Source organism: Variovorax sp. LjRoot84 (assembly GCF_964254305.1).
GTDB lineage: Bacteria > Pseudomonadota > Gammaproteobacteria > Burkholderiales > Burkholderiaceae_C > Variovorax.
Window position 1 is genome coordinate 215,777 of the sequence record NZ_CAXUTE020000001.1, and the last position, 55,337, is coordinate 271,113.

Consider the following 55,337-nt stretch of genomic DNA (forward strand, 5'->3'; position numbering starts at 1 on the left):
GGCGACAGGCCTTCGCAATGGTCGAGCGCCCAGCGCAGGTTCTTGAGCGGCACCTCGCGGTTCACCTTCTCGAGCACGTCGAGGATGCGCGCGGCCGTGCCGTCGTAGCTCGCATGCATGCGGATCGGCCAGCCCTTGCCGGCGAGGTAGGTCGCCACTTCGGTCAGCTTCGATTCCATGATGGCGGGCGCCTGCGCGACGCTCTTGCCGAAGTTGGCCGGATCGGTCGCGGCCCACAGGATGTATTCGCCGGCGCCCACCATGCGCAGATGGTCGTCGCCCTGGCCGGGCGAGACTTTCTGCGACCACAGCTTGTAGTCGTCGATCTCCTGGCCCGGGCGCTGCGCGAACAGGTTGTAGGAGATGCGCAGCGTCATCCGGCGTTCGCTCGCGAGCCGCTGGATGCCGCCGTAGTGCTCCGGGTAGTTCTGCCCGCCGCCGCCCGCATCGACCACGCTGGTGAGGCCCAGCCGGTTCATCTCGCGCATGTAGAGCTCGGTCGACAGCGCCTGGTCCGCATCCGACAGCTTGGGCACGCGCGCGAACAGCGCGACCAGCCCGCCCAGGCTGGTGGTGTTGACCACCAGGCCGGTCGGGTTGCCGGCGGCGTCTTTTTCGAGGGTGCTGCCGAAGGGATTCGGCGTGTCGCGGTTCCAGCCGAGCACGCGCAAGGCCGCGCGATTCAGGAACGCGCGGTCGTAGAGGTTCATGACGAAGCAGGGCACCTCGCCGGTGGCGGCGTTGATCTCGTCCAGGGTCGGCAGCCGCTTCTCGCGGAACTGGTAGGGCGAGAAGCCGCCCACCACCTGCACCCAGTGCGGCGGCTGGGTGCGCAGCGCCTGCTCGCGCAGCATGCGCAGCGCATCGGCGAGCGTTGGCACGCCGTCCCAGCGCAGCTCCTGCGTGTAGGTGAGCCCGCCGCGGATGAAGTGCGCATGCGAGTCGATGAGGCCCGGCGTGATGCAGCGGCCCTCTGCATCGATGACGCGCGTGCGCGGGCCGACCCAGCGCGAGATCTCGCGGTCGCTGCCGACGGCTGCGAACCGATCTCCCGCGATGGCGAAGGCCTGGGCACGCGGTGTCTTCGCGTCCATGGTCGCGACGCGGGCGTTCAGCACCACGGTGTCGGCCGGCGCCGTGGGCGAGGCGGTGGCGCAGCCCGGGAGCCAGAGGCTGGACAGGCCTCCAGCCGCGGCGCCAAGCGAGGTGCGAAGGAACTGCCGGCGCTCCGGTGCCGCAACGGCGGCGTCTTCGGCGTGCGCGCATTCCGCGTCGCACCAGTGCTGCCAGGCGCGTGACGACGCGCCGCCGAACAAGCTCATGGCCTTCAATCGACCTTGATGCCGGCCGCCTTCACGACCTGCTGCGCCTTCGCGGTCTCGTCGACGATGAACTTGTCGAACTGGGCCGAGGGCATGGTGAAGGGCTCGGCGCCGAGCTTGTCCAGGCGCTCCTTGAGATCCGGCGCCGCCATGATCTTCGCCACCTCGGCCTGCAGCCGGTCGACCACCGGCTTCGGCGTCTTGGCCGGCGCGAACAGGCCGACCCAGAACAGGTACTCCGAGCCGGGCACGCCGGCCTCGACCGTGGTGGGCAGCTGCGGCATCACGCCCGAGCGCTTGCCGGTGCCGACCGCCAGCGCCCTGAGCTTGCCGTCCTTGACCAGCGGCAGCGCCGACACCATCGGCGCGAAGAACCAGTCGATGCGCCCGCCCATCACCTCGGTCATCGCCTCAGGCGTGCCGCGGAAGGGCACGTGCTGCGCCTGCACGCCGGCGGCCAGGCGGAACACCTCGGCGTTCATGTGGGTGGCCGAACCGTTGCCGGCCGAGCCGTAGTTGAAGCCGCCGGGCTTGGCCTTGACCTGCGCGACCAGGTCCTTCACGTCGGCAAAGCGGTTAGGCGCCACCACCAGCATGTTGGGCAGGCTCGCCATCGGCGTCACGCCCGCGAAGTCCTTCAGCGTGTCGTAGGAGAGGTTGGGATAGATGGAAGGATTGACCAGGTGCCCCGCCGAGTGGACCAGCAGCGTGTAGCCGTCGGCCAGCGCCTTCGCCACCTGCGCGGCGCCCAGCGTGCCGCCGGCGCCCGGCTTGTTGTCGATGATCACGCTGGTGCCCAGCGCCGGGCCGAGCCGTTCCGCCACCAGCCGCGCCACGATGTCGGTGCCGCTGCCGGCGGTGAAGGGCACGATCAGCTTGACGGTCTGGCCGCGCGGCCAGTCGCCTTGCGCATGCGCGCCGGTGAAGGCGCAGGCGGCGAGCGCCGCTGCGATCAGTTGGCGGCGGCCGGGTAGGAATGTCGTCATGGCTTTGTCTCCGTTGGAATCGTTGGGGGGAAAGTGAAGAAGGGCTCAGCCGGCGGGCGGCGCGTTCGCCATCACCAGCGCGACCAGCACGGGCCGGTTGCTGCGGTTCACGAGCTGCCGCTTCTCGCCCGGCGCGAAGCGGCAGGAGTCGTAGGGGCCCAGCACCTGCTCGTCGCGCCGGCCCTCGAACTCGGCCACCACGTGCAGCTGACCTTCGAGCACGAGGTAGAGCTTCTCGAGCGGCGAGCCGTCGAGGCCGGTGTGGCCGCCGGGCAGGATCTGGCTCATGCCCATCCACATCTGCAGCGAAGGCCCGGCCTCCTTGCCCTGCAGGCGCAGGCAGCGCATGTCGAAGTGGTTGGGCGCCTCATAAGTCGGCGCCTGTTCGAAACGGGTGACGTGCATGGCGTTGTTTCCTCAGGGGCGCAGCACGACGCGGTCGGTGCTGCCCGAGAGCACCAGGCGGTAGGCCTCGGCCGCGTCTTCGAGCGCGTAGGCGCCCGCCACGGGGAAGGGCTTCAGCGTGCCGCGCTCGAAGCCCTCGCGCATCGCATCGAGCTGCCCGGTGGCGGCCACGCAATCCAGCGCCAGCGAGTCGATGCCCACGTAGGTGTGCATGCCGCGGTAGAAGGCGAAGATGTCGAAGGGCACGGCACGGTCGTGCGTGGCGATGAAGATCTGCGTCGCACCCTTGGCCATGGCCTTGTTCGCGGCCTCGAAGTAGGCGCTGCCGACGGTGTTGTAGACGATGTCGGCGCCGCGGCCGTTCGTGAGTTCGCGCACCTGGGCGGCGATGTCGCCGGCGCCGGCATCGATCACGTCGACCGGGCCGCTCGCGAAACCTTCGAAGGGGCCGGCGCGCCGCTGGACCGCGATCGCGCGTGCGCCGCCTTGCGCAGCGAGTTGCACGGCTGCTTGCCCGACCTTGCCGTTCGCGCCCAGCACCAGCACCGTCTGGCCCGCCTGCGGCATGCCGCTGCGGCGAAAGCCTTCATAGGCGGTGACGAAGGGCACGCCGACGGCGCCGGCCTCGTCCATCGAGATGCTGCGCGGCCGATCGCGCAAGGCCTCCACCGGCAGCAGCAGGAAGCGCGCGTGCGAGCCGTCGCGCGTGATGCCGATATCGCCGCCCGAGCCGTAGACCTCGCGGCCCACCCATTCGGTCGGGCCCGCGACCACCACGCCCGCGAAGTCGCGTCCCGGCGTGCGCGGCCACACGGCTTGCGGCATCAGGCCCAGGCTGGCCTTCACATCGCTCGGGTTCACGGCGGCCGCGCCGACGCGCACCACCGCGAAGCCGGGCTTGGCGACGGGCTCGGGCTGGTCCGCGAAGTCGAGCTTCAATGCGTCGAGGTTCGCGGCCTTTTCGCGGACGCGCACGGCGCGTGCGACCGTCGTGTTGAGCACGGCGTTCATTGCTCAGCGCCCTCCCGCCAAGCCGAGCATCGTGCGCGCCTCGCGCGCACTCGCCACGTCGCCGCCGAGGCTCCGGATGATGTCGCGCGCCTTGGTCACCAGCTCCGCGTTGCTCTTCGCGAGCACGCCCTTCTCGAGATAGATGTTGTCTTCCATGCCGACGCGCACATGGCCGCCCAGCAGCCAGGCCTGCGCCACGATCGGGAACTCCATGCGGCCGATGCCGAAGGCGCTCCAGAAGGCGCCGGGCGGCAGCATGCTGCGCGCGTACATCACGGCCTCGGGCGTCGGCATGAAGCCGTACTTCACGCCCAGCACCAAGGTCCACATCGCGGGCCCTTCGAGCGTGCCGTCGGCGATCAGGTCCAGCGCCATGTGGATGTCGCCGGAGTCGAAGATCTCGAGCTCGGGCTTGACGCCCGCTTCGCGGATCACGCGCGCCATGCGGCGCACGTTCTTCGGCGTGTTGATGACCACGTCCGGGCCCGAGTTCATGGTGTTGAGGTCGAGCGAGCAGACGTCGGGCTTGATCAGCGCGATGTGCTCGACGCGCTTTTCCGGCGGCAAGAGGCTGGTGCCGGGCGCGTAGATCTTGGGGTCGTCCTCGCTCGGCACGAAGCGGCCACCCGGCCCGGTCGTGAGGTTGATGACGACTTCGCGGTTCTGCCGGCGGATGCGGTTCACCACATCGCGGTAGAGCTCGACCTGCATCGAGGGCTTGCCGCTTTCGGGATCGCGCACGTGGATGTGCACCTGGCCGGCGCCGGCCTCGGCCGCGGCCAGGCATTCGTCGGCGATCTGTGCCGGCGTGATCGGCAGGTGCGGCGTCTGTTCGGGCTTCACCAGGTTGCCGGTGACCGCGCAGGTGATCAGAGTTTTGCTGTTCACAGGTGTCTCCCCCCATCGACCACGATGCGCGTCCCGGTCACGAAGCGCAGCGTGGTGGCCAGCGCTTCCACGGTCGCGGCCACGTCCTCGGGCTTGCCGATGCGGCCGAGCGGCGTGGTGCTGGCCATCTTGGCCTTGAACTCTTCGCCGCGGCCCGGCACGAAGGCCGATTCGACCGCGCCCGGCGACACCGAGACCACGCGCACCGCGGGCGCCAGCGCCTTGGCCAGCGCGTCGCCGACCACGTCGAGGCCGGCCTTGGCCGCGACGTAGGCCAGGTTGCTGCCGACGCCGGTGAAGCCGGCGATCGACGAGATGTTGACGATCAAGCCGTCGCCGCTCGCCTTGAGCAGCGGCGCGAAGGCGCGGATGGTGGCGAAGACGCCGCGGAAGTTGGCGGCAAGCAACTCGTCGATGAGTTCATCGCTCAGCGCGTCGAGGTCGCCGGCTGCGATGGGCTGCGTGTGGCCGGCGCTGTTGACCAGGATGTCGCAGCGGCCGTAGCCCTCTTGCACGTCGGCCGCGGCCTTCTGCAGGCTGGGCGTGTCGACGATGTCGGCGCGCAGCGCGGCATGGCGCTGGCCTTGTGCAGTTGGGAGTGCGGTCGCGCGTTCGGCCGCGTCGTCGCCCTTGCGATGCAGCAGCACGCAGCTGGCGCCGAGCGCCGCGAGGCGCTGGGCCGTTGCCCAGCCGATGGCGCCGAGGCCGCCGGTGATGACGGCCACCTTGCCGTCGAGTCGAGGTGTGGGATCGAAGCTCATGCGAGTGAAGTCCGTGGAAGTTCAGGGAATGGGAGGACGGGGAAACTTCATCTCCCCGGGTTCGAGCACGAAGTCGTACTGGAGCGTGGCCTGCTCGCCGCCGCGCTGGGGCTCGAAGCAGCCGATCAGCCTGCGCGTGACGCCGAACACCGGGTCGCTCTCGAGGTTCTCGTCGTCGTCGGCGAAGACCTGGCTGATCAGCACCTTGTGGCCGGGCTTGCTGACCATGAAGTGCAGGTGCGCCGGGCGGTTGGGATGGCGCTGCTGCGCGCGCAGCAAGACGCCGCAGGGCCCGTCGGTCGGCACCGGGTAGCCGGCCGGGCGCACCGTGCGGAAGTGGTAGCGGCCCTCGGCATCGGTCTCGAAGCGGCCGCGCAGGTTCATGTCGTCCTGCTCCGGGTCCTGGTTCTCATACAGGCCGACCGGAGAGGCCTGCCAGGCATCGACGATGGCGCCGGCGAGCGACCGGCCTTGCGTGTCACGCACCACGCCGCGCACCTCGAGCGGAACGCCCGGTGTGCTTGAGCGCGCGATCGACTCGCCGGCCTGGCACAACGGCGCATTGGCGCGCCAGAAGGGGCCCAGCAGCGCGGCCGGCGATTCGCCCTGCGGGTCCTGGTTGTTGAGCAGCGCCACCAGCGTCGAGACGCCCAGCAGGTCGGCGGCCAGCACCACCTCGTTCTTCTTCTCGCCGGTGGCCTGGCCGATGCCGACGATGAATTCGAGCGCTTGCTCGAACTCCTCTTCGGTCAGGTGCACGTCCTTGACGAAGGCGTGCAGGTGGCGGGTGAGCGCGGCCATCACGGTGCGCAGGCGTTCGTCGGGCGTGCGGGCCATCGCGGCGGTCGCGATCTGGAGCACGGAATCGGGGGTGGTCACGATGTTCATGGGGCTGCCTCTTTCTTTGCAAACGTTTGCATATTATGGCGAGAAATAATTTCCGCGCAAGAAAGGGGTTTGCGAGAGCCCCCAATGAAATCAAGGCGATACTCTGTGTTCTCGCCAAGATCAATCGTTTGCAGTAAATGAGCCCTTCACCGTCTTCCCCGGTCACCATCCGAGACGTCGCGCAGGCCGCCGGCGTGCATGTCTCGACCGTGTCGCGCGCGCTCAATCCGGACAAGCGCGCGCTGATCAGCGAGGAGGTGCTGCGCGTGGTGGAAGAGGCAGCGCAGCGCCTGGGCTACCGCCCCAACCGCGCCGCCTCCGCCCTGCGCACCGGCCGCACCCACACCATCGGCGTGCTGGTGCCGGACATCACCAACCCGGTCTTCCCGCCCATCCTGCAGGGCATCGAGGCCAGCGCCGCGGCGCGCGGCTACTTCGTGTTCGTGACCAACGTGATGGACCATGCACTCGCGCGGCCGGTGGTCGAGCGCATGCTGGCGCAGCAGGTCGACGGGCTGGTGATGGCCATCGCCACGCGCGACGATCCGCTGGTCGACTACCTCAAGAAGGCCGGCATGCACACCGTGCTCGTGAACCGCGCCGACGAAAGCGGGCGCCTGCCGGCGGTGGTCAGCGACGACCGGCTGGCGATGAAGCTGGCGGTCGACCACCTGGTGTCCCTGGGGCACCGCCGCATCGCACACCTGGCCGGGCCGCAGAACGTGCCGACCGGCGTCGCGCGCCGGCAGGGCGTGGAGCAGGCACTGCGCGATCGCGGGCTCGAGCTGGCTTGCGTGGCGGAATGCGAAAGCTACAGCCGCGAGGCCGGCCGCAAGGCCATGCAACAGCTGCTGGCGCAGAACGACCGGCCCGAAGCCGTGGTCTGCTGCAACGACCTGGTGGCGCTGGGCGCCTACGACCTGCTGCGCGCGCAAGGCCTGCGCGTGCCGCAGGACATCTCGATCACCGGCCACAACGACATGCCGCTGGTCGACATGGTCGATCCGCCGCTCACCACCATCCGCCTGCCGCATCGCGAGCTCGGCTGGCGCGCGGCCGAGATGCTGTTCGACGAGATCGAGGGCAAGGCGCTGTCGGCCTCCACCGTCGTGCTGCGGCCCGAGCTGGTGGTGCGCGCGTCGACGCGCCAACTGGTGCCGCGCTGAGGCCTGGGCCGAGCGGGCACGGGGCACGGGGGAGAATGGCCCCATGAATCTGCGCTTCGTCGAAGCTTTCCACTGGGCCGTGGCGCTCAAGAGCGTGACGCGCGCGGCCGAGAAGCTGCACCTCACGCAGTCCGCGCTGTCCAGCCGCATCGCCGCACTGGAGCGCGAGCTCGGCGTGCTGCTGCTCGACCGGCGCGACAAGCAGTTCCGCCTCACGGTGGCCGGCCAGCGCTTCCACCGCCTGGCGCAGCGGCTGCTGGAAATGCAGCAGCAGATCAAGTCCGAGATGGGATCGGGCACGGTGCGCGCGCAGGTGCTGCGCATCGGTGCGATCGAGTCGGTGGTCCACACCTGGCTGACCGACTGGCTCAAGCACATGCAGGCCACGCATCCGGACTTCGAGCTGGAGCTCACGGTGGAAACCACGCCGGTGCTGGTCGACCAGCTGCAGCGCGGCAAGCAGGACCTGGTGTTCGCCGCACTGCCGGCCAGCGGCGAGGGCGTGAGCACGCATGCACTGCCCACCATGGAAATGAGCTTCGTCGGGCACCAGGTGCTGCATCCGCGGCGGCTCTACAAGCTGCAGGACCTGTTCGGCTTCGACCTGCTGACCTTCCAGCGCGGCTCGCAGCCGCATGTGGCGCTGCTGGATCTGTTCAGGCGTGCCGGCCTGGAGACGCCGCGCGTGCATGCGATCTCGTCGATCTCTGCGATGGCGCAGCTGGTCGAGGCCGGCTTCGGCATCGCCACCTTGCCCCGGGCTGCGGCCGAGCATCTGGCGCTGCGCTTGCCGCTGCGCGTGCTGAAGTGCGACACCGCGCCGGCGCCGCTGCCGATCCACGCGAGCTACCGCGAAGACCCGACCTCGCACCTGACCGAGGCGGCGCTGGCCTCGGCGTTGCAGTTCGCGTCGCCCAAAACTGGGTCACATAAAAAATCGATGAGCTGAGCAAGAAATTTTGCGTTGGAGTTGGCGCGCGTTAATTTCCACAATGCGTCCCGTCACAGAGCTTTCACACACGAAAGCCTTTTACGAGGATGCACGATGCCCGCAGAACCTACCGCCAACACGAATGCCAGTCCGACTCTTGATGCCGCTTCCGATGCGCTGAGCGTCCGCCGCGCGGCGCGCAGCGGCGCGCTGGCCACGCATACCAGCGGCCTGGCGCGCGAGTACGTGCAGGGCAACGTGGTGATCCTGCCCGAGGCGTTGGCCGGCGATTTCCTGCGCTACTGCCAGCGCAACCCCAAGCCGTGCCCGCTGCTGGCGGTGTCCGAGCCCGGCGATCCGATGTTGCCCGGCCTGGGCGCGGAACTCGACATCCGCACCGACGTGCCGGCCTACCGCGTCTGGCGCGAGGGCGAACTGGTCGAGCAGCCCACCGACATCCGCACGCTGTGGCGCGACGACCTCGTGAGCTTCGTGATCGGCTGCTCCTTTTCCTTCGAGCATGCGCTCTTGGCCGACGGTATCCGGCTGCGCCACGTCGACCAGGGCCGCAACGTCGCGATGTACCGCACCCATATCCAGACCGCGCGCGCCGGCGCTTTCCACGGGCCGATGGTGGTGTCGATGCGGCCGCTCAAGGCCGCCGATGCGATCCGCGCGGTACAGATCACCTCTCGCATGCCCGAGGTCCATGGCGCCCCGGTGCATCTGGGCGACCCGGCCGCCATCGGCATCGCCGACCTGGCCCACCCCGACTACGGCGACGCGATTGAAATCCGCGCCGGCGAGATCCCCGTGTTCTGGGCCTGCGGCGTGACCCCGCAAGCGGCCATCGCGCAGGCCAAGCCGGCGTTCTGCATCACCCACGCACCGGGCGCCATGCTGGTGACCGACCTTCTCAACCGGCAGCTGGGCCGCTGCTGATCCCCATCCCAAGGAGACTCCCCATGAAGATTCGCTTCTCTGCCGCCCTCGTGGCTGCGCTGGCCGCCACCGCCGCCACGGCCCAGACCAAATGGGACCTGCCGTCCGGCTACGGCGCCAACACCTACCAGGTGCAGAACCTGCAGCAGTTCGCCGACGACGTGGACAAGGCCACCGCCGGCAAGCTCAAGATCGCGGTGCACCCCAACGCCTCGCTGTTCAAGGCCAACGAAATCAAGCGCGCCGTGCAGTCGGCGCAAACCCCGATCGGCGAATTCATCCTCTCCAGCGCCGCCAACGAAGCGCCGGTGTTCGGGCTCGATTCGGTCCCCTTCCTGGCCACCAGCTATGCCGAAGCCAGGCGCCTGCACGAGGTGTCGCAGCCCTACCTGACCAAGACGCTCGCGGCGCAAGGCCTGAAGCTGCTGTACGCCGTGCCGTGGCCGCCGCAGGGCCTGTACTCCGTCAAGCCGGTGGCCTCGACCAAGGACTTGAAGGGCACCAAGATGCGCGCCTACAACCCGGCCACTTCGGCCATCGCGCAATCGGTCGGCGCGCAGCCGGTCACGATCCAGCTGGCCGAGCTCAGCGCGGCGCTGGCCACCGGCGGCGTCGACAACTTCCTGACTTCGAGTGCCAGCGGCGTGGACAGCAAGCTCTACGAGCAGGCCAAGTACTTCTACGACGTCAACGCCTGGCTGCCGCGCAACGCGGTGGTGGTGAACCAGAAGGCCTTCGACACGCTCGACAAGGCCACGCAGGACGCCGTGCTCAAGCAGGCCGCCGCCGCCGAGCAGCGCGGCTGGCGCATCAGCGAGGAAAAGGACGGCGAGTACATCAAGCAGCTGGCCGCCAAGGGCATGAAGATCGACGCCACCAGCGAAGTCCTCAAGCAGGAACTCAAGCTCGTCGGCACGCGCATGACCGAGGACTGGCTGCGCGTCGCCGGCGCCGATGGCAAGGCCATCGTGGACGCCTACAAGAAGTAAATCCCCCCACCGGAGACATCCATGCAAACACCGGCACCGAGTGCCACGGTGGAGGGAGCGGCGCGCCTGCCTTCCGACATCGGCACCTTCCCTGCGGCCAGCGCCACCGCGCTGCGCCGCCTGCTCGACGGCCTCTTTCTCGGTGCCGGCATCCTCGGCGCCGGCTGCGTGGCGCTGATCTGCCTGCTGATGGTGGTGCAGAGCCTGGGGCGCCAGTTCGACGTCGCCACCGGCGCCATCACCGACGTGGTGGCCTGGCTGTGTGCGGCAGCCGCCTTCCTGACCATGGCGCATGCCTTCAAGCACGGCGACTTCGTGCGCGTGACGCTGCTGCTCGAAAAGCTCGGACCCGGTGCACGCCGCGTGCTGGAGCTGCTCTCGCTGGGCATCGCGACGCTGGCCACCGCCTACCTGGCCTGGTGGGCCTGCAGGTTCACCTACGAGAGCTGGGCCTTCAACGAAGTGGCGCAAGGCCTGCTGCCGCTGCCGATCTGGATTCCGCAGCTGAGCTTTGCGCTGGGCGCGCTGCTGCTGGTGCTCGCAGTCGTCGACGAATTCGTCATCGTGCTGCGCGGCGGCGTCCCGACCTTTGTGCGATTGGTCGAGGAACGCCATGCGCAGGGCGACTTCTCTTCCGACCTTTGACCTGAGGCCCGAATCATGGACATCCTGATGGTCGGCGGCGTTCTGCTGCTGTTGATGCTGACGCTGCTCTCGGGCGGCGTGTGGATTGCGATGACGCTGGCCATCTGCGGCTGGGTCGGGCAGGCCTTCTTCACCTCGACCCAGCCGGGCCTGAACCTGTTCTCGGCCTTCTGGGAAAGCAACGCGAGCTGGGAGCTCGCCGCGCTGCCGCTCTTCATCTGGATGGGCGAGATCCTGTTCCGCACCAAGCTCAGCGAGGAGATGTTCGAGGGCCTGGCGCCCTGGCTCGGCCGCGTGCCGGGCCGGCTGATGCACACCACCATTCTGGGCTGCGGCATCTTCGGCTCGGTCTCGGGCTCCTCGGCCGCGACCTGCGCGACCATCGCCAAGGTGGCGCTGCCCGAGCTCAAGAAGCGCGGCTACGACGAGAAGATGGCGCTGGGCTCGCTGGCCACGGCCGGCACGCTGGGCATCCTGATCCCGCCCTCGATCACCATGGTGGTCTACGCGGTGGCGGCCGACGCCTCGATCATCCGCGTCTTCCTCGCGGGCTTCCTGCCCGGCTTCGTGCTGATGGCGCTGTTCTCGGGCTACATCATGTGGTGGGCGCTGCGCAACCCGAAGCGCATGCCGCCGGCCGAGCCCGCCATCGGCTTCATCGAGAAGCTGCGCCGCTCGCGCAACCTGATTCCCTGCGGCGCGCTGATCGTCTTCATCTGCTGGGCGCTGGTGGCCGGCTGGGCGACGGCCACCGAATGCGCGGCCTATGGCGTGGTCGGCGCGCTGGTGCTGGCCCTGTGGAGCCGGTCGCTCACCTGGCGCAACTTCGGCGAAGGCCTGATGGGCGCGGCCCGCACCAGCTGCATGATCATGTTCATCCTGGCCGGCGCCGCCTTCCTGACCAAGACCATGGCCTTCACCGGCATCCCGCGCGAGTTGGCGCTGTGGGTCGAAGCCATGCACCTGTCGCCCACGGCGCTGATCGCGGCGCTGGTGGTGGTGTACCTGGTGCTGGGCACCGCGCTCGACGGCATCAGCATGATCGTGCTCACGGCCGCCGTGGTGTTGCCGATGGTGCAGAAGGCCGGCTTCGACCTCGTCTGGTTCGGCATCTTCGTGGTGCTTCTGGTCGAGATCGCCGAGGTCACGCCGCCGGTGGGCTTCAACCTGTTCGTGCTGCAGAACATGACCGGCAAGGACAGCAACCTGATCGCCAAGGCGGCGATTCCCTTCTTCTTCTGCCTGGTGGTGTGCATCGCGCTGATCACGCTGTTCCCGGGCATCGTCACCTGGCTGCCCGACTACGTGATGGGCGTGGCGAAGTGATCGATCGCAGAACACTTTGCGGCATGGCCTGCGCGAGCCTGCTGCCGGCGGCCCGCGCGCAGACCGTCTGGAAACTGGCCACCGGCTATCGGGCCGAGTCCTTCCATGGCGAGAACCTGCAGCAGTTTGCCGCCGACGCGGCGGCTGGCCCGGGCGGGCTGAGGATCGAACTGCATCCGAACAACAGCCTGTTCAAACTGAACGAGATCGCGCCGGCCGTGCGCGCGGGCAAGCTGGAAGCCGGCGAGACCATCATGGCGAGCCTGGTCAAGGACATGCCTGTCGCCGGCGCCGATGCGGTGCCCTTCATTGTGCGCAGCTATGCCGATGCCCGCCGCATGTGGCGCCACCAGCGGCCGGTGATCGAGGCCAGGTTCGCGGCAGCGGGGCTCAAGGTCCTCTACGCGGTGCCCTGGCCGCCGCAGGGGCTCTATACGCAGAAGCCAATCGCCCGCGCGGCCGACCTGCGCGGCGGCAGGATGCGCACCTACAACCGCACCACCGAGCGCATCGCCGAGCTGATGGGCGCCAGTGCCGTCGACGTCCCCATGGTCGAGGTCGGCAAGGCGCTCGCCGACGGCCGCATCGACAGCATGATCACCTCGGCCGTGACCGGCGTGGAGAACCGGGTCTGGGACCACATCAGGCACTACTACGAGATCAATGCCTGGTTCCCCAAGAACATCGTGTTCGCCGGCGAGGCCGCCTTCAAGGCGCTGCCGGCACCCGCGCAGCGCAGCCTGATGAACGCCGCCGAGGCCGCCGAAGCACGCGGCTGGGCCGCCAGCGGAAAGGCCGCCGCCACCTCGGTCGATGAACTTCGCCGGCGCGGCATGAAGGTCGAGCCCATCCCGCCGGATCTGCTCACCGACGTCAAGCGCCTGGGCGAGCGCTTCTCGCTCGAATGGGTGCGCGAGGTCGGCGCCGACGCCAACACCATCTTCGTTCCCTACTTCACCCAGCAATGAACAAGCAAGCACACTCCCTCTGGCAGTTCTGGATCGACCGCGGCGGCACCTTCACCGACCTGGTGGGCCGCGCGCCCGACGGCACGCTGCACACCCTCAAGATGCTCTCAGAAAACCCCGAGCACTACCGCGATGCGGCCGTCGAAGGCATCCGCCGCCTGCTCGGCCTGAAAGCCGGCGAGCTGATCACCCCCGAGCGCGTCGAGTGCGTGAAGATGGGCACCACGGTCGCCACCAACGCGCTGCTGGAGCGCAAGGGCGACCGCACGGTGCTGGTCACCACGCGCGGCTTTCGCGATGCGCTGCGCATCGCCACCCAGGCGCGCCCGCGCCTGTTCGACCGCCACATCGTGCTGCCCGAACTGCTGTACGAGCGCGTGATCGAGGCGAAGGAGCGCATCGGTGCCCAGGGCGACGTGGTCCAGGCGCTCGACGAAGCGGCCCTGCGCGCCTCGCTGCAGGCCGCCTTCGACGCCGGCATCCGCGCCTGCGCCATCGTCTTCATGCATGGCTGGCGCTACGCCGCGCACGAGCTCGCGGCCGAGCGGATCGCACGCGCCATCGGCTTCACCCAGGTCTCGGCATCGCACAAGACCAGCCCGTTGATGAAGCTGGTGCCGCGCGGCGACACCACGGTGGTCGATGCCTACCTCTCGCCCATCCTGCGCCGCTATGTCGACCAGGTGGCGGCGCAGATGCCGGGCGTGCGCCTGTTCTTCATGCAGAGCTCGGGCGGCCTCACGCAGGCGCAGCGCTTCCAGGGCAAGGACGCCATTCTTTCCGGCCCGGCCGGCGGCATCGTCGGCATGGTGCGCACGGCCGTGCAGGCCGGACACGAGAAGGTGATCGGCTTCGACATGGGCGGCACCTCGACCGATGTGTCTCACTACGCGGGCGAGTTCGAACGCGCCTTCGAAACCCAGGTGGCCGGCGTGCGCATGCGCGCGCCGATGATGAGCATCCACACCGTGGCGGCCGGCGGCGGCTCGGTGATCCGCTTCGACGGCGCGCGCCTGCGTGTCGGCCCCGAATCGGCCGGCGCCAACCCCGGCCCCGCGAGCTACCGGCGCGGCGGGCCGCTCGCCACCACCGATGCCAACGTGCTGCTCGGCAAGATCCAGCCGGCCTGGTTCCCCAAGGTGTTCGGCCCCGCGGCCGACGAGGCGTTGGATCGCGAGGCGGCGAGGCAGCGCTTCGAAGCCATGGCACAAGAGATGAGCGACGCCACCGGCCGCAGCGTGAGTGCCGAGGACGTGGCCAGCGGCGCCTTGCAGATCGCGGTGGCGAGCATGGCCAACGCGATCAAGCGCATCTCGGTGGCGCGCGGCTACGACGTCACGCATTACACGCTGCAGTGCTTCGGCGGAGCCGGCGGCCAGCATGCCTGCCTGGTGGCCGACGCGCTGGGCATGAGCACCGTGTACGCGCATCCGTTCGCCGGCGTGCTGTCGGCCTACGGCATGGGCCTGGCCGACCAGATCGCGATGCGCGAGGCGGCGGTGGAGCGCCAGCTCGACGCCGCGGGTCTCGCAGCGGCGGCCGAGGCCGCCGGGCGCCTGCGTGCCGCGGCCGAAGACGAGCTGGCAGCGCAGGGCGTCGGCCGCGCCGGCATCGAAAGCTTCCATCGCGTGCAGGTGCGCTACGAGGGCACCGACACCGCGCTGCCTTGCACGCTGCCGTTGAGCATGACGCCCGACGAAGCGGTCGCCGCGATCAGCGACGAGTTCGCGCAGGCCTACCGCCAGCGCTTCGCCTTCCTGATGCCGGATCGGGCGCTGGTGATCGAAGCCGTCTCGGTCGAGGCCGTGGGCGCCGGCGAACGCAGCGTATCGGCGCCGCAGGCCGATCCGGCCGAGGGCCATCGGCCCGAGCCGGCCAGCCACGTCTCGATGTGCTGCCAGGCCGACGAGCAGCCGGCCGGCTGGCGCCAGGCGGCCCTCCATGTGGGCGAGTCGCTGGCCCCCGGCGCACGCATCGACGGCCCCGCGATCCTGGCCGGCCAGAACGCCACCACCGTGGTCGAACCGGGCTGGCAGGCGCGCGTCACCGCGCTCGGCGTCGAGCTGAAGCGCATCAAGCCGCGCGTATCGGCCCACGCCGTAGGCACCGAGGCCGACCCGGTGATGCTGGAGGTGTTCAACAACCTGTTCATGAACATTGCCGAGCAGATGGGTCTCCGGCTGTCGAACACGGCCTACTCGGTCAACATCAAGGAGCGGCTCGACTTCTCGTGCGCGCTGTTCGACGCCACCGGCAACCTGATCGCCAATGCGCCGCACATGCCGGTGCACCTGGGCTCGATGAGCGAATCGATCAAGACCGTGATCGACGGCAACCCCGACATGCGTGCGGGCGACGTGTATGTGCTCAACGATCCCTACCACGGCGGCACGCACTTGCCCGACATCACGATCGTCACGCCGGTGTATCTGGAGCAGCAAGACGCCAGGCCGTCCTTCTATGTCGCCTCGCGCGGCCACCATGCCGACATCGGCGGCATCACGCCCGGCTCGATGCCGCCGTTCTCGACCACCATCGCCGACGAAGGCGTGCTGATCGACAACTTCAAGCTGGTCGACCAGGGCCTGCTGCGCGAGGAAGAACTGCGCGCGCTGCTGGCCGGCGGCGCCCATCCCTCGCGCAACATCGAGCAGAACCTGGCCGACCTGCGGGCCCAGATCGCCGCCAACGAAAAAGGCGTGCAGGAACTCAGGGCGATGGTCGCGCAGTACGGCCGCGCCACGGTGGCCGCCTACATGCAGCATGTGCAGGACAACGCCGAGGAGTCGGTGCGCCGCGTGATCACCGCGCTGTCCGACGGCGAGTTCACGCTGCCGCTGGACAACGGCGCGCAGATCCGGGTGCGGGTGCGCGTGAACACCACCGCGCGTAGCGCGACGGTCGACTTCAGCGGCACCAGCGCGCAGCTCTCCAACAACTTCAACGCGCCCAGGTCGATCACCATGGCTGCCGTGCTCTACGTGTTTCGCACGCTGGTGGATGACGACATTCCGCTCAACGCCGGCTGCCTGAAGCCGATCCACGTGGTGGTGCCCGAAGGCTGCATGCTCAACCCGACGCCGCCGGCCGCCGTGGTGGCCGGCAACGTGGAGACCTCGAGTTGCGTGACCAACGCGCTGTACGGCGCGCTGGGCGTGATGGCGGCCAGCCAGTGCACGATGAACAACTTCACCTTCGGCAACGCGCAGCACCAGTACTACGAAACCATCTCGGGCGGTTCGGGCGCCGGCTCGGGCTTCGACGGCACCAGCGTCGTGCAGACCCACATGACCAACTCGCGCCTGACCGATCCCGAGGTGCTGGAATTCCGCTACCCGGTGCGGCTCGACAGTTACGAGATCCGCGCGCGCTCCGGCGGCGCCGGCCGCTGGCGCGGCGGCGACGGCGGCGTGCGCAGGATCCGCTTCCTGGAGCCGATGACGGCATCGATACTCAGCAACGGCCGCGACCACGGCGCCTTCGGCATGGCCGGCGGTCAGCCGGGTGCCGTCGGCATCAACCGGGTCGAGCGCGCCGACGGGCGCATCGAAGCGCTGGGCCACAGCGCGCAGGTCGAGATGGCGGTGAACGACGTGTTCGTGATCGAAACGCCGGCAGGCGGCGGCTACGGCACGGCCTAGACGGGTTCGCGGCGCGCGCCGGTGTGGCCGTTCAGCAGCGCCGGCACTTCGCTGCGTCCGATGCCGAGGTCGAGCAGCTCGTGCTCGCTCATGGCCGCGAGCTGCAGCGCCTGGTGGCGCTCGCGGCGCTTGGCCAGCGCACGCGCGAACCAGTCGATAAAGGCTTGCAGCGGTTCCTTTGCGGGCAGATTCATCCTGAGTTCCATCGCGTCTCTCCTTGAGATGCAGTGATGGTGCGACGCCGCGTGCTATTGTGGAAGTTGAGATTTCTGAAGCCACCAATCAGGATTCCTGATGCGACAGCTGAACCTGGACCAACTCCGCACCCTGGTATCGATCGCCGACCTGGGCACCTTCTCCGCCGCCGCGCGGGCGCTGCACCTCGCGCAGCCGACGGTGAGCCTGCACATCAGCGAGCTCGAATCGCGGCTCGGCGCGCCGCTGGTGGTGCGCGGCAGCCGGCGCGTGACGCCCACTGCGGCCGGCGCGGCGCTGGTGGAGCGGGCGCGACGCCTGTTGCGCGATGCCGACGAGGCGGTCGATGCGGTGCGGCGCCAGGCCGAAGGGCGCGTGGGCCGCGTGCGCCTGGGCACCTCGACCGGCGTGGTGGTCGACCTGCTGCCGCAGGTACTCGAAGCGCTGGAGGAGCATCACGCGGGCATCGACGTCGAGGTCAGCATCCTCGGTTCGAACGAGGCGATGTCGCGGCTCGCGGCCGGCACGCTCGACATCGGCCTGGTCGCGATGCCGCAGCCGCCGCTGCGCGACCTGGCGGTCACGCACTGGCGCAGCCAGGCCATGATGGCTTTCGTGCCGCAGCGCTGGAAGGCGCCGAAACGGGCCACGCCGCAGTGGCTGGCCGCGCAGCCCTTGATCTTCAACGACGCCACCACCCACATGTATCGGCTCACGATGGAATGGTTCGCCGCCGCCGGCCACTCGCCGCGCGCCCGCATCGAGCTCAACTACGACGCGGCGATCCGAAGCCTGGTGGCCGCCGGCTACGGCGCCGCGCTGCTGCCGCTGCAGCAGACCACGGATGCGCCGCTCAACGAGCGCATGCAGGTCCTGCCGCTTTCCCCGCGCCTGGTGCGCCGGCTCGGCATCGCGCACCGGCCGCGCGCCACGCTCGACGGCGCCACCGAGAGCGTGCTTGAAATCCTCGCGCGCTTCGGGCAGGCCTAGGCCGTGGCGGCGCGGTGCTCCAGCCGGGCGCGGTCCAGCAGCTCGATGCTGCGGTAGCCCACGCGCAGCGTCCCGTCCTCTTCCCACAGCTTCAGTTGCCGGTTCACGCTCTGGCGCGAAACACCGAGCATGAAGGCGAGGTCTTCCTGCGACACGGCGAGCAGGGTACTGCCGGCGCGCGCATCCAGCGTCAACAGCCGATGCGCGAGCCGGACCGGCAGCGGCATCAGGATTGCGTCGTCGATCCAGGCCAGGGCCTGTCGCAGGCGCAGGCACACCAGCCGCGTGAACGCCATGTGCACGTCCGGACGCGTCGCGATCAGGTGGTGGAAGTCGCTCGCGGCCACCACCGCCATCTCGGTGGCGTCGACAGCGCAGGTGTCGTACACGCGCTCGCGTCCGACCAGGAGCGATACTTCGCCGAACCAGTGGCCGGGCTCGAGCATCGAGATCACTGCCTCGCGCCCGCCGGAGGCGACCACGCTCACGCGCAGCGAACCGCTCACCACGCCGAACAAGGCATCGGGCGAGGAGCCCTTGTGGAAAAGCGAACCGCCGCGTGCCAGCGTCCGGCGATGGGCCACGGCGAGCAGGGTTTGCTGAATGTCTTCGGGCAGGCGCATGTCGTCTGCGCCTTGGCCGGGCGGGGGCGTCGAGTCTGGCATTGCGGGTTTCTCCGGAGAAGCAACTGCCAACAAAGGACAGTCTGCGCGCAGACGCCTGCCGATAGTACCCACGATGAACAACCCCACACCACTCCAAGCGCTGCGCGAGCGACTCGTGCTCGACCATTTCGCCGACGAAACCCGGCAGGACTTCGATGCCGTGCTCGGCACCTTCCCGCATCCGCACTACGAGCTCATCGCCAGCGGCGAGGTCCACGACGGCATCGACAAGGTGCGTGCGTACTACGCCGAGACGCGCAAGGCCTTTCCCGATCAGCGCCACGAGATCATCCGGCTGCGCCACGCCGACGATTCGGTGGTCGTCGAGTTCTGGCTGCTGGGCACCCATCGCGGGCCGCTCAAGGGCCTGCCGCCGACGGGCAATGCCTTCCGCTGCCGGATGGTCGCGTTCTTCATCTTCGAGGGCGAGCGGCTGGTGTGCGAGCGCGTCTACTACGACACGCTCAGCATGCTCCGGCAGCTGCTGGTCGGCATGCCGAGTGCGGCGCTGCCGGGTTTGATCGGAGCGCTGCTCGGCCAGCCCCGGGCCGAGGCGGCGACTGGGGCGGCGCTGGCCTGATCGCGCCATGAACGCAATCGATCTCAAGGAGCGCCATGCCGTCGTCACCGGCGGCGCGCGCGGCATCGGGCTGGCCATTGCACGTCGTTACCTGGAGGCCGGCGCGAGCGTCGCGCTGTGGGACCTCGAAGCCGGCGCACTCGCCGAGGCCCGTGAGCTGCTGGCGCCGCTCGGGCGGGTGCACACTGCGGTGGTCGACGTGCGGCAGGAGGCGCAGATCGAGCAGGCCGCGCAAGAGGCGCACGAGGCCTTCGGCGACGTGCACATCCTGGTCAACAACGCGGGCGTGCTCGGCCCGGTGGCGCCGAGCTGGGACTACACGCCGGCGCAATGGCGCGAGGTGCTGGACATCAATCTCACGGGCGCGTACCTCTGTTGCCGTGCGCTGGTGCCCCCCATGCGGGCCGCGCGCAGCCGCGAGCCAAAGCGGGACCCGGGCGCACCGGCGAGGCAGCGCGTGATCAACATCGCCTCGGTGGCCGGCAAGGAGGGCAATGCCTTCAATGCCGCCTACTCGGCATCCAAGGCCGGGCTGATCGCCTTCACCAAATCGCTGGCCAAGGAGCTCGCCGGCGACGGCGTGCTGGTCAACTGCATCACGCCGGCCTCGGCCGACACCGCGATCTTTGCCGGCGTTCCGCCCGAGCACCGCGAAGAGATGCGCAGCGTACTGCTGGCGCGTGTACCGATGGCACGCTTCGTCGAAGTCGACGAGGTCGCCGCCATGGCCTGCTGGCTCGCTTCGGCCGACTGCTCCTTCAGCACCGGCGCCGTGTTCGACATTTCGGGCGGGCGCTCGGCCTACTGAGCGGCACCGGATCAAGAAAAGAGGAGACAAGCCATGATCCGCGATCCCCATCGGATCGGCCTGCTGCCGATCACCGACTTCGACGGCGCCCGCAGCGCGCCGATGCCGCAGGACCGGCTGCGTGCGCTGCGCCATCGCGGCGCACAGTTCCGCGAGCGCTTTCTCGACGAAGCGCCGGTGCGTTGCGCGCGCAGCGTCGACCTGCTGCGCATCCCGTATCCGGCCTGGTACGCCTTCAGCGGCGTGTATGCGCAGCTGCTGCTGAAGCCGCACATGGTCCACCTGCTGTCGCGCACCGTGTTGATCCAGTTCGAGGACTTCGAAGGCCAGCTTCGCACGCTGCTCTTCACGCCGGCCGACTTCGAGGCCGGCGGCGAGACACCCTATTTCAAGCGGCTGAGCGAGCAGACGCCGAAATTCCTGCACAGCACCATCGCACCGATCTATTCGACCGTGCCGCAGGCCCTGGCGAACATGGGCGTGGCGCCGGCGCAGATCGACTACATCAGCTATGACCACCTGCACACGCAGGACCTGAGGCGTTGGCTCGGCACCGGCACGACGCCGGGCCTCATGCCCAACGCGAAGCTGCTGGTGCATCGGCAGGAGCTTGCGAGCGTGCAGGGCTTGCTGCCCGTGCAGGCCGACTGGTACTGCCCGCACGGGCTGGACGGCATTCCGGCCGAACGCATCCTCGGCTTCGAGGGCAGCGTGCAACTGGGCCGCGGCGTGGCGCTGGTGCATACGCCCGGCCATACCGAAGGCAACCATTCGCTGGTGTACCGCACGCCCGACGGCATCCGCGTGAGCAGCGAGAACGGCGTGTCGGCCGACAGCTGGGCGCCCGAGCATTCGCGCCACAACGGCATTCGCCGCTACGCTCTTGCCACGGGCGCGGAAGCGATCCTCAACGGCAACACGCAGGAAGGCAGCAACGACCAGTACCTCTCGATGGTGCTCGAGAAGACCATCGCCGGCGCCTCGGCCACGCACGAGTTCAGCAACGTCGTGCCGTCGAGCGAGTGCACGCCGCACTGGCTGTTCCCGGGGGCGCCCGCGAGCCACCTGTGGGGCGAGACCGCCTTTGGCACGCCGGTGGCGGCCTGAGACGCGCGCACGAAACACGACAACAAAGGAGAAACCCGATGAACACCGCAACCCTCGCCGGCTCCCCCACCGGCGCCCCGCACGAAATGGCGGCGCGCGCCGACGACGCGCTCTTTCGCAAGATCACCTGGCGGCTGATCCCGCTGTTGTTCGCGTGCTATGTCCTCAACTACCTGGACCGCACCAACGTCGGCTACGCGCAGTTGCAGATGAAGGACCAGCTGGGCTTCAGCGATGCGATCTTCGGGCTCGGCGCCGGCATCTTCTTCGTCGGCTACGCGCTGTTCGAGATTCCGAGCAACCTGATGCTGGCGCGCATCGGCGTGCGCGCGACGCTGCTGCGCATCATGGCGCTGTGGGGGCTGACTTCGGCCGCGATGATGTTCGTCAGCACGCCCACGCAGTTCTACGTGCTGCGCTTCCTGATCGGCGTGTTCGAGGCCGGCTTCGCGCCCGGCGTGCTGTTCTACCTGACGCTCTGGTACCCCTCGCGCCGCCGCGCACAGGTCACGGCGCTGTTCTTCATGGCCTATGGCGCCGCGCCCATCGTCGCGGGGCCGATCGCCGGGCTCACGATGACCTATCTCGACGGCGCTCTCTCGCTCAGGGGCTGGCAATGGCTGTTCCTGCTGGAGGGCCTGCCGAGCGTGCTGCTGGGCATCGCGGCCTTCCTCTGGCTTTCCAACAGCCCCGCCGATGCGCCCTGGCTCAGCGGCGCCGAAAAGCTGCGCGTGCTGCGCACGCTGGAGGAAGACCAGGCCGCGCAAGGCTCGGCCGGGCGCCAGACCATCGGCAGCGCGCTGCGCGACGCGCGCGTGTGGCTGCTGGGCTTCATGTCCTTCCTGATCATCCTGGGCAGCTACGCGCTGGCGTTCTGGCAGCCGACGATGATGAAGGCCATGGGCCTGAGCGTGCTGCAGATCGGCTTCTATTCCATCGTGCCTGCGGTGGTCGGCATCGCGTCAAGCATCCTGGTCGGCCGCCATTCCGACCGCACGCGCGAGCGACGCTGGCACTTTGCGGTGGCGGCAGTCGTCGGCGCGCTCGGCTTGTCGCTCACCACGCTGTTCATGCACAACCCGCCGGCCGCGGCGGGCATCGGCAGCGCCTTCATCATCCTGTGGGCGGTGCCCGGATCCTTCCTGTCGAAGAACGCTGCCGCCACCGGCATCGCGCTGATCAGCACCGTGGGCGGGAGCGCGGGCATGGTGGCGCCGATGATGGTCGGTGTGATCAAGACCGCGACCGGCGGCTTCGGCTTGAGCCTCTACATCCTGAGCGGCGCGCTCGTGCTGTCGGCGCTGTTGATGCTGCTGGCGCTGCCGAGGAGCGCGCTGCCGCAGGCTCAGCGCGGTTTCTGAAAGTCGCCTTCGATCCACGCCGCCGCGCTGTCGGCATGGAGCTTGAAGCCCGGGGCCACGCGCACCTCACCCAGCTGCGCGCCGAGTTCGTCGTGCGCGCGGAGCACGGCATGCGGGTTGTCCTCGTCCGGCACGATCTGCAGCGAGACGCGGATGCGCTCCGACCCCGCGCCGACGCTCACGCTCTTGTTGAGCTGCGCATGCAGCTGCTGCTCGTGCCGACGCAGCACCTCGGCAGCCGTCTTGACCAGCGTGTGGAAGGCCGGCGCATCGAGCGGCTTGGGATTCTTCTTGTCGCGGCCCATGGTCCAGGGCCCGACCAGCGCCGGTTCGGGGTCGCCGTGGCGCGTCATCGAAACGGCCCAGCCGTCGTCGTCTTCGTTCTTGATCACGCGGGCGGTCCAGCGCTCGTCGCTCCAGAGGGTGGCTTCTTGAATGAGGGGGGTCTGTTCTGTCATGGGGGTGGGTCAGAAGATGGAAAGGCCGGTGCGCGCAACGAAGAGTTCGAGCGCCTTCATGCCCAGCAGCGAATTGCCCGTGGCATCGAGCGCGGGCGACCAGACGCACAGCGTGAGCTGGTCGGGCACCACCGCGACGATGCCGCCGCCGACGCCGCTCTTGCAGGGCAGGCCGATCGAGAAGGCCACGTCGCCGGCGGCGTCGTAGGTGCCGCAGGTCAGCATCAGTGCGTTGATGCGCCGCGCATGGCGCTCGGTCGTGATCTCCGGCTCGCCGTCGCGTGGGTGGGCGCCGTCGCGGCACAGGAAGCCGGCGGCGCGCGCCAGTTGCACGCAGCTCATGCGTATCGCGCACTGGTGGAAGTACATGTCGAGCACGGCCTCGACGCCGTTGTCGAGCTTGCCGAAGCTCTTCATGAAATTCGCGAGCGCGTAGTTGCGGTAGCCCGTCGCGGCCTCGGAGGCTGCCACCTCGGCATCGAAGCCGATGGGCTCGCCGCACAGGTTGCGCATGAGTTCGAGGATGTCGGCCTTGGCATCGCCCTGGCTCACGAGCCGGTCGGCCACCGCGATGGCGCCGGCATTGATGAAGGGATTGCGCGGTCTGCCCTGCTCATGCTCGAGCTGCACCAGCGAGTTGAATGGATTGCCCGAAGGCTCGCGGCCGATGCGCTCCCACAGCGCGTCGCCCATGCGCCGCATCGCGAGCGTGAGCGTGAAGAGCTTGGAGATGCTCTGGATCGAGAAGGGCGTCGCAGCATCGCCGGCAGATGCCTCCTGTCCCTGGCAGGTTCGCAGCGCGATGCCGAACTGCTGCGCCGGCACGCGCGCGAGCGCGGGGATGTAGCTGGCGACCGTGCCGCCGGCGCCCAGCAGGGGGCGGATTGCGGCGTTGATCTCGTCGAGGATGGGTTGGAAGTTCATGAGCGTGGGCGTGACGCATTCATTTCGGTGGATTCTGCAGTCGCTTCCACGCAATGACCGGCCAGTCGCTGCGCATCTGGGCCGTCTCGCCGCCATAGACAACACTGCCGCCTTCCAGCGCATCCGGAAATAGCGCAGAAAACCCCGACAGCCCCCTGAAGTAGTCGGAGTTGACCGTGGCGCCGGCCTTGATCTCGACCGCGCGGAATCGACGTCCGGATGGCAGCAGCAGATCGACTTCGTTGCCGGTGGCGTCGCGGTAGAAATACATCTCCGCCGTCTCGCCGCGGTTGAAACGCGATTTCAACGCCTCGATGACCACGAAGTTCTCGAACAGGCTGCCGAACAGCGGATCGCGCGCGACCTGTTCCGGCGTACGCAGGCCGAGCAGCCAGCACGCCAGCCCCACATCGTGGAAGTAGAGCTTGGGACTCTTGACCAGACGCTTCGATGTGTTGGTGAACCAGGGCGGCAGGACGTGCACGATGTAGCTGGTCTGAAGCAGGTCCAGCCAGGCTCGCGCAGTCGCGTGCGAGACGCCGGCATCGTTGCCCAGGCTCGTCAGGTTCACGAGCTGGCCGATGCGACCTGCGCACAGGCGCACGAAGCGCTCGAAGCGTTGCAGGTTGTGCACGGCAGCCAGCTGGCGCAGATCGCGTTCCACGTAGGTCGCAAAGTAGTCGCCGAGGGCCTGCGAAGGATCCAGGCCGCGGTCGTGGATGCGCGGATAGAAGCCCGTAAGCAGGGTCTGTGGAAGTTCGGGAACGGGATGGATCTGTGCGACTTCCGCGAGCGAAAACGGCAGCAGGCGCAGCACGGCCGTTCGGCCCGCCAGCGACTGGCTTACGCGCGACATCAGTTCGAATTGCTGGCTGCAGGTCAGGATGAAACGGCCCGGCGACGCATCCTCGTCGACCAGCGATTGCAGATAGGACGGCAGTTGCGGCGCGCGCTGGATCTCGTCGACGATGGCGCCGGCTTCGATGCCCTTCAGAAAGCCGCGCGGATCTTCCTGCGCAAAGCGGCGGGTGTCAGGGTCTTCCAGCGTGACATAGCGCTTGCCGGCGAACAGCTCGCGGCACAACGTGGTCTTGCCGCTTTGCCGTGGACCCGTGAGGGTGAGCACCGGGTACTGCTGTGCCAGGCGTGCGGCCAATGGGGCGATGTCGCGCGGGATCATGCCCCGATTCTAGGCAGGTCGTGCAAATTGAAGAAATTTTCTTCAGTTTGCACGACCCATTGATTCAGGCCTTTCCTTCACGCCCGCGCGTCGGTTCACCAGCACGATACCCAGGGCCACGCCTGCCAGCGCCAGCACCAGCTGCAAGGTCAGCGGCTCCTTGAGCAGCACCACGCCGAACACCAGCGCGAACAAGGGCGTGAGAAAGGTGAAGGACGAGATGCGCGTCGCCGGATAGTGCCGGAGCATCCACATCCAGGCCAGGTAGCTCGCGAAGGCGCCGATCGCGGTCTGCAGGAAGATCGAGAACCAGGCGTAGGTGGAGTATGAGAAGCCCCACCGCTCGCCGAGCGCGAGCGACAGCAGCGGCGAGACCGCCGCGGTGACCGCGATCTGATAGAAGAGCGTCTTCTCGGCGCTGGCGGTGGCGAGCCGGGTGGTGCGGATCGCGAGCGTCGTCAGCCCCCACAGCACGCCGGCCGCGAGCGCGAGCGCGTCGCCGAACAACTGGCCCGAGCTGCTGTGGCCGAAGCTCTCGCTGAAGGCCAGCACCACGCCGGCGAAGGCGATCGCAAGCCCGATCCATTGCATGCCGCGCAGCCGCTCGGCCGGCACGAAGCGCGGCAGCAGCAATGCCACCACGAAGGGCGAGGTATAGAGAAACACCGTGAGCCGCGAGGCGGTGGTGTGCTGCAGCCCGACGTAGATGCAGGTGAACTCACCCGCGAACAACAAGCCCGCGAGCAGGCCGCCGGCGAGCGTGCCGTCGCGCTCGAACAGCGGCACGCGGCGCCACAGGCACCACAGCCAGAGAAGCACCACCGCGCCCACCATGCGGATCGATGCCTGCCACAGAGGAGGCACCTCGGTCACGGTGGTCTTGATCAGGATCTGCTGCAGTCCCCAGAAAGCGCAGCAGGCGAGCAGCAGGGTGGTGGCACGGGTGTCGAGGTGGTGTTTTCTTTCGATCATTCTTTTCTTCTGGGACTTGTCTCTGTTCTGGGTGGGGCAAGCGCATACGAGGGCTTGCCGTGCGTGCCGATCATCAGGTCGTCGACGACGAGCTCGACATCGGGCACGGCGCGCGCCGCCTGCGTCAGCCGCTGCGCCAGCGCGCGCGATGGCACGCAGCCTTGCAGATAGACCCAGCGCCGCTGCACCACGGCCCAGACGCTCGCGCGCTTCACGCCGGGCACTGCGCCGAGCGCGGCCTGCACCTTGGGTGCCAGAACCTTGTCGTAGCGGTAGGCGTTGCTGTCGCTGCACTTGCCTTCGAGCCAGCAGCTGGTGCCGCGCTCCAGCCGCGCATGCATCTGGCTGCGGCGCTCTTCGGCGGTGTAGAGCGGGCCTTCGGGCACGGGGCAGCCGCGTGCACCCGACGACACCTGGAAGAAGGGATCGTCGAACCAGTTTTTCTTCTCGGGGCTGGCGATGGCTGCTGCGCAGGCCATGGCGAGCAGTGCCCCCGGCGCGGCGCGGCGCAGGCGTAAAGGCATGCGCCGATCGTAGCCCGCCTGCGCGATTCCTTCAGGCGGCAGCCGGGGGACGTTGCTGCGCGCGGTGCAGGTCGGCCGTGGGATGCACGCGCTGGATCGGCGCGCGCTGGACATCGCGGCGCGCAATGGCGGCCACTTCGCTCATCAGCGCGCGCGCATCCCAGTCGATCGGCCAGCCCTGCCAGAGGCGCAGCGCGCCGTTGACGAACACCGCCTCGATCTGGTCGCGGTTCGCGAAGCGCACCAGCTCCCAGCTGAGGTCCCAGCTCGGCACGAACTCCGGCACGTCGAGGTCCAGCAGCAGGAAATCGGCGGCCAGACCGCAGGCGATGCGGCCGGTGACGCTGCCCAGGCCCGCGGCCTCGGCGCCGCGGTGCGTGGCGTGGTCGAGCCAGAGCCAGCCGCCACCGCAGGAGGAGTCGCCGTTGGCCAGGCCGTGCGTCAGGCGCTGGGTGGCCTCGGCCGCGTCCATCAGCCGAAAGCCGTCGGCGCGCGTGCCGTCGGTGCCGAGGCCGAAGGGCACGCCCAGCATGGCCAGCAGGCCGGCATCGAGCACCGCGTTGCCTTTCCATTGGCTGGCCACCGGGTTGTAGGCGACGGCGGCGCCGCTGTCGCGCAAGAGGCCCATTTCACGCGGCGTCAGCAGCGTGGCATGCGCGAGCAGGGCCGAGGCGTTGAGCGCGCCGCAGGTATGCAGCAGTTCGAGCGGACGCTGGCCGCGCGCGACCAGCGAGCGTTCGACGGCAGCCAGGTGTTCGTTCACATGGGTCTGGAAGCGGCGCCCGCTTTCCTGCGTGAGGGCCGCCACGTCGTGCAGCATGCGATCGGTCGCGGCCTCCGGGATCGAGATCGCGAGCGAGGGATGCACCAGCGGGTCGTGTTCGAGCCGGGCCAGGAAGGTCGCGGCCGCGTCGAGGATGCGCCGGGTGCCGGCCTCGTCGCCTTCGAGGCCCGCGTCGTTGCAGATCATGCCGAGCACGCAGCGGATGCCGGTGTCGCGTGCCGCGCTCGCCACGGCATCCAGGCCGACCTCCGACCGGGTGCCCGCATCGACCACCGTCGTGAAGCCGCCGCGCAGCGACTCGAGCGCCGAGAGCTTGGCGGCGAGGTAGGCCGCTTCGGCACCGAGCATGGATTCCATCGGCACCCAGATGCGGCGGAAGATCTCCGAGGGTTCGCCGAAGGCAAGCGCCTTGCCGAAGGACTGGGTCAGGTGCGTGTGGGTGTCGACCAGGCCCGGCATCAGGAGCCGATGGGGCAATGCGATCGGCGCCAGGCCCGGATGCGCCGCGCTCACCTCGGCCAGCCGGCCCACCTGCGCGAAGCGGCCGTCGCGCACCAGCACGGCCATGTCCTGCTGCGGGCCCTCGGGCAGCATCAGCCATTCGGGGGCCAGCAACAAGTCCTTGCGTGTATCGAGTTGGTCAGGAGACAGCATGGTCGCTCCGTTTGAAAGTCTCAGGCCAGCAGCAGCCAGGCGAACCAGGCCCCCACGGCCAGCAGCAGCAGGGACACCATGCGCTGCATCTGCCGCACGTCGAGCAGGGCCGCGGCGCGCTGCCCCGCGATCGAGCCCGCCAGCATCAACACGCCGCAAAGCAGCGCAAGTGAAAGATCGAGCCGGCCTTCGATCGCATGCACCGTGCTGCTCGCCAGCGCCACGGGCAACTGGATGGCCTGCGCCGCGACCACCGCGAAGGCGAGCGGCTGGCGCAGCAGCATCAGGAGCGGGATCACCAGCACCGGCCCGCCGGTGCCGGTGAGTGCGGAGCCGAGCCCCACCAGCGCACCCAGCGCGAGCAGGGCCGTGGTGCCGAGAGGCGCCGCGGATGCGGGCGCCGGGTTGGATGCCGCCATCAAGCCGCGCCAGCCCGCGAAAAGCACCAACGCCGTCACGCCGGACATGAGGAGCCCGGCCGGCAGCCAGCGCAGCAGCAGCGCGCCGGCGGCGGCACCCGCGAGCGCGCCCGCGAGCAAGGGCACGCAGCGCGCGGCCAGGGTCGGCTCCCGGTGCAGCGGACCGAGCGCGACCAGCGCCGGCAGCGCGAAACCCAGCGATGCCGCGGCAATGGCTTGCGGCAGCGGCACCGCGCCCAGCTGGGTCAGCACCGGCACCAGCAGCACGCCCCCGATGCCGCTGGCGCCGATCAGCCCGCCGGCCAAGAGCACAGCCGGCAGCACGATCCAGGCGCTGGTCATCGTCATCAGCATCGGGAATCTCTCGTTGTCACTCGGCCTTGATGCCGGCGGTCTGGACCACGCCGGCGATGGTCTTGCGTTCCTTGGCCAGATAGTCGGCGAAGGCCGGGCCGGCGATCAGCTGCGGCTTGACCGCAATGTCGCCGAGCTTGCGCGCGATTTCCGGGTCCTTGAGGGTGGCGTCGAGCGCGCTCACCCAGGCCGCGATCACGGCGGGCGGGGTGCCGGCCGGGGCCAGCACGCCGAGCCACGAATCCATCTCCAGGCCCTTGAGTTCCGGCGTTTCGGCCAGCGCCGGAATCGCCGGCGCGCTGGGCGAACGGGTCAGCGAGGTGACGCCGAAGGCCTTGACCTTGCCGTCCTTGATGAAAGGCTGCGCCAGCGTGAGCGGCAGCACCGCCAGATCGACCTGGCCGCCGGCCACGTCGGTCAGCACCTGCGGCCCGGACTTGTAGGGCACGTGCACGATGTCGATGCCGGCGCGCTGCTTGAACATCTCGGCCGTGATGTGCAGCGAGGTGCCGACGCCGTCGGTGCCGAAGTTGAGCTTGCCGGGCTGCGCCTTCGCGAGCTGGATGAGTTCGGCCGCGGTGCGCGCGGGCAGCGCCGTCTTGCCGATCAGCACGAAGGGCGAGGTGCCCACCGTCGCGACCGGCACGAAATCCTTGAAGGTGTCGTAGCGCACGGCCGAGGGTGCGACCAGCGGCGCGACGTTGAGCGGGCTGGCCACCGCGAACAGCAGCGTGTAGCCGTCGGCCGGCGAGCGCGCGGCCTTCTGCGTGCCGATGGTGCCGGCCGCGCCGGCCACGTTCTCGATCACCACCGGCTGCTTGAGCAGCTCGCCGAGCTTGGCCGTGAGCAGGCGCGCCGTGGCGTCGACGCCGCCGCCGGCCGAGAACGGCACAATCAGCGAGATCGGTTTGGCAGGGTAGCCCTGGGCCTGGGCGGCACCGAAGCTGGCGCCGAGCGCCAGCGCGGCGGTGGCGGTACGAAAGAAGGCGCGGGTTGCAAACATGGTCGTTTCCTCGGTCGATGGAATGAACGGAAAAGAAAAGCACCCAGACGGTGTGAGATACTACTTGTTATTACAAGTCATAACAAGCAATGCAAACCCTATGCCAGTACAAATCCCGGGGTGAAGAATGTCTGAACTTCCGCAATCGCTGCATGCGCAGCTGCGCGACGCGCTGCGTGCGCGCATCCTCGACGGCCGGCTCGCGCCTGGCGCCAAGCTGCCTTCCGAAGCCGAACTGACGGCCGAGCATGGCGTGAGCCGTATCACCGTGCGGCAGGCTCTGGGCGCGCTGCAGGCCGAGGGCTTGATCGTCAAGCTGCACGGAAAAGGTGCCTTCGTGTCCCATCCGAAGGCGGCGCAGAGCCTGAACCGCCTGCAGGGCCTCAACGAGGCGCTGGCGCTGGAGCAGCATGCGGTCAGCAGCAAGCGGCTCGCGTGGCGCGAAGTGAAGGCGCCGGCTGCCGTGGCGCGCCAGCTGCAGCTCGCGGCCGGGGAGACGGTGTACCACCTGCAGACGCTGCGCTACCTCGACCGCGAGCCGCTCTCGGTCAACAACTCCTACCTGCCGCGCTTCCTGGGCGAGAAGCTGGCGCGCGTGGACTTCTCGCAGCGCGATCTGATCGAGGTCTTCGAGCACGAAGGGGGCCTGGAGATCGGCGAGGCGCAGCTCGAGATCGGCGCCGGCCTGGCCCGGCCGCAAGAAGCGAAGCTGCTGCAGCTCGCGCCCGGCTCGCCGGTGCTGCAGGTCGAGCGGCTGGTGCACGCGGCCGGCGGCGCGCCGGTGCATGTGGAGACCGCCGTCTATCGCGCCGACACCTTCCGCTACAAGCTCAGCCTGCGTCGCTGAGCGCTGCCCGCGCTACAGCGGATGTTCGGTATAGAAGCGCCCGCCGTGGAACAGTAAGGGCGAGGCGCCCGGGTTGTGCGTGCAGCGTTCGACCTCGCCGACGAAGATGACGTGGTCGCCTTCGTCGTAGCGGCTGCGGTTGAAGCATTCGAAGATCGCAGCCGCGCCCACCAGCACCGGCGCGCCGCCCAGGCCCTCGGTGAAGGCCACATCGGCCCAGCGGTCGACGTTCTTGGTCGCAAAGCGTTCGGCCAGGTCCTTCTGGCTGGCGGACAGGATGTTGATCGCGTAGTGCGAGCCGGTGCTGAGCGCCGCCATCGAGGCCGCGCCGCGCGCCAGGCTCCATAGCACCAGCGGCGGGGCCAGCGAGACCGAGTTGAAGGAATTGGCCGTGAGGCCGACGAGGCTGCCGTCGGCGGCGCGCGCGGTGACGATGGTCACGCCGGTCGCGAACATGCCGAGGGCCTCGCGGAATTCGTCGGACGTGAAGGAAGGCGGTTGCGCCTGGGCAGGAGCGGTCACGGGGAGGCGGGGAAGTGAAGGCCTATTCTGGCCGATCGCCTCGGACGGCGCTGTCCGGGCGGTTTCAGCCGAAGAACCAGTAGCCGACGGCGATGGCGCCGATCACCCCCGCCAATTCGGCCAGCAGCGCGCATCCCACCGCATGCCGCGCACGCTGGATGCCGACCGCCCCGAAGTACACGGCCAGCACATAGAACGTGGTCTCGGTGCTGCCCTGGATGGTGGCCGCGACCCGCGCAGCGAAGCTGTCGACGCCCTGGCTCTGCATGGTCTCGATCAGCATCGCGCGCGCCGCGCTGCCGGAGAAGGGCTTGACCAGCGCCGTGGGCAGCGCATCGACGAAGCGTGCGTCCCAGCCCGTCAGCCCTACCAGCCAGCGGATACCGGCGAGCACCATGTCGAGTGCGCCCGAGGCCCTGAGCACGCCGACCGCGCACAGCATCGCGACCAGGTAGGGCAGCAGGTTCTTCGCGACGTCGAAGCCTTCCTTGGCGCCCTCGATGAAACACTCGTAGACCTTCACGCGCCGCAGCGCGCCGGCCAGCAGGAAAACGATCACGATCCCGAACAGCGTGAGGTTGCCGAGCAGCGAGGACAGCGAAGCCAGGGCAGCGGATGAAAGCGTCGCCAGCAGCGCCATGAAGCCGCCGAGCAGCAGCGCGCCCGGCAGCAGGTAGGCCAGCACCACCGGATCCCACAGCCTGAGGCGCTGCACGAAGGCCACCGAGAGCAGCCCGACCAGCGTGGAAGCGCTGGTCGCGATCAGGATCGGCAGGAACACCAGCGTCGGATCGGCCGCGCCCTGCTGCGCGCGGTACATGAAGATCGTGACGGGCAAGAGCGTCAGCGAGGAGGCGTTGAGCACCAGGAACAGGATCTGCGCGTTGCTTGCGGTGGTCGTGCTCGGATTGAGCGTCTGCAGTTCGCGCATCGCCTTCAGGCCGATCGGCGTGGCCGCGTTGTCCAGGCCCAGCGCATTGGCCGCGAAGTTCATCGTGATGAGGCCCAGCGCCGGGTGGCCCGCGGGCACCTCGGGCATGAGGCGCCGGAACAGCGGCCCCAGCATGCGCGCGAGCCCGGCCACCAGCCCGGCTGCCTCGGCGATGCGCAGGAAGCCCAGCCACAGCGTGAGCGTGCCGAACAGCAGCACCATCACTTCGACCGACAGCTTGGCCATCGCGAACAGGCTTTCGACCAGGGCGGCGAACACCGCGGCGTCGCCGCCGACGAGCCAGCGCACAAGCGCAGCCAGCGCTGCCGTCAGAAAGAAACCGAGCCAGAGGCCGTTGAGCACGCGTATCCCTTGTTGAATGCGCGCCGATCATAGGGGGCGGTGCAGCGTTACATTGCGGCGGATGTCGAAGCTCGCGAAATTCGGCGCCGTGCTGATGCTCCTCGCTCCCGTGCTGCTCGGCGGCTGTGCCATGCTGCCCGCACCGGTGCCGGGCGTGCCGACGCACGCGATCACCGACGTCGCAGATACGCACCTGGCGCAGCTCGCCGCAAACGCTGCCCCGGCCGGGCAGTCCGGCTCCTCGGGCTTTCGCCTGCTGCCCGAAGCGCCCTTCGCCTTCGATGCGCGCATCTCGCTGGCCCGCCATGCCCGGAAGTCGCTGGACGTGCAGTACTACCTGATCCACAACGACGAAGTGGGCCTCTTCTTCCTGCGCGAGCTGCGCGACGCGGCCGCGCGCGGCGTGCGCGTGCGCCTCTTGATGGACGACCTCTACACGGGCGGCCAGGACGAGCTGCTCCTCGCGCTGGCCGCGCACCCGAACGTCGAAGTGCGGCTGTTCAATCCACTGCCTTCACGCGGTGGGTCGGTGGTCATGCGGGTCCTGTTCTCGCTGCATGAATTCGGCCGCATCAACCACCGCATGCACAACAAGCAGCTGGTGGCCGACAACAGCTTCGCGGTCTCGGGCGGCCGCAACATCGCGAGCGAATACTTCATGCGCAGCACGTCTGCGAATTTCATCGACGTGGACCTGCTGTCCTGCGGGCCCGTCGTGCACGAGATGTCCGACGCCTTCGACCGCTACTGGAACAGCGAGCAGGTGCGGCCGATCGGCAACGTGGTGCCGGGCGCGATGCCGCCCGAGCTTGCCCGGCGCCGTTTCGACGAGCTCGCAAGCGCGGCCGCGCCCGATGTGCCCCTGCGCCCGCGCGACGTGCTGGACCGCAGCGCCGTCGGCCAGCAGCTCGAGGCGGGCGCGCTCGACCTTTACTGGGCCAGCGCGCAACTGTTCGCCGACGATCCGGCCAAGATCACGCGCGCGAGCAGCGAAGAAGCCTATCGCGGCAGCGTGAACGAAGGCGCGCTCGGCGTGGTGAATTCGGCACGCAAAGGGGTGATGATCGTGTCGCCGTACTTCATTCCCGGCGAGCGTGGCATGGCGATGATGAAGACGGCGATGGCGCGGGGCGGGCGCATCGAGCTCGTCACCAACTCGCTGGGCGCCACCGACGAACCGCTGGTCTACGCGGGCTACGCGCGCTACCGCGCCGACATGCTCAGGATCGGTGTGACCATTCGCGAGATCGGGCCGGTGCTCAGCGGAAAGTCCGGCCGCTTCGGCGATTTCGGCAAGTCGATCAGCCGGCTGCATGCCAAGCTGGCGGTGATCGACGACAACCGCCTCTTCATCGGCTCCATGAACCTGGACCGCCGCTCGTCCTCTGTCAATACCGAGACGGGCTTGGTCGTCAACAGCGCCGAGCTGGTCGCGGACTTCAGGCGGCTCCTGTCAGGCGCGCGGACCAACATCTCGTACCGGCTCCGACTCGCACCCGACGGCCAGCACGTGCAGTGGCTCGAGTACGACGAGGCCGGCAAGGACATCGTCCATGATGACGAGCCGGGCGGCTACTTTTGGCTGCGCTTGCAGAACTGGATGTTGTTGCCGCTGGTGGGCGAAGAGCTGTTGTAAGGAGTGCCATGAATCTCAGCCGTCGAGACCTCAACCGTGCCGCCCTGTGGCTTGCGCTCGCCGGCTGCGCTGCACCGCTGGCCGCCTGCGCGCAGGCCGCGCCGCGCTGGCGCTCGAACCCCTTCACGCTCGGGGTCGCGAGCGGCCAGCCGCGGCCGGACAGCGTCGTGCTCTGGACCCGGCTGATGCCGGATGCCGAAGATGAATCGGCCCGCAATGCCATGCCGGCCTGCACCGTGCGCTACGAGATCTACGGCGACGCCGCGCTGCAACGCCTGGTCATGCAAGGCGAGATCGTGACCGATGCCTCGCGCGCCTTCAGCGTGCACGTCCACGCGCAGGGCCTGGCGCCGCAGCGCGACTACTGGTATCGCTTCAGCTGCGGCGACGCGCAAAGCCCGGTGGGCCGCACGCGCACCGCGCCGGCGCCGGATGCGGATGTGCGGCGGCTGCGCTTCGCGCTCGCCTCCTGCCAGAACTACGAGCATGGCTTCTATGCCGCGCACCGCGAGATCGCCGGGCGCGAGCTGGACTTCGTGCTCTTCGTCGGCGACTACATCTACGAGGGCAGCAGCACGGCCCCCGAAATGCGCCGGCACGGCGCGCCCATACCGCACACGCTGGAGGCCTACCGCGAGCGCCATGCGCTCTACAAGCGCGATGCGGACCTGCAGGCGGCGCATGCCGCGCATCCGTGGATCCTGACCTGGGACGATCACGAGGTGGTCAACGACTATGCCGGCGACCGCGACCCGGCCTATACCGAGCCCGCGCTTTTCCTGGCCCGCCGCGCCGCGGCCTACCGGGCCTATTTCGAGCACATGCCGCTCGTGCTGCCGCCGCAGGGCGCGGCGATGCGCATCCACGACCGCTATGCCTGGGGCCGGTTGGCCGAGCTCTGGACGCTGGACTGCCGCCAGTACCGCAGCCAGCATGCCTGCGCCGATCCGGCCCGTGATTCCGGCCGCGGGGTGATCGGCTGCGCGGAGCTCGCGGACCCGGCGCGCACCATGCTCGGCGCCGAGCAGTCGCAATGGTTCGCGCAGGGCCTGGCCGGTTCGAGGCGGCAGTGGAAGCTGTTCGGCCAATCCACCCAGATGAGCCCCACTGGCCTCGAGACGCCGCAGGGCCGCCAGACCTGGACCGACGGCTGGGACGGCTATCCCGAAGCGCGCCGGCGCCTGTTTCAGGGCGTCGCCGACGCCGGCGTCAAGGATGTGGTGGCGCTGGGCGGCGACGTGCACCGCTACGTCGCCGCAAATCTGCGCGTGCAGCCGAACGATCCCGGCTCGCCGGTGGTCGCGAGCGAATTCGTGGGCGGTTCGATCAGCTCGCGCGGCGCGAGCCAGGCTGCGATGGCACGCATGCGGCGCGACAACCCGGACGTCGTGCATGCCCGCGGCGACGAGCGAGGCTATGCGCTGATGGAGCTCACGCCCGAGGCGATGCAGTGCGAATTCCGCGCGACCGCGTATCCGGTGGCGTCCGATGCGAGCTTCCACACGCAGGCGCGCTTTGCGGTCGAGGCCGGTCGGGCCGGGGTGCTGCCGGCCTAGTTTCTTTCAGCGACGCGGCACTTCGATCAGCAAATCGGGCCTGAAGCCCTCCTGTTCGCCCTTGCCCATGTACCCCAGCGGGTTCGCGACCACGCGGCAGCCGTTCTTCACGTAGTCAAAGGCATGGTGAAGATGCCCGTGCAGCCAGAAGTCGGCGCTCGGCAGCAGTTCATCGAGCGAATTGCAGAAACCTGCCGTTCCCGGACTCAGGCCGTATCGCGGATCGGCGCTCGCCAGCGTGGGTGCAAAGTGCGTGATCGCCACGGTGGGGCCGTCGAAGGGTTGGGCGAGCGCGTTGCGCAGCCACGCTTGGCACGTCAGTGAGTGCTCTCTCAGTGCGTCTGCCAGGAAGATCTCGCCCGAGCGCAAGGTGGCGGCTTTCTCGAGGTAGAAGTTCGCCGCGCGCATCGCCTTGCCGCGTTTCCTGAGCGCCTCGGTCATGGTGTCGGCCGGTTCGACCAGCGCATCGAAGTCGGCCCACAGCGTGGTGCCGATGAAGCGCACGCCCTCGATGACGCGGCTTTCGCGTTCCAGCCACAGGATGTCCAGCGCTTCGCAGAGCTCACGCAGGCGGGCATGAACCGTGTCGAAATCGGCGTTGTCGTATTCGTGATTGCCCGGAACGTAGAGCACTGGCATCGGCCAGCCATGGCGAGGCGAGAAGCGGGTCAGCCCGAAATCGGGCTCGATGATGCGTGATCCTGGCTGATAGGAGCCGATATCGCCCGCGAGCACCAGCAGATCGGCGCCCGGCGCCGGTGTAATCTGGAGCTGGGGATGCACTTCCAGGTGCAGGTCCGAGAGCAGCTGAAGCTTCATGGCGCGCCAGTCTAGGCGAATATCCTCATGCGTAACGCGCATGAGAAGGGACTGGAAATACTGGGGAAAACCCTTAATCTTGGTTCCATCACCACTCCAACGCCGGCTTCGGGCCGTGCACCATCATGTTCAGCCTTGTTGCCCAAGTGGCACGTTTCTTCCGTTTCGAAACCATCGAAGTCCCCGCCAGCCCGGCCGCCGCGCTGATGGAAAGCGCCGACCACAGCGCCGGCATCGACGCCCATCACGCCCAGGAACTGCGCGCCGCCGCCAGCGCCTGGCTAAGCGTCGTCCGCTGAGCCTGCAAAGGCCGCCTCGGCGGAGCGCAGCAGCGCCTGCCGCAGCCATTCGTGCGCATGGCCGTGCTGCGCCCGCCGGTGCCAGATCGCATCGACGTGCACCAGCGGTTGCTGGAAGGGCAGTTCGCGCAGGACCAGCTGCTCGTCGATGCCCGTGACCTTGACGAAATGGCGCGGCAGGACCGTCAGCAGATTCGAGTTGGCGACCACCCGTCCGGCAGTAAAAAACTGGTTGACCGTGACCACGATGCGCCGCTCGCGTCCCAGCGCGCCCAGCGTCTGGTCAATGAAGCCGTAGGGTCGGCCGGAGAAGCTCACCAGCAGGTGGCGCGCGGCGCAGAAGCTGTCGAGCGTCAGGGGCGCCCGCGCCAGCGGATGGCCGCGCCGCATCACGCAGACATATTCGCCGACGTAGAGCCGCTGCGTCTCGAAAGGCACCGCGGCATCGGACTGGCCGCGTGCCGCCAGGCTGGCGATCACGGCCGGGAAGTAGCCGATCGCCATGTCCACTTCTTCGTTCTCCAGCATGCGCCGGGGATCGCGGGTGGTCAGCGGCAGCACGCGCAGCGAGACGGCGGGCGCTTCTTTTTCGACGATCTGCACCAGGCCGGGGATCAGTTCGGCGGCCGTGGCGTCGGCCATGGCCAGCAGGAAGGTGGTGTCGGCAATGCCGGCATCGAATTCGCCCGGCGCCAGCGTGTGCTGCAGCTGCCGCAGAGCGTCGCGCACGGTCGGCCACAGCGCCAGCGCGCGCGGCGTGGGCTCCACGCCGCTGCCCGAACGGCGCACCAGCTCGTCGCCGAGCGTCTCGCGCAGGCGGCGCAGCGCATTGCTGACGGCCGGCTGGGTGATCGAGAGATTGCGCGCCGCGCGTGTGAGGTTGCGCTCCGCCATCACCTCGTCGAAGACGCGGAGCAGGTTGAGGTCGAGCGTGCGGAAGTTGACGTCCATCAGTCATGTGAATGATAGGCATCACGAAGATAAAGTGGTGGAACATTAGGGAAACTACTAATATCACCCCATCGGCTTCGGCCTTTTGTCCTTTTGGAGGGACTTCATCATGACCAGCTTTGTTCACGTAGACCAACCGGCCACTCACCCGGGCGTCGCCCGCGCCGAGGCCGTGATCGACCACATTCGCGTCGCACGCCGCAGCTTCGACGGTGCCCGCGGCCTGGCAGCGCTGCTGCTGGCCGCCATCGTCGCGTCCCTGCTCGTGGTGGCGGACAAGCTCATGTCGACCTGGAACGACGGCGGCCTGCTCGTCGCCTGGCTCGTGCTCTGGGGCGTGGCGTTCGCCGCCATCGCGTTCTTCGCCGGTACCGCACGCAGCCTGGCCGTCCGTGCCCTGTCTGCCATGCGCGCCGCAGCTCGCCGCCGTGCCGCGGCCCGCGCCGACGAGCAGTTCATGGCCTATGCGAAGCTCGATCCGCGCATTCTTCGCGACCTGCAGGCGATCGCTTCGCGCCAGGAAGCGGACACGGTCGAAGAGCCGGTGCTCGCCAAGCGCTCCGCCGATGCCGCGACGCCGACGCTCTACCAGGCGATGCGCCGCGTGAACCTCGGCCAGCACTACTGATCTTCTTTAACCTGAGAAAAAGCCGCCCTCGGGCGGCTTTTTCTTTGGGCGAGCGCAGCGATCAGGCTGCCAGGCGCTGCTCGATGGCGGCCTTGGTAGCCGACAGCTCCTTCGGCAGGTGGTGCGCCAGCTGCTGGAACAGCTCGGCATGCAGCTTCAGCTCGGCCTGCCAGGCGGCCTTGTCGATGTGGGTGACGGTGTCGAACTGCTCGGCGCTGAAGTCCAGGCCGGTCCAGTTGAGATCCTCGTAGCGCGGGCTGACGCCGAACACATGCTCGGTGCCCTCGGCCTTGTGCTCGATGCGGTCGATCATCCACTTCAGGACGCGCATGTTCTCGCCGTAGCCGGGCCAGACGAACTTGCCGTCCTCGCCCTTGCGGAACCAGTTGGTGGTGTAGATCTTCGGCAGCTGCGCGCCCAGGGCTTCGAGCTTCTTGCCGAGGTCCAGCCAGTGCTGGAAGTAGTCGCTCATGTTGTAGCCGGCGAAGGGCAGCATCGCGAACGGATCGCGCCGCACCACGCCCTGTTTGCCGCCGGCCGCGGCGGTGGTTTCCGAACCCATCGTGGCAGCCATGTAGACGCCTTCGACCCAGTTGCGGGCCTCGGTCACGAGCGGCACGGTGGTGGAGCGCCGGCCGCCGAAGATGAAGGCGTCGATCGCCACGCCCTTCGGGTCGTCCCAGGCGTCGTCGAGCGCCGGGTTGTTGATTGCCGCGACCGTGAAGCGGGCGTTCGGATGCGCGGCCTTGGCGCCGGTCTCCTTCGCGATGGCCGGCGTCCAGTCATTGCCCTGCCAGTCGATGGCATGCGCCGGGGCTTCCTCGGTCATGCCTTCCCACCAGACGTCACCGTCGTCGGTCAGCGCCACGTTGGTGAAGATCACGTCGCGGTCCAGGCTGGCCATGCAGTTCGGGTTGGTCTGGATGTTGGTGCCGGGCGCGACGCCGAAATAGCCCGCCTCGGGGTTGATCGCGTGCAGCTTGCCGTCGGCGCCCGGCTTGATCCAGGCGATGTCATCGCCGATGGTCGTGACCTTCCAGCCTTCGAAGCCGGCCGGCGGGATCAGCATCGCGAAGTTGGTCTTGCCACAGGCGCTGGGGAAGGCAGCGGCCACGTGGTACTTCTTGCCCTCGGGGTTGGTCACGCCGAGGATCAGCATGTGCTCCGCGAGCCAGCCTTCGTCGCGGCCCATGTTCGAGGCGATGCGCAGCGCGAAGCACTTCTTGCCCAGGAGCGCGTTGCCGCCATAACCCGAGCCATAGCTCCAGATCTCGCGCGTGGCGGGGTAGTGGACGATGTACTTGGTCTTGTTGCAGGGCCAGGCCACGTCCTTCTCACCGGGCTCCAGCGGCGCGCCCACCGTGTGCACGCAGGGCACGAATTCGCCGTCGGCGCCGAGCACGTCGTACACGGCACGGCCCATGCGGGTCATGATCTTCATGTTGACCGCCACGTAGGGGCTGTCGGACAGCTCGATGCCGACGTGCGCGATCGGCGAGCCCAGCGGTCCCATGCTGAAGGGCACGACGTACATCGTGCGGCCTTTCATGCAACCGTCGAACAGCGGTTGCAGGGTGGCACGCATTTCCGCCGGCGCCATCCAGTTGTTGGTGGGACCGGCGTCTTCCTTCTTCTCGGAGCAGATGAAGGTGCGGTCTTCGACGCGGGCGACATCGCTCGGATCGGAACTCGCGAGGAAGGAGTTGGGGCGCTTGGCGGGGTTGAGCTTCTTGAAGGTGCCGGCGTCGACCAGGCGCTGGCAGAGCCGGTCGTACTCTTCGGTGCTGCCGTCGCACCAGTGAATGGCCTCGGGTTTGCACAGCGCGGCCATGTCGGCCACCCAGGCGATCAGCTTCGCATTCCTGACATACGAGGGCGCCTGTACGGTCAAACCCTTGAGAGGTGCGTTCATCAATGTGTCTCCTAAGTTGAAAAATCGTCTTTCCGAACGGGGCTCGGTGCCTGGAACAGGCGAGGTCCGTTGGAAAAAACGTTTCCCGTCTCGGGAGGCGAGGATCGATGCGGCCGGGTGGGCTCGTGCATCCTCGGTGGGCGGGGCGGCACTCGGTGTCCGCCGGCGCCACAGCCGGATGTCAGGCCATGTAGACGGCGATGGATGCCAAAAGCAGCATCAGCACGCCGCCGGCCACCGGTAGGACAAGGGGCATCAGATGAACGATCGATTCGACGGCGTCGTTCTCGACGACGGCGTCTTGGCCGGGTTCGACAGGCGTTGGGTTGGACATCGTTGTTCCTTGGGTTCGCAAAACTGAGGCCATTTTACCGACTGGCCTGCGGATGGCCATCTAGGGGCTTGCCAGAGCTTTCAGCGCTGCTCGGCCGCTTCGAAACCGGCATCCCGCAACGCGTCGAGCACCGCCGACAGGTGGGGGCGCCCGCGGGTCTGCAGCACCAGTTCGATCTCGACGTTCTGCGCCGCCAGCATGGTGAAGGCGCGCTGGTGATGCACCTCATCGACGTTGGCGCCCGCTTCCGCCACAGTGGCCGTGATCTGGGCCAGGGAGCCGGGCACGTCGCGCGCGCTGACGCGCACGCGCGCGAGCCGGCCGGCCCGGACCATGCCGCGCTCGATGATCGCGGCCAGCAGCAGCGGGTCGATGTTGCCGCCCGAGAGCACCAGCCCGACCCGCTTGCCCTTGAAGCGCTCCGGATGCCGGATCAGCGCTGCCAGCCCGGCGGCACCGGCGCCTTCGACCAGCGTCTTCTCGATTTCGAGCAGCATCAGCACGGCCTGCTCGATGTCGCCCTCGTCGACCAACAGCAGGTCGTCGACCTGGGAGGCGATGATCTCGCGCGTCAGCACGCCGGGCGTGCCCACGGCGATGCCCTCGGCGATGGTGCTCGTGCCCTGGACGTGCTGCGTACCCTGAACCGCGTTGACCATCGCCGGAAAGCGCCGGGTCTGGACGCCGACGATCTCGATCCCCGGCTTGCGCGCCCGTGCCGCCAGCGCCATGCCGGCGATCAGGCCGCCGCCGCCGACCGAGACCACCAGCGTGTCGAGATCGGGCACCGCATCGAGCATCTCGAGCGCCACCGTGCCTTGCCCGGCAATGATCGCTTCGTCGTCGTAAGGATGGACGAAGGCCAGGCCTTCGCGCTCCGCGAGCGCCAGCGCGTGGGCGCGCGCCGCGTCCAGGGTGTCGCCGTGCAGTTCGATCTCGGCGCCGAAGCCGCGCGTGCGCTCGATCTTCACGCCCGGCGTGAAGCGCGGCATCACGATCAGCGCCCGGAGGCCGAGGCGCTGCGCGTGATAGGCCACGCCCTGGGCATGGTTGCCGGCCGACATGGCGATCACGCCATGGGTGCCGGCCAGGGACAGGTCGACCAGCTTGTTGCAGGCGCCGCGTTCCTTGAACGACGACGTGAACTGCAGGTTCTCGAATTTGAGGAACACCTGCGCGCCGACGATTTCGGAAAGAGTGCGCGATTCCACGCAGGGCGTATTGAGCACTTGCCCGCGCAGGCGCACGGCGGCGCGTTCGATGTCTTCGATTCCAAGCATGGGCGGCATTGTGGCCGGATTCGCAACATCAGGGTTTTTACCGTTCCCGAGTCTTCCCCAAGCCAAAACTCTGCGCTATGGTCGCGCTCAGGTTCTCATTCTCCTAGCGTGAGGTTGTTCGATGGTCAAGCGTTCCGGGGTCGACGTGGTAGCGGCTGCTTCGCGCGGGCACGCATTGCCGTCGCCCGGGCTCAAGGAAGCGCCCGTGCTCGAGCTCATGTGCTCGCATTTCGTGCTCACGCTGGCGGCCAAGCAGGGCCCGCGCTTCAACGTGCGGCGCGATCTCAACGGCCTTCTTTCGCTCACCGGCCGGCACCTGGTGTGGCCGGCGCCGGTGCTCTTGCGCCTGCGCGAGTTCCTGGGGCGCCGCTGCGCGGGCAATGAGATCTGGAAGGGCGTCGAGAACTTCGACGGCCGCACGCTGCTGGAGCGCCACGGTGTCTGGCGCGGCCCTTATGAAGAAGGCACGCTGTTCTTCTACCTCGACGAATACGCCAAGGACCAGCCGAAGGACCTGCTCTCGGTGCTCTCGGTCACGCGCGACTGGCTCACGCATGCGCTGCGCAAGCAGTCGACCCTGGTCGAGAAGAACATCGACGCGCTCGCCGGCCTGCTGCAGCTCAACAAGGCCGAGCGCGCGCTGCTGCTCTACGGCACGCTGGCGCGCTACCAGCGCGACCTGCGCTCGCTGCTGGTCGAGTTCAAGGTCAACAACGCGCCCGAGGCCTACGCCGCGATCGCCGAGGTGGCCGGCGTCAATGCCAGCGATGTGGGCGAAGCGCTGCGCGCGGGCTCGCGGCTCGAGCGCATCGGCCTGGTCGAGAACCTGATCTCCGAGCACAACATCACCGACCTGGCCGACCTGATGAAGGTCAGCGAGAAGCTGCCGCCGGTGCTGATGCGCGAATACCGCGACCACAACGAGCTGATGGCCGTGTTCACGCGGCCGTCCGCGAAGAGCGCGCTGTCGGTGCAGGACTTCGCCTTCGTCCAGGACGACGCGCAGATGCTGGTCACCTTGCTGTGCGCCGCGGTGGCGCGCAAGGAGGCCGGCGTCAACGTACTGCTCTACGGCCCGCCCGGCACCGGCAAGACCGAGCTGGCCAAGGTGGTCGCGCAGGCCGCGGGGCTCGAGCTTTTCGAGGTCGAGTACGCCGATCGCGACGGCAACTCGCTGTCGGGCCGCGACCGTTACCGTTCGCTGCAGATCGCACAGGTCTTTCTCAAGGGCAGCGCGCAGGCGGCGCTCTTGTTCGACGAGGTCGAAGACGTGTTCCCGCCGATCAGCACCGAGGCCGCCCAGCTCATGGCGCGCGCCGAGCAGGTGCCCGCCCCGGCCAGCGGCAGCGTGAGCGGCAAGGCCTGGGTCAACCAGATCCTCGAATCGAATGCGGTGCCCACGCTGTGGGTGACCAACCGCATCGAGCAGATCGATCCGGCCTTCCGGCGCCGCTTCGCCTACCACCTCGAGCTCAAGTCGCCGCCGCCCGGCGCGCGCGAGCAGCTGGTTCGCAAGACGCTCGAAGGCGTTTCGGTGTCCGAGGCCTTCACCGCCAAGCTGGCCGGCCGCAAGGGCCTGACGCCGGCGCAGATCCGCACGGCGGTGCGCTTCGCCGGCCTGGCCATGACCGAAGGCGCGTCGGTCGAAAGCCTGATCGAGCGGCAGCTGCGCAATGCCGATCTCGCCCTGGGCACGCCCGACGCCCTCGGCGCGCGCCGCAGCGTGACCACCTACGACCTCGGCATGCTCAACGTCGAGACCCGCTTCGAGATCCCACGCATCGTCGAGGCGCTCAAGGCGCGCGGCCACGGCACGCTGTGCTTCTACGGCGCGCCCGGCACCGGCAAGACCGCGCTGGCCGAACACATCGCCAAGACCATCGGCCGCCCGCTGATCATTCGGCAGGCGAGCGACCTGATGAGCAAGTACGTCGGCGAGACCGAGCAGAACATGGCGGCCATGTTCAAGGAAGCCGAAGCCGAGAAGGCGATCCTGTTGCTCGATGAGGCCGACAGTTTTCTGCAGGACCGCCGCGGCGCGCAGCGCACCTACGAAGTGACCGAGGTCAACGAGATGCTGCAGGGCATGGAGCGCTTCGACGGCATCTTCGTCTGCACCACCAACCTGCTCGACCGCATCGACCAGGCGGCGCTGCGCCGCTTCACCTTCAAGATCAAGTTCATGCCGCTGACCGGCGAGCAGCGCGAGCGCATGTTCGTCACCGAGGCGCTGGGCGGCGACGCGAGCCGCATGACGAGCGAGATCACGCGGCGGCTGGCCCGCCTCCCGCAGCTTTGTCCGGGCGATTTCGCGGCCGTGAAACGCCAGACGGATATTCTTGCGGTCGAGTTTTCGGCCGCCGAGTTTCTCGATCAGCTCGATGCCGAGCACCGGATCAAGCCCGAAGTGCGCGAATCGCGCGGCATCGGCTTCGTCCAATAAGCAAGACCAACGCAATAGCCGCGCCGGGCACCGGCGCGCGAGGGAGAGCTTCATGAGGGTTGTACTGCCCATGCGCGCAGCGCTGGCCATGCTCGTGGCCGCGGCCGCGCTCACGGCCTGCGGAGGCGGCGGCGGTGGGGGCGGCGGTGGATTGCCGCTGGCCATGGCGCCGACGCCCGCGGCTTCCGGCGACGAGCCCATCGTCGCGTCCTCCAGCGTCGCCGGCCAGTGCGCGGCTCCGCGCACCGGCGTCGACCCCGACACCGGCGCCGCCTTCCCGGATCAGCTCGGCACCCTCGCCGCCGAGAAGCGCTGGGTGCGCGGATGGATCGACGAAACCTACCTCTGGTTCGACGAGGTGCCGACCACGCTGGCCGCCGGCGACTACGCCACGCCGATTACCTACTTCAACGTGCTCAAGACGCCCAAGCTCACGGCGGCCGGCCGCGCCAAGGACCGCTTCCATTTCACGCAGGACACTGCCGCCTACCGCGCCTTGTCGCAGAACGGCGTCGGCGTGGGCTATGGCGCCGAGCTGGCTTTTCTGAGCGCCTCGCCGCCGCGCGACGTGCGCGTGGCCTACACCGAGCCCGGTTCGCCCGCGGCGCAAGCCGCAATCGTGCGCGGCACGCGGCTCATCGAAATCGATGGCGTCGATCTGGTGAGCGGCACCGACACCGCCACGCTCAATGCCGGGCTCGCGCCGGCGCGCGAAGGCGAGGCGCACAACTTCAAGCTGCGGGCGCCCGACGGCAGCGAGCGCACGTTGACGCTGACCGCGGCGCGCATCACGCGTACACCGGTGCTGAACGTGAAGACCATCGACACGGCGAGCGGCCCGGTCGGCTACCTGCTCTTCAACGACCACCTCGCAACGGCCGAAGCGCCGCTGGTCGCGGCCGTGAATCAGCTCAAGAGCGCCGGCATCGCCGACCTGGTGATCGACATGCGCTACAACGGCGGCGGCTTGCTCGACATCGCCAGCGAGCTGGCTTCCATGGTCAGCTCGGGCGCAGCGACCACCGGCGCCGTGTTCGAGCGCCTGCAGTTCAACAACAAGAACCCCTTCAACCTGGCGCCTTCGCAGGCCACCCTGCCTTTCCACGCGACTTCGCGCGGCTTCTCGGTGCCGGCGGGCCAGGCCTTGCCGCGGCTGGGCCTGTCGCGCGTCACCGTGCTGGCGGGCCCCGACACCTGCTCCGCCAGCGAATCGGTGGTCAACAGCCTGCGCGGCATCGGCGTCACCGTGAACCTGGTCGGCGGCGGCACCTGCGGCAAGCCCTACGGCTTCTTCCCGCAGGACAACTGCGGCACCACCTACTTCGCGATCCAGTTCCAGGGCGTGAACCAGCAGGGCTTCGGCGACTACAGCGACGGCTTCGCGCCCGCCTGCGTGGTCGCCGACGATTTCGGCCATGCGCTCGGCGATCCGGCGGAGGCGCGGCTCGCGGCCGCGCTGGCGCTGCGCAGCGGCGGCGCCTGTCCTGCGCCGGTTTCATCGAACAAGGAAGAGATGGCGCTGCGCAAGGCCGAGGCGGCCGGCCAGCCCTACCTGGTGCGCTCGCCGGCGCGTGAAAGCCGGCTGCTGGCGCGGCCCTAGAACGCCGCGCAGACCCGCAGCACGTCCGACCCGTAGGCCTCGAGCTTCTTGCTGCCAATCCCGCTGAGGCCCTGCAGGTCTTCGAGCGTGGCCGGTGCGCGCTCGGCGATGGCGGCGAGCGTGGCGTCGTGGAAGATCACGTAGGCCGGCAGGTTGTGCTCGCGCGCCACCTCGGCGCGCCAGGCCTTGAGCGCTGCGAAGCGTGCCTGGCCGGTCGCATCGAGCGTGGCCGCGGCCGGCGAAGGCGCGCCGCGCGCGGTTTTCTCGCGCCGCGGCTTGCGCTCGGCCGGCGATGACACCGACTCGCGCAGCAGCACCTGCGTCTCGCCCTTGAGCACGGCGCGCGAGCCCTCGGTGAGCTGCAGCGTGTTGTAGGCCTGCGCATCGACGGCCAGCGCGCCGGTCGCGATCAGCTGGCGCAGCACGCCGCGCAGCTGCGCCTCGCTGAACTCGCTGCCGATGCCGAAGGTGCTGAGCGAGCCATGGCCGAACTGCGTGACCTTCTCGGTCGTCTTGCCGCGCAGGATGTCCATGATGTGGCCGGCGCCGAAGCTGATGCCGCTTTGCTGCTGCACGCGGTAGATGGTGGACAGCAGCTTGCGCGCCGCATCCGTGCCGTCCCACACCTGCGGCGGGTTCAAGCAGTTGTCGCAATTCCCGCATGTGGCCCCCACGCTCGGCACTTCGTGTCCTCGCTGCCCCCCGAAGGGGCCGCGGCCGCCTTGGGGCGGCCCGGCGTCGGCCGAGGCGCGCTGGTAGCTCTCCCCGAAATAGCCGAGCAGCCGCACGCGCCGGCAATCGCTGGCCTCGGCCAGCGAGAGCAGCGCATCGAGCTTGCCGCGCATCACCTGCTTGAACTCCTCGCCGGCCGGACTCTCGTCGATCATGCGGCGCTGATTCACCACGTCCTGCAGGCCGTAGGCCATCCAGGCGTCGGCTGCTGCGCCGTCGCGGCCGGCGCGGCCGGTCTCCTGGTAGTAGCCCTCGATGTTCTTCGGCATGTCGAGGTGGGCGACGAAACGCACGTCGGGCTTGTCGATGCCCATGCCGAAGGCAATGGTCGCGACCATCACGATGCCTTCGTCGCGAAGGAACTGGTCCTGGTGCTTCTGGCGCACGGCGGCATCCAGGCCCGCGTGGTAGGGCAGGGCGTTGGTGCCCGCATCGCGCAGCGTCTGGGCCACGTCTTCCACGCGCTTTCTCGACTGGCAATAGACCACGCCTGCATCGCCTTCGTGCTCGCGCTCGATGAAGCGCAGCAACTGCGTGGTCGCGTCCTTCTTCTCGACGATGGTGTAGCGGATGTTGGGCCGGTCGAAGCTGGAGACGAACTGGCGCGCCTCCTCGAGCTGCAGCCGCTCGACGATGTCGGCGCGCGTCAGCGCATCGGCCGTGGCGGTGAGCGCGATGCGCGGCACGCCGGGATAGCGCTCGTGCAGCACCGTCAGCGCGCGGTACTCGGGCCGGAAGTCGTGGCCCCACTGGCTCACGCAATGCGCCTCGTCGATCGCGAACAGCGAGAGCTTGCCGCGCTCCTGCAGCGAATCGAGCTGCGAGAGAAAGCGCGGCGTCGTCACGCGCTCGGGCGCCGCGTAGAGCAGCGTGATCTCGCCGCGCAGCATGCGGCGCTCCACGTCCTGCGTCTGATCCCAGTCGAGCGTGGAGTTGAGAAAGGCCGCGTCGACGCCGGCTTCGTGCAGCGCACCGACCTGGTCGTGCATCAGCGCGATCAGCGGCGACACCACCACCGTCACGCCGCGGCCTGCGCGCTGCCGCGCAATGGCCGGGATCTGGTAGCACAGCGACTTGCCGCCGCCCGTGGGCATCAGCACCAGCGCATCGCCGCCGGCCACCGCGTGGTCGACGATCGCCTGCTGCGGGCCGCGGAACTGCGCGTAGCCGAAGACCTCGTGGAGGATCTGTTCCGGCGCGGCGTCAAGTGAATCGGAAGCCAGGGTGGACAAGGGATTGCTGTATTTCTAGGGGCGCCCCGAGGGCCGGGGCTGCATGCGGGGAAACGGACGCGCGCACCTCCCGTGCGCGCGATGGCGATTGTCCACGAAGCGAGGGCGGGCAGCGAGCGGCTTTCCGGCTGGCATGGCGCTTGCGAACAAGGGCGCTATTCGCTGCTGCGCTATCCTGTCTAGACAGCTTTTGGTGCATGAAACCGATTCCGCGCACTGGGAGCGGGCAAAGCCAGGCTTGATCGGGGCCGCAATCCCGGGTTAACCTGTATATACAGGTGCATCGCAGCGAATGAAACTCGGCCCCTTGCCGGCAAACCGTCCCTGCGGACGCTTGCAGCGAGCCGAATTTTTTCAAATGCAACAGGAGAACCTTGATGGTCAAGACGGTCGGAAAAATCGCCTCGCTGCTGGCGGCGGGCGTGTGTGTCGCTGGCATGGCGGCGAACGCCCACGCGCAGGAAACCAAGATCGCCCTCGGCATGTCCGGCTGGACCGGCTTCGCGCCGCTCACGCTGGCTGACAAGGCCGGCATCTTCAAGAAGAACGGGCTGGACGTCGAGATCAAGATGATCCCGCAGAAGGACCGCCATCTGGCGCTCGCCTCGGGCGCGATCCAGTGCGCGGCCACGACGGTCGAGACCCATGTGGCCTGGAACGCCAACGGCGTGCCGATCGTGCAGATCTTCCAGATGGACAAGTCCTATGGCGCCGACGGCCTGGCCGTGCGCAACGACGTCAAGAGCTTCGCCGACCTCAAGGGCAAGGCCATCGGCGTCAGCGCGCCGGGCACCGCGCCGTACTTCGGCCTGGCCTGGATGCTCAACAAGAACGGCATGACGATGAAGGACGTCAAGCTGGTCTCGCTCGAGCCGCAGCCCGCTGCGCAGGCCTTCGTGGCCGGCCAGAACGATGCCGCGATGACCTACGAGCCCTACCTCTCAACCGTGCGCGCCAACCCTGCGGCCGGCAAGATCCTCGCCACCACGCTCGACTACCCGATGGTGATGGACACGGTGGGCTGCGCGCCGACCTGGCTCAAGGCCAACGCCAAGGCAGCCCAGGCTCTGACCAACTCGTACTTCGAAGCCATCGAGATGATCAAGGCCGACCCGGCCAAGTCGAACGAGATCATGGGCGCGGCCGTCAAGCAGACCGGCGAGCAGTTCGCCAAGTCCTCGGCCTATCTGCGCTGGTCGGACAAGGCGGCCAACCAGAAGTTCTTCGCCAGCGAGATCACGCCCTTCATGAAGGACGCCCAAGCCATCCTGCTGGAGGCCGGCGTGATCCGCAAGGCGCCCGAGGATCTCTCGGTCACCTTCGACACCAGCTTCATCAAGTAAGAGCGAGCAGCAAGCATGGACGCGACGCCCGTCATCAACGCTTCGAAGCCGGCAGTCTCTGCCGGCCCGGCCGCCACAGAGCCGGCGCCGCGGCGGCGCCGCGCCCTCGCGCCGCTCGAGCCCGTCAGCGCGCGTGCGCGCTGGCTGCTGGGCCTGGGCTTCTTCGTGCTCTTCGTGGTCGTCTGGACCTTCTTCACGCTCGGTGGCTTCGTGTCGCCCACCTTCCTGGCCAGCCCGGTCACGATGCTCAAGGAAGGCGTTTCGCTCTTCACCGAGTACAACTTCATCCACGACATCGGCATGACGGTGTGGCGCGTGTTCGGCGGCTTCGTGCTGGCCGCCATCGTCGCCGTGCCGCTGGGTATCGCGATGGGCACCTGGAAGAGCGTCGAGGCCTTCTTCGAGCCCTTCGTTTCCTTCTGCCGCTACCTGCCGGCCTCGGCCTTCATCCCACTGCTGATCCTGTGGGCCGGCATCGGCGAGGCGCAGAAGTTGCTGGTCATCTTCATCGGTTCGGTGTTCCAGATCACGCTGATGGTGGCCGTCACCGTCGGCAGCGCGCGCCGCGACCTGGTCGAGGCTGCGTACACGCTGGGCGCCAACAGCCGCGGCATCGTCGCGCGGGTGCTGATCCCGGGCGCCGCACCGGGCATCGCCGAAACGCTGCGCCTGGTGCTGGGCTGGGCCTGGACCTACGTGATCGTCGCCGAGCTGATCGGCTCCTCTTCGGGCATCGGCCACATGATCACCGACAGCCAGGCGCTGCTCAACACCGGGCAGATCATCTTCGGGATCATCGTCATCGGCGTGATCGGCCTCATCTCGGATTTCGCCTTCAAGGCCTTGAACCGCCGCCTGTTCGCATGGAGCACGATCTGATGAACCAGCTTTCGATCCGCGGCGTGTCCCGCACCTTCACCGGCACGCGCGGCCAGAGCACGCAGGCGCTGTTGCCCATCGACTTCGAGGTCAAGGAAAACGACTTCGTCACCATCCTCGGCCCCTCGGGCTGCGGCAAGTCGACCTTGCTGCGCATCGTCGCCGGCCTCGACTACCCGACCGAAGGCCGCGTGCTGCTCGACGGCCAGACCATCGAAGGCCCGGGCGCCGACCGCGGCGTGGTGTTCCAGAGCTACACGCTCTTCCCCTGGCTCACCATCGCGCAGAACATCCGCTTCGGCCTGCGCGAGCGCGGGATGAGCGAGGCCGAGCAGAAGGAGCGCAGCGACTACTTCATCGCCAAGGTGGGGCTGCGCGGTTTCGAGAGCCACTTTCCCAAGCAGCTCTCGGGCGGCATGCAGCAGCGCACCGCGATCGCGCGGGCGCTCGCCAACGACCCGAAGATGCTCCTGCTCGACGAGCCCTTCGGCGCGCTCGACAACCAGACCCGCGTGCTGATGCAGGAGCTCTTGCTCGGCATCTGGGAATCGGCGCAGAAGACGGTGCTCTTCGTCACTCACGACATCGACGAAGCCATCTTCATGGCCAATCGCGTTGCGGTGTTCAGCGCCCGGCCTGGCCGCATCAAGAGCGAGATCGCGGTCGACTTCCCGCATCCGCGCCACTACACGATCAAGACCTCGCCCGAGTTCATGGAAATCAAGGCACGGCTGACCGAGGAGATCCGCGCCGAATCGATGGCGGCGGCGGAGCATTGAGATGAATCCACGCAAGGCCCAGCCGCCGCAGCCCGCACTCGCGCTGTACGAGCAGGTCAAGGCCTTCATCACGCACAAGATCCAGGACGGCTCCTGGCCGGCCGGCCATCGGCTGCCGTCGGAGAGCGAACTGGTCGCGCAGTTCGGCGTCGCGCGCATGACGGTCAACCGCGCGCTGCGCGAGCTGGTGGAGCAGGGGCGCATCGTGCGCGTGGCCGGCGTGGGCAGCTTCGTGGCCGAGAACAAGCCGCAGTCGACGCTCTTGCAGATCGCCAACATCGCGAGCGAGATCCGGGTGCGCGGCCACGACTACCGCTGCGAATTCCTGGTGGCCGAGCGCATTGCGGCCTCACCCGACGTCGCCGTGTGGCTGGACCTCAGGCCCGGCGAGTCGGTCTTCCATACCGTGTGCCTGCATCTGGAAAACGAAATCCCGGTGCAGCTCGAAGACCGCCACGTCAATCCGCACGCCGTGCCGACTTTCCTGGAGCAGGACTTCTCCACCGTCTCGCCCAGCGAGTACCTGGTTCGCAACGTGCCCTTCGACCAGATCGAGCACGTCGTCGATGCGGTGCTGCCCACGGCCGAGCAGGCCGAGCGCCTCGCGATGCCGGTGACCGATCCCTGCCTGCTGCTCACGCGCCGCACCTGGACGCGCAGCGTGCCGGTGACGATGGTGCGCTGCCTGCATCCCGCTTCGCGCTATCGGCTGGGCAGCCGCTTCCGCGCCGACGGCAATCCCAGCTTTGGCTAACGGGCGAATCCAGAACCGGCTTCGCACGCACCTACTTGTATAGACAGGACCCCGCATGGACAACGCCTCCCTTTCCCTCCCACCGCTGGTGCTCACCCCCGGCGAAGTCGACCTCGCCACGCTGCGCCGCGTGCATGCCGGCGGCGTGCAGCTCGCGCTGGATCCGTCGGCGCGCAGCGGCCTGCTCGCGTCCCAGGCGACGGTGCGCAGGATCGTCGATGCCGGCGAGACGGTCTACGGCATCAACACCGGCTTCGGCAAGCTCGCGCAGACCACCATTCCGCATGAGCGCCTGGCCGAGCTGCAGCGCAACCTGGTGCTCTCGCACAGCGCCGGCACCGGTGCGCCCTTGCCCGAGGGCGTGGTGCGGCTGGTGCTTGCGACCAAGGCCGTGAGCCTGGCGCGCGGCCACTCGGGCATCGCGCCCGAGATCGTCGATGCGCTGATCGCGCTCGGCAATGCCGGCCTGCTGCCGCGGATTCCGTCCAAGGGCTCGGTCGGCGCGTCGGGCGATCTGGCGCCGCTGGCGCACCTGGCCTGCGTGCTGATCGGGGAGGGCGAGGTCACGGCGCCCGACGGCGCGGTGATCGGCGGCGCGGAGGCGCTGTCGCGCATCGGGCTCAAGCCCTTCGTGCTCGGCCCCAAGGAAGGTCTCGCGCTGCTCAACGGCACGCAGGTGTCGACGGCGCTCGCGCTCGCCGGCCTGTTCGGCGCCGAGGACGTGTTCGCGGCCGGACTGATGGCGGGCGCGCTCTCGCTCGAAGCGATCCAGGGCTCGATCAAGCCCTTCGATGCGCGCATCCATGCCGCGCGCGGCCAGCCGGGCCAGATCGCCGTGGCGGCCGCGGTGCGCACGCTGCTCGAAGGCAGCGAGATCATTCCCTCGCATGCCGATTGCGGCCGCGTGCAGGACCCGTACTCGGTCCGCTGCGTGCCGCAGGTGATGGGCGCCTGCCTCGACAACCTCGCGCATGCGGCACGCGTGCTGCGCATCGAAGCCAATGCCGCATCCGACAACCCGCTCGTGTTCGACAACGGCGACGTGATCTCCGGTGGCAACTTCCACGCCGAGCCGGTCGCCTTCGCGGCCGACATCATCGCGCTCGCCGTGAGCGAAATCGGCGCCATTTCCGAGCGCCGCATGGCGCTGCTGCTCGACAGCGGGCTCTCGGGCCTGCCGCCTTTCCTGGTGCGCGACGGCGGCGTCAACTCGGGCTTCATGATCGCGCAGGTCACGGCCGCGGCGCTTGCCTCCGAGAACAAGTCGCTCGCGCATCCGGCCAGCGTCGACAGCTTGCCGACCTCGGCCAACCAGGAAGACCATGTGTCGATGGCCACCTTCGCGGGCCGGCGCCTGGCCGAGATGGTGGAGAACACGGCGGTCGTCGTCGGCATCGAAGCCATGGCCGCCGCGCAAGGCATCGAGTTGAAGCGTGGCCCCAAGAGTTCACCGCTCGTCGAAGCCGAATTCACCACCATCCGCGAGCGCGTCGCCTTCATCGACCAGGACCGCTTCCTCGCGCCCGACATCGAATCCATGCGCCAGTGGGCGCGCCGGGGCCGCTGGCCCGAAGCCCTGCAAGCCATCCTGCCCAGCCAGGCCTGACACACCGCTCCTCCGTCATCGAAAGGACACTACGCCATGAATGCACCCGACAAGTTCGTCGCCCAGAAGAACGATCCTCGCCATGACGCGAGCCGCGTGGTCCGCGCCCCGCGCGGCAGCACGCTCAGCTGCAAGAGCTGGCTCACCGAGGCGCCGTTTCGCATGCTGCAGAACAACCTCGATCCTGAGGTCGCCGAGCGCCCGCAGGACCTGGTGGTCTACGGCGGCATCGGACGCGCCGCGCGCGACTGGGCCTCCTTCGACCAGATCCTCGCGACGCTGAAGGAGCTCAACGACGACGAGACGCTGCTGGTGCAATCGGGCAAGCCGGTCGGCGTGTTCAAGACGCACGAGAACGCGCCGCGCGTGCTGATCGCCAACTCCAACCTCGTGCCCAAGTGGGCCACCTGGGAACACTTCAGCGAGCTCGATCGCAAGGGCCTGATGATGTACGGCCAAATGACTGCTGGCAGCTGGATCTACATCGGCAGCCAGGGCATCGTGCAAGGCACCTTCGAGACTTTCGTCGAGGCCGGCCGCCAGCACTACAACGACGATCTTTCGGGCAAGTGGATCCTCACCGCAGGCCTCGGCGGCATGGGCGGCGCGCAGCCGCTGGCGGCCACGCTCGCCGGCGCGGTCTCGCTCAACATCGAATGCCAGCAGGCCAGCATCGACTTCCGCCTGCGCACGCGCTACCTCGACAAGCAGGCCAAGGACATCGACGACGCGATCGCGCTGATCAAGCAGCACACGGCCGCCAAGGAAGCGGTGTCAATCGGCCTCTTGGGCAACGCGGCCGAGGTGCTGCCCGAACTCGTGAAGCGCGCCAAGGCAGGCGGCATCAAGCCCGACCTCGTGACCGACCAGACCTCGGCGCACGATCTCGCGAGCGGCTACCTGCCGATCGGCTGGACGCTTGCGCAATGGGAGGCCGCGAAGGCAGACGTGACGCAGCATCCGACCTTGCGTAAGGCAGCCGCCAAGTCCTGCGCGGTGCATGTGCAGGCCATGCTCGACTTCCAGGCCATGGGCATTCCCACGGTCGACTACGGCAACAACATCCGCCAGGTCGCTTTCGACGAGGGCGTCAAGAACGCCTTCGACTTCCCCGGCTTCGTTCCGGCCTACATCCGGCCGCTGTTCTGCGAAGGCAAGGGCCCGTTCCGCTGGGTGGCGCTTTCGGGCGACCCGGAAGACATCTACAAGACTGACGCCAAGATCAAGGAACTGTTCCCCGAGAACACGCACACGCATCGCTGGCTCGACATGGCGCGCGAGCGCATCGCGTTCCAGGGCCTGCCGGCGCGCATCTGCTGGCTGGGCCTGGGCGAGCGCCACAAGGCGGGCCTCGCCTTCAACGAGATGGTGAAGTCGGGCGAACTCAAGGGCCCGATCGTGATCGGCCGCGACCACCTCGACACCGGCTCGGTCGCAAGCCCCAACCGCGAGACCGAAGCCATGAAGGATGGCAGCGACGCCGTCTCCGACTGGCCGCTGCTCAACGCGCTGCTCAACACCGCCGGCGGCGCGACCTGGGTCAGCCTGCACCACGGCGGCGGCGTCGGCATGGGCTACTCGCAGCATTCGGGCGTGGTGATCGTCTGCGACGGCAGCGACGCCGCGGCCAAGCGCATCGAGCGCGTGCTCTGGAACGACCCGGCCACCGGCGTGATGCGCCATGCCGATGCGGGCTACGAGCAGGCCGTCGCCACCGCGAAGAAGCACGCGCTGAACCTGCCGATGGTCAAGCAGGGCTGACGCGATGTCGTCCGAGATCTACCTGCACTACCTGAACCATCTCGACGTCCAGGCGCTGGCGATGACCGACGCCGAGATCGTCGCCGCGGTCGAGGACGGCTTGCTGGCCCAGGGTCGTGGCCAGACCACCATCGAGCCGCGCATGCACCTGGTGCCCGAGAAGGACTACCCGGGCCACTTCAACGTGCTGCGCGGCTACATCCGGCCGCTCGGCGTGGCGGGCGTGAAGGTGGTGGGCGACTTCTATCGCAACTACGAAGTGGGCCTGCCGTCGGAGCTCGCG

General features: G+C 68.5%; 52 protein-coding genes (2 of these 52 running past the window's edge). 27 read left to right on the forward strand and 25 right to left on the reverse strand.

Annotated features, from left to right (window positions below; genetic code table 11):
* The 7 genes in view from ACSQ9I_RS01150 to ACSQ9I_RS01180 are tightly spaced (at most 45 nt apart) and all read right to left on the reverse strand, a layout consistent with a single transcriptional unit that may run on beyond the window.
* Window positions 1-1,322, reverse strand: the 5' portion of a protein-coding gene (locus ACSQ9I_RS01150) for an amidohydrolase (protein ID WP_436312007.1). It extends 679 nt beyond the left edge of the window; only the first 1,322 of its 2,001 coding nucleotides appear in the window; the start codon lies at window positions 1,320-1,322; the stop codon falls past the left edge of the window.
* Window positions 1,323-1,327: 5 nt separating this feature from the next.
* Window positions 1,328-2,308, reverse strand: a complete 981-nt coding sequence (locus ACSQ9I_RS01155) for a tripartite tricarboxylate transporter substrate binding protein (RefSeq protein ID WP_436312008.1) — start codon at window positions 2,306-2,308, stop codon at window positions 1,328-1,330.
* Window positions 2,309-2,353: 45 nt separating this feature from the next.
* On the reverse strand, window positions 2,354-2,713 hold the full coding sequence (locus ACSQ9I_RS01160; protein WP_436312009.1) for a cupin domain-containing protein: 360 nt from the start codon (window positions 2,711-2,713) through the stop codon (window positions 2,354-2,356).
* A 12-nt stretch (window positions 2,714-2,725) separates the two neighbouring features.
* Window positions 2,726-3,724 carry a quinone oxidoreductase family protein gene (locus ACSQ9I_RS01165; RefSeq protein ID WP_436312010.1) on the reverse strand — a complete coding sequence of 333 codons (999 nt, stop codon included), beginning with the start codon at window positions 3,722-3,724 and terminating at the stop codon, window positions 2,726-2,728.
* Between the two features lie 3 nt (window positions 3,725-3,727).
* Complete coding sequence (locus ACSQ9I_RS01170) at window positions 3,728-4,612, reverse strand: 3-keto-5-aminohexanoate cleavage protein (protein ID WP_093104440.1); 885 nt, start codon at window positions 4,610-4,612, stop codon at window positions 3,728-3,730.
* Window positions 4,609-5,373 (reverse strand): SDR family NAD(P)-dependent oxidoreductase, encoded by a 765-nt coding sequence (locus ACSQ9I_RS01175; protein ID WP_093104439.1) that lies wholly within the window; start codon window positions 5,371-5,373, stop codon window positions 4,609-4,611. The genes ACSQ9I_RS01170 and ACSQ9I_RS01175 overlap by 4 nt, the downstream gene beginning before the upstream one ends.
* Window positions 5,374-5,394: 21 nt before the next feature.
* Complete coding sequence (locus ACSQ9I_RS01180; protein WP_436312011.1) at window positions 5,395-6,261, reverse strand: dioxygenase; 867 nt, start codon at window positions 6,259-6,261, stop codon at window positions 5,395-5,397.
* Between the two features lie 137 nt (window positions 6,262-6,398).
* On the opposite strand from ACSQ9I_RS01180, the gene ACSQ9I_RS01185 reads away from it, so the two are divergent.
* The 8 genes from ACSQ9I_RS01185 (at window position 6,399) to ACSQ9I_RS01220 (ending at window position 16,869) form a co-directional block, all read left to right on the forward strand.
* Window positions 6,399-7,427 (forward strand): LacI family DNA-binding transcriptional regulator, encoded by a 1,029-nt coding sequence (locus ACSQ9I_RS01185; protein ID WP_436312012.1) that lies wholly within the window; start codon window positions 6,399-6,401, stop codon window positions 7,425-7,427.
* 43 nt (window positions 7,428-7,470) lie between these two features.
* Complete coding sequence (locus ACSQ9I_RS01190) at window positions 7,471-8,376, forward strand: LysR family transcriptional regulator (protein ID WP_093104436.1); 906 nt, start codon at window positions 7,471-7,473, stop codon at window positions 8,374-8,376.
* A 96-nt stretch (window positions 8,377-8,472) separates the two neighbouring features.
* On the forward strand, window positions 8,473-9,300 hold the full coding sequence (locus ACSQ9I_RS01195) for a putative hydro-lyase (protein WP_436292305.1): 828 nt from the start codon (window positions 8,473-8,475) through the stop codon (window positions 9,298-9,300).
* Window positions 9,301-9,323: 23 nt separating this feature from the next.
* Entirely contained in the window at window positions 9,324-10,289 is a 966-nt protein-coding gene (locus ACSQ9I_RS01200; RefSeq protein ID WP_436312013.1) for a TRAP transporter substrate-binding protein, read from the forward strand.
* A gap of 111 nt (window positions 10,290-10,400) precedes the next feature.
* Window positions 10,401-10,934 carry a TRAP transporter small permease gene (locus ACSQ9I_RS01205; protein WP_093104691.1) on the forward strand — a complete coding sequence of 178 codons (534 nt, stop codon included), beginning with the start codon at window positions 10,401-10,403 and terminating at the stop codon, window positions 10,932-10,934.
* A gap of 15 nt (window positions 10,935-10,949) precedes the next feature.
* The gene (locus ACSQ9I_RS01210) at window positions 10,950-12,260 is read left to right on the forward strand and encodes a TRAP transporter large permease (protein WP_436312014.1); all 1,311 of its coding nucleotides are present in this window, start codon (window positions 10,950-10,952) and stop codon (window positions 12,258-12,260) included.
* A gap of 23 nt (window positions 12,261-12,283) precedes the next feature.
* Window positions 12,284-13,228, forward strand: a complete 945-nt coding sequence (locus ACSQ9I_RS01215; protein WP_436312015.1) for a TRAP transporter substrate-binding protein — start codon at window positions 12,284-12,286, stop codon at window positions 13,226-13,228.
* The gene (locus ACSQ9I_RS01220) at window positions 13,225-16,869 is read left to right on the forward strand and encodes a hydantoinase B/oxoprolinase family protein (protein WP_436312016.1); all 3,645 of its coding nucleotides are present in this window, start codon (window positions 13,225-13,227) and stop codon (window positions 16,867-16,869) included. The genes ACSQ9I_RS01215 and ACSQ9I_RS01220 overlap by 4 nt, the downstream gene beginning before the upstream one ends.
* On the opposite strand, the gene ACSQ9I_RS01225 is transcribed toward ACSQ9I_RS01220, so the two are convergent.
* Window positions 16,866-17,063, reverse strand: coding sequence for a DUF1127 domain-containing protein (locus ACSQ9I_RS01225; protein ID WP_436312017.1), 198 nt, complete (start codon window positions 17,061-17,063; stop codon window positions 16,866-16,868). The two genes, ACSQ9I_RS01220 and ACSQ9I_RS01225, sit on opposite strands and share 4 nt — an antisense overlap.
* Window positions 17,064-17,163: 100 nt before the next feature.
* Here ACSQ9I_RS01225 and ACSQ9I_RS01230 point away from each other — a divergent pair, with 100 nt between their 5' ends.
* Window positions 17,164-18,054: a LysR family transcriptional regulator gene (locus ACSQ9I_RS01230; RefSeq protein ID WP_436312018.1), complete on the forward strand. Its 891-nt coding sequence runs from the start codon at window positions 17,164-17,166 to the stop codon at window positions 18,052-18,054.
* Here ACSQ9I_RS01230 and ACSQ9I_RS01235 read toward each other — a convergent pair.
* Window positions 18,051-18,719, reverse strand: coding sequence for a Crp/Fnr family transcriptional regulator (locus ACSQ9I_RS01235; protein ID WP_436312019.1), 669 nt, complete (start codon window positions 18,717-18,719; stop codon window positions 18,051-18,053). The genes ACSQ9I_RS01230 and ACSQ9I_RS01235 overlap by 4 nt on opposite strands.
* A gap of 73 nt (window positions 18,720-18,792) precedes the next feature.
* Here ACSQ9I_RS01235 and ACSQ9I_RS01240 point away from each other — a divergent pair, with 73 nt between their 5' ends.
* The 4 genes from ACSQ9I_RS01240 to ACSQ9I_RS01255 are packed head-to-tail and all read left to right on the forward strand — an operon-like array spanning window position 18,793 to window position 22,575.
* The gene (locus tag ACSQ9I_RS01240; RefSeq protein ID WP_436302403.1) at window positions 18,793-19,299 is read left to right on the forward strand and encodes an ester cyclase; all 507 of its coding nucleotides are present in this window, start codon (window positions 18,793-18,795) and stop codon (window positions 19,297-19,299) included.
* A 7-nt stretch (window positions 19,300-19,306) separates the two neighbouring features.
* Window positions 19,307-20,107: an SDR family NAD(P)-dependent oxidoreductase gene (locus ACSQ9I_RS01245; protein ID WP_436312020.1), complete on the forward strand. Its 801-nt coding sequence runs from the start codon at window positions 19,307-19,309 to the stop codon at window positions 20,105-20,107.
* A gap of 33 nt (window positions 20,108-20,140) precedes the next feature.
* Entirely contained in the window at window positions 20,141-21,214 is a 1,074-nt protein-coding gene (locus ACSQ9I_RS01250) for a hypothetical protein (RefSeq protein WP_436312021.1), read from the forward strand.
* Between the two features lie 38 nt (window positions 21,215-21,252).
* On the forward strand, window positions 21,253-22,575 hold the full coding sequence (locus ACSQ9I_RS01255) for an MFS transporter (RefSeq protein ID WP_436312022.1): 1,323 nt from the start codon (window positions 21,253-21,255) through the stop codon (window positions 22,573-22,575).
* On the opposite strand, the gene ACSQ9I_RS01260 is transcribed toward ACSQ9I_RS01255, so the two are convergent.
* Genes ACSQ9I_RS01260 through ACSQ9I_RS01295 form a run of 8 tightly spaced genes read right to left on the reverse strand, consistent with a single transcriptional unit; the run spans window position 22,560 to window position 29,847 of the window.
* A complete protein-coding gene (locus ACSQ9I_RS01260; protein WP_436312023.1) occupies window positions 22,560-23,033 on the reverse strand; it encodes a hypothetical protein in 474 nt (157 codons plus the stop codon). The two genes, ACSQ9I_RS01255 and ACSQ9I_RS01260, sit on opposite strands and share 16 nt — an antisense overlap.
* 9 nt (window positions 23,034-23,042) lie before the next feature.
* Entirely contained in the window at window positions 23,043-23,957 is a 915-nt protein-coding gene (locus tag ACSQ9I_RS01265) for a glutaminase (protein WP_436312024.1), read from the reverse strand.
* Window positions 23,958-23,976: 19 nt separating this feature from the next.
* Complete coding sequence (locus ACSQ9I_RS01270) at window positions 23,977-25,137, reverse strand: ATP-binding protein (protein WP_436312025.1); 1,161 nt, start codon at window positions 25,135-25,137, stop codon at window positions 23,977-23,979.
* Window positions 25,138-25,179: 42 nt separating this feature from the next.
* Window positions 25,180-26,109 (reverse strand): DMT family transporter, encoded by a 930-nt coding sequence (locus ACSQ9I_RS01275; RefSeq protein ID WP_436312026.1) that lies wholly within the window; start codon window positions 26,107-26,109, stop codon window positions 25,180-25,182.
* Complete coding sequence (locus ACSQ9I_RS01280; protein ID WP_436312027.1) at window positions 26,106-26,633, reverse strand: BON domain-containing protein; 528 nt, start codon at window positions 26,631-26,633, stop codon at window positions 26,106-26,108. The genes ACSQ9I_RS01275 and ACSQ9I_RS01280 overlap by 4 nt, the downstream gene beginning before the upstream one ends.
* 31 nt (window positions 26,634-26,664) lie before the next feature.
* Window positions 26,665-28,071, reverse strand: a complete 1,407-nt coding sequence (locus ACSQ9I_RS01285; RefSeq protein WP_436312028.1) for an amidohydrolase family protein — start codon at window positions 28,069-28,071, stop codon at window positions 26,665-26,667.
* A gap of 20 nt (window positions 28,072-28,091) precedes the next feature.
* Entirely contained in the window at window positions 28,092-28,844 is a 753-nt protein-coding gene (locus ACSQ9I_RS01290) for a TSUP family transporter (protein ID WP_436312029.1), read from the reverse strand.
* A 16-nt stretch (window positions 28,845-28,860) separates the two neighbouring features.
* A complete protein-coding gene (locus ACSQ9I_RS01295; protein WP_436312030.1) occupies window positions 28,861-29,847 on the reverse strand; it encodes a Bug family tripartite tricarboxylate transporter substrate binding protein in 987 nt (328 codons plus the stop codon).
* 127 nt (window positions 29,848-29,974) lie between these two features.
* Here ACSQ9I_RS01295 and ACSQ9I_RS01300 point away from each other — a divergent pair, with 127 nt between their 5' ends.
* Window positions 29,975-30,694 (forward strand): GntR family transcriptional regulator, encoded by a 720-nt coding sequence (locus tag ACSQ9I_RS01300; RefSeq protein ID WP_436312031.1) that lies wholly within the window; start codon window positions 29,975-29,977, stop codon window positions 30,692-30,694.
* A 12-nt stretch (window positions 30,695-30,706) separates the two neighbouring features.
* Here the strand turns inward: ACSQ9I_RS01300 and ACSQ9I_RS01305 are convergent, their stop codons facing one another.
* The gene (locus tag ACSQ9I_RS01305) at window positions 30,707-31,216 is read right to left on the reverse strand and encodes a flavin reductase family protein (protein ID WP_436302415.1); all 510 of its coding nucleotides are present in this window, start codon (window positions 31,214-31,216) and stop codon (window positions 30,707-30,709) included.
* Window positions 31,217-31,280: 64 nt separating this feature from the next.
* On the reverse strand, window positions 31,281-32,510 hold the full coding sequence (locus ACSQ9I_RS01310) for a nucleoside recognition domain-containing protein (protein WP_436312032.1): 1,230 nt from the start codon (window positions 32,508-32,510) through the stop codon (window positions 31,281-31,283).
* 94 nt (window positions 32,511-32,604) lie between these two features.
* On the opposite strand from ACSQ9I_RS01310, the gene ACSQ9I_RS01315 reads away from it, so the two are divergent.
* Together ACSQ9I_RS01315 and ACSQ9I_RS01320 are read left to right on the forward strand one after the other, a co-directional pair.
* Window positions 32,605-34,146, forward strand: coding sequence for a phospholipase D family protein (locus tag ACSQ9I_RS01315; protein WP_436312033.1), 1,542 nt, complete (start codon window positions 32,605-32,607; stop codon window positions 34,144-34,146).
* Window positions 34,147-34,154: 8 nt separating this feature from the next.
* Entirely contained in the window at window positions 34,155-35,702 is a 1,548-nt protein-coding gene (locus ACSQ9I_RS01320) for an alkaline phosphatase D family protein (RefSeq protein WP_436312034.1), read from the forward strand.
* Window positions 35,703-35,708: 6 nt separating this feature from the next.
* Here the strand turns inward: ACSQ9I_RS01320 and ACSQ9I_RS01325 are convergent, their stop codons facing one another.
* Entirely contained in the window at window positions 35,709-36,521 is an 813-nt protein-coding gene (locus tag ACSQ9I_RS01325; protein WP_436312035.1) for a metallophosphoesterase, read from the reverse strand.
* Window positions 36,522-36,646: 125 nt separating this feature from the next.
* Here ACSQ9I_RS01325 and ACSQ9I_RS01330 point away from each other — a divergent pair, with 125 nt between their 5' ends.
* Window positions 36,647-36,820 (forward strand): hypothetical protein, encoded by a 174-nt coding sequence (locus ACSQ9I_RS01330; RefSeq protein ID WP_436302420.1) that lies wholly within the window; start codon window positions 36,647-36,649, stop codon window positions 36,818-36,820.
* Here ACSQ9I_RS01330 and ACSQ9I_RS01335 read toward each other — a convergent pair.
* Complete coding sequence (locus ACSQ9I_RS01335; protein WP_093104397.1) at window positions 36,803-37,771, reverse strand: LysR family transcriptional regulator; 969 nt, start codon at window positions 37,769-37,771, stop codon at window positions 36,803-36,805. The two genes, ACSQ9I_RS01330 and ACSQ9I_RS01335, sit on opposite strands and share 18 nt — an antisense overlap.
* A gap of 109 nt (window positions 37,772-37,880) precedes the next feature.
* Here ACSQ9I_RS01335 and ACSQ9I_RS01340 point away from each other — a divergent pair, with 109 nt between their 5' ends.
* Window positions 37,881-38,399 (forward strand): hypothetical protein, encoded by a 519-nt coding sequence (locus ACSQ9I_RS01340; protein WP_436312036.1) that lies wholly within the window; start codon window positions 37,881-37,883, stop codon window positions 38,397-38,399.
* Window positions 38,400-38,460: 61 nt separating this feature from the next.
* Here ACSQ9I_RS01340 and ACSQ9I_RS01345 read toward each other — a convergent pair whose 3' ends face one another.
* The 3 genes from ACSQ9I_RS01345 to ACSQ9I_RS01355 form a co-directional block, all read right to left on the reverse strand.
* A complete protein-coding gene (locus tag ACSQ9I_RS01345) occupies window positions 38,461-40,311 on the reverse strand; it encodes a phosphoenolpyruvate carboxykinase (GTP) (protein WP_436312037.1) in 1,851 nt (616 codons plus the stop codon).
* A 181-nt stretch (window positions 40,312-40,492) separates the two neighbouring features.
* Complete coding sequence (locus ACSQ9I_RS01350) at window positions 40,493-40,645, reverse strand: hypothetical protein (protein ID WP_170855540.1); 153 nt, start codon at window positions 40,643-40,645, stop codon at window positions 40,493-40,495.
* 80 nt (window positions 40,646-40,725) lie between these two features.
* A complete protein-coding gene (locus tag ACSQ9I_RS01355) occupies window positions 40,726-41,925 on the reverse strand; it encodes a threonine ammonia-lyase (protein ID WP_170855539.1) in 1,200 nt (399 codons plus the stop codon).
* A gap of 121 nt (window positions 41,926-42,046) precedes the next feature.
* Between ACSQ9I_RS01355 and ACSQ9I_RS01360 the strand changes: the two genes are divergently transcribed.
* Together ACSQ9I_RS01360 and ACSQ9I_RS01365 are read left to right on the forward strand one after the other, a co-directional pair.
* The gene (locus ACSQ9I_RS01360) at window positions 42,047-44,368 is read left to right on the forward strand and encodes an ATP-binding protein (protein ID WP_436312038.1); all 2,322 of its coding nucleotides are present in this window, start codon (window positions 42,047-42,049) and stop codon (window positions 44,366-44,368) included.
* A gap of 52 nt (window positions 44,369-44,420) precedes the next feature.
* Window positions 44,421-45,968 carry a S41 family peptidase gene (locus tag ACSQ9I_RS01365; protein WP_436312039.1) on the forward strand — a complete coding sequence of 516 codons (1,548 nt, stop codon included), beginning with the start codon at window positions 44,421-44,423 and terminating at the stop codon, window positions 45,966-45,968.
* Here ACSQ9I_RS01365 and ACSQ9I_RS01370 read toward each other — a convergent pair.
* On the reverse strand, window positions 45,965-47,932 hold the full coding sequence (locus ACSQ9I_RS01370; protein ID WP_436312040.1) for a RecQ family ATP-dependent DNA helicase: 1,968 nt from the start codon (window positions 47,930-47,932) through the stop codon (window positions 45,965-45,967). The genes ACSQ9I_RS01365 and ACSQ9I_RS01370 overlap by 4 nt on opposite strands.
* Before the next feature lie 377 nt (window positions 47,933-48,309).
* On the opposite strand from ACSQ9I_RS01370, the gene ACSQ9I_RS01375 reads away from it, so the two are divergent.
* The 7 genes in view from ACSQ9I_RS01375 to ACSQ9I_RS01405 are tightly spaced (at most 55 nt apart) and all read left to right on the forward strand, a layout consistent with a single transcriptional unit that may run on beyond the window.
* A complete protein-coding gene (locus ACSQ9I_RS01375; RefSeq protein WP_436312041.1) occupies window positions 48,310-49,275 on the forward strand; it encodes an ABC transporter substrate-binding protein in 966 nt (321 codons plus the stop codon).
* A 15-nt stretch (window positions 49,276-49,290) separates the two neighbouring features.
* Window positions 49,291-50,154 (forward strand): ABC transporter permease, encoded by an 864-nt coding sequence (locus tag ACSQ9I_RS01380; protein ID WP_093104385.1) that lies wholly within the window; start codon window positions 49,291-49,293, stop codon window positions 50,152-50,154.
* Window positions 50,154-50,933: an ABC transporter ATP-binding protein gene (locus ACSQ9I_RS01385; protein WP_093104676.1), complete on the forward strand. Its 780-nt coding sequence runs from the start codon at window positions 50,154-50,156 to the stop codon at window positions 50,931-50,933. The genes ACSQ9I_RS01380 and ACSQ9I_RS01385 overlap by 1 nt, the downstream gene beginning before the upstream one ends.
* 1 nt (window position 50,934) lies before the next feature.
* Complete coding sequence (gene hutC / locus ACSQ9I_RS01390; protein ID WP_093104383.1) at window positions 50,935-51,687, forward strand: histidine utilization repressor; 753 nt, start codon at window positions 50,935-50,937, stop codon at window positions 51,685-51,687.
* A 55-nt stretch (window positions 51,688-51,742) separates the two neighbouring features.
* Window positions 51,743-53,293 carry a histidine ammonia-lyase gene (hutH, locus tag ACSQ9I_RS01395; RefSeq protein WP_436302427.1) on the forward strand — a complete coding sequence of 517 codons (1,551 nt, stop codon included), beginning with the start codon at window positions 51,743-51,745 and terminating at the stop codon, window positions 53,291-53,293.
* A 36-nt stretch (window positions 53,294-53,329) separates the two neighbouring features.
* Window positions 53,330-55,054 (forward strand): urocanate hydratase, encoded by a 1,725-nt coding sequence (hutU, locus tag ACSQ9I_RS01400; RefSeq protein WP_093104380.1) that lies wholly within the window; start codon window positions 53,330-53,332, stop codon window positions 55,052-55,054.
* 4 nt (window positions 55,055-55,058) lie between these two features.
* On the forward strand, window positions 55,059-55,337 hold the beginning of the coding sequence (locus ACSQ9I_RS01405) for an ornithine cyclodeaminase family protein (RefSeq protein WP_436312042.1). It continues 726 nt past the right edge of the window; the window shows 279 of its 1,005 coding nt (coding positions 1-279); its start codon is at window positions 55,059-55,061; its stop codon lies beyond the right edge, outside the window.

Excerpts from the sequence above, each read along its gene's own strand:
- ACSQ9I_RS01180 (WP_436312011.1), bottom strand. The coding sequence starts at position 6,261 with ATGAACATCGTGACCACCCCCGATTCCGTGCTCCAGATCGCGACCGCC.
- ACSQ9I_RS01235 (WP_436312019.1), bottom strand. The coding sequence starts at position 18,719 with ATGCCAGACTCGACGCCCCCGCCCGGCCAAGGCGCAGACGACATGCGC.
- ACSQ9I_RS01360 (WP_436312038.1), top strand. The coding sequence starts at position 42,047 with ATGGTCAAGCGTTCCGGGGTCGACGTGGTAGCGGCTGCTTCGCGCGGG.
- ACSQ9I_RS01385 (WP_093104676.1), top strand. The coding sequence starts at position 50,154 with ATGAACCAGCTTTCGATCCGCGGCGTGTCCCGCACCTTCACCGGCACG.
- ACSQ9I_RS01210 (WP_436312014.1), top strand. The coding sequence starts at position 10,950 with ATGGACATCCTGATGGTCGGCGGCGTTCTGCTGCTGTTGATGCTGACG.
- ACSQ9I_RS01270 (WP_436312025.1), bottom strand. The coding sequence starts at position 25,137 with ATGATCCCGCGCGACATCGCCCCATTGGCCGCACGCCTGGCACAGCAG.
- ACSQ9I_RS01285 (WP_436312028.1), bottom strand. The coding sequence starts at position 28,071 with ATGCTGTCTCCTGACCAACTCGATACACGCAAGGACTTGTTGCTGGCC.
- ACSQ9I_RS01365 (WP_436312039.1), top strand. The coding sequence starts at position 44,421 with ATGAGGGTTGTACTGCCCATGCGCGCAGCGCTGGCCATGCTCGTGGCC.
- ACSQ9I_RS01330 (WP_436302420.1), top strand. The coding sequence starts at position 36,647 with ATGTTCAGCCTTGTTGCCCAAGTGGCACGTTTCTTCCGTTTCGAAACC.
- ACSQ9I_RS01335 (WP_093104397.1), bottom strand. The coding sequence starts at position 37,771 with ATGGACGTCAACTTCCGCACGCTCGACCTCAACCTGCTCCGCGTCTTC.
- ACSQ9I_RS01245 (WP_436312020.1), top strand. The coding sequence starts at position 19,307 with ATGAACGCAATCGATCTCAAGGAGCGCCATGCCGTCGTCACCGGCGGC.
- ACSQ9I_RS01350 (WP_170855540.1), bottom strand. The coding sequence starts at position 40,645 with ATGTCCAACCCAACGCCTGTCGAACCCGGCCAAGACGCCGTCGTCGAG.
- ACSQ9I_RS01190 (WP_093104436.1), top strand. The coding sequence starts at position 7,471 with ATGAATCTGCGCTTCGTCGAAGCTTTCCACTGGGCCGTGGCGCTCAAG.
- ACSQ9I_RS01275 (WP_436312026.1), bottom strand. The coding sequence starts at position 26,109 with ATGATCGAAAGAAAACACCACCTCGACACCCGTGCCACCACCCTGCTG.
- ACSQ9I_RS01225 (WP_436312017.1), bottom strand. The coding sequence starts at position 17,063 with ATGAATCTGCCCGCAAAGGAACCGCTGCAAGCCTTTATCGACTGGTTC.
- ACSQ9I_RS01265 (WP_436312024.1), bottom strand. The coding sequence starts at position 23,957 with ATGAACTTCCAACCCATCCTCGACGAGATCAACGCCGCAATCCGCCCC.
- ACSQ9I_RS01160 (WP_436312009.1), bottom strand. The coding sequence starts at position 2,713 with ATGCACGTCACCCGTTTCGAACAGGCGCCGACTTATGAGGCGCCCAAC.
- ACSQ9I_RS01345 (WP_436312037.1), bottom strand. The coding sequence starts at position 40,311 with ATGAACGCACCTCTCAAGGGTTTGACCGTACAGGCGCCCTCGTATGTC.
- hutC (WP_093104383.1), top strand. The coding sequence starts at position 50,935 with ATGAATCCACGCAAGGCCCAGCCGCCGCAGCCCGCACTCGCGCTGTAC.
- ACSQ9I_RS01220 (WP_436312016.1), top strand. The coding sequence starts at position 13,225 with ATGAACAAGCAAGCACACTCCCTCTGGCAGTTCTGGATCGACCGCGGC.
- ACSQ9I_RS01375 (WP_436312041.1), top strand. The coding sequence starts at position 48,310 with ATGGTCAAGACGGTCGGAAAAATCGCCTCGCTGCTGGCGGCGGGCGTG.
- ACSQ9I_RS01185 (WP_436312012.1), top strand. The coding sequence starts at position 6,399 with ATGAGCCCTTCACCGTCTTCCCCGGTCACCATCCGAGACGTCGCGCAG.
- ACSQ9I_RS01295 (WP_436312030.1), bottom strand. The coding sequence starts at position 29,847 with ATGTTTGCAACCCGCGCCTTCTTTCGTACCGCCACCGCCGCGCTGGCG.
- ACSQ9I_RS01165 (WP_436312010.1), bottom strand. The coding sequence starts at position 3,724 with ATGAACGCCGTGCTCAACACGACGGTCGCACGCGCCGTGCGCGTCCGC.
- ACSQ9I_RS01215 (WP_436312015.1), top strand. The coding sequence starts at position 12,284 with ATGGCCTGCGCGAGCCTGCTGCCGGCGGCCCGCGCGCAGACCGTCTGG.
- ACSQ9I_RS01280 (WP_436312027.1), bottom strand. The coding sequence starts at position 26,633 with ATGCCTTTACGCCTGCGCCGCGCCGCGCCGGGGGCACTGCTCGCCATG.
- ACSQ9I_RS01300 (WP_436312031.1), top strand. The coding sequence starts at position 29,975 with ATGTCTGAACTTCCGCAATCGCTGCATGCGCAGCTGCGCGACGCGCTG.
- ACSQ9I_RS01240 (WP_436302403.1), top strand. The coding sequence starts at position 18,793 with ATGAACAACCCCACACCACTCCAAGCGCTGCGCGAGCGACTCGTGCTC.
- ACSQ9I_RS01325 (WP_436312035.1), bottom strand. The coding sequence starts at position 36,521 with ATGAAGCTTCAGCTGCTCTCGGACCTGCACCTGGAAGTGCATCCCCAG.
- ACSQ9I_RS01195 (WP_436292305.1), top strand. The coding sequence starts at position 8,473 with ATGCCCGCAGAACCTACCGCCAACACGAATGCCAGTCCGACTCTTGAT.
- ACSQ9I_RS01255 (WP_436312022.1), top strand. The coding sequence starts at position 21,253 with ATGAACACCGCAACCCTCGCCGGCTCCCCCACCGGCGCCCCGCACGAA.
- ACSQ9I_RS01340 (WP_436312036.1), top strand. The coding sequence starts at position 37,881 with ATGACCAGCTTTGTTCACGTAGACCAACCGGCCACTCACCCGGGCGTC.
- ACSQ9I_RS01230 (WP_436312018.1), top strand. The coding sequence starts at position 17,164 with ATGCGACAGCTGAACCTGGACCAACTCCGCACCCTGGTATCGATCGCC.
- ACSQ9I_RS01260 (WP_436312023.1), bottom strand. The coding sequence starts at position 23,033 with ATGACAGAACAGACCCCCCTCATTCAAGAAGCCACCCTCTGGAGCGAC.
- ACSQ9I_RS01290 (WP_436312029.1), bottom strand. The coding sequence starts at position 28,844 with ATGCTGATGACGATGACCAGCGCCTGGATCGTGCTGCCGGCTGTGCTC.
- hutH (WP_436302427.1), top strand. The coding sequence starts at position 51,743 with ATGGACAACGCCTCCCTTTCCCTCCCACCGCTGGTGCTCACCCCCGGC.
- ACSQ9I_RS01155 (WP_436312008.1), bottom strand. The coding sequence starts at position 2,308 with ATGACGACATTCCTACCCGGCCGCCGCCAACTGATCGCAGCGGCGCTC.
- ACSQ9I_RS01250 (WP_436312021.1), top strand. The coding sequence starts at position 20,141 with ATGATCCGCGATCCCCATCGGATCGGCCTGCTGCCGATCACCGACTTC.
- ACSQ9I_RS01175 (WP_093104439.1), bottom strand. The coding sequence starts at position 5,373 with ATGAGCTTCGATCCCACACCTCGACTCGACGGCAAGGTGGCCGTCATC.
- ACSQ9I_RS01320 (WP_436312034.1), top strand. The coding sequence starts at position 34,155 with ATGAATCTCAGCCGTCGAGACCTCAACCGTGCCGCCCTGTGGCTTGCG.
- hutU (WP_093104380.1), top strand. The coding sequence starts at position 53,330 with ATGAATGCACCCGACAAGTTCGTCGCCCAGAAGAACGATCCTCGCCAT.
- ACSQ9I_RS01355 (WP_170855539.1), bottom strand. The coding sequence starts at position 41,925 with ATGCTTGGAATCGAAGACATCGAACGCGCCGCCGTGCGCCTGCGCGGG.
- ACSQ9I_RS01315 (WP_436312033.1), top strand. The coding sequence starts at position 32,605 with ATGCTCCTCGCTCCCGTGCTGCTCGGCGGCTGTGCCATGCTGCCCGCA.
- ACSQ9I_RS01380 (WP_093104385.1), top strand. The coding sequence starts at position 49,291 with ATGGACGCGACGCCCGTCATCAACGCTTCGAAGCCGGCAGTCTCTGCC.
- ACSQ9I_RS01200 (WP_436312013.1), top strand. The coding sequence starts at position 9,324 with ATGAAGATTCGCTTCTCTGCCGCCCTCGTGGCTGCGCTGGCCGCCACC.